At 42.2% G+C, this 57,671-nt stretch carries 52 protein-coding genes and 2 pseudogenes (1 of these 54 running past the window's edge); 32 read left to right on the top strand and 22 right to left on the bottom strand.

Annotated features, from left to right (window positions below):
• Both D7V32_RS05820 and D7V32_RS17835 read left to right on the top strand, forming a co-directional pair.
• Positions 1 to 1,654: the 3' portion of an acyltransferase family protein gene (locus D7V32_RS05820; RefSeq protein WP_120401967.1), read on the top strand. 266 nt of this gene lie to the left of the window's left edge; 1,654 of the gene's 1,920 nt are visible here — the last part of the coding sequence; the start codon falls outside the window, past its left edge; the stop codon is at positions 1,652 to 1,654.
• Positions 1,655 to 1,918: 264 nt separating this feature from the next.
• Positions 1,919 to 2,167: pseudogene (locus D7V32_RS17835) on the top strand (IS30 family transposase); the annotation flags it as partial.
• Positions 2,168 to 2,216: 49 nt separating this feature from the next.
• Here the strand turns inward: D7V32_RS17835 and gltS are convergent.
• On the bottom strand, positions 2,217 to 3,422 hold the full coding sequence (gene gltS, locus D7V32_RS05815) for a sodium/glutamate symporter (protein WP_120401966.1): 1,206 nt from the start codon (positions 3,420 to 3,422) through the stop codon (positions 2,217 to 2,219).
• 396 nt (positions 3,423 to 3,818) lie between these two features.
• Here gltS and D7V32_RS05810 point away from each other — a divergent pair, with 396 nt between their 5' ends.
• From D7V32_RS05810 to D7V32_RS05800, 3 genes are all read left to right on the top strand, one after another.
• The gene (locus D7V32_RS05810; protein ID WP_120401965.1) at positions 3,819 to 4,688 is read left to right on the top strand and encodes a LysR family transcriptional regulator; all 870 of its coding nucleotides are present in this window, start codon (positions 3,819 to 3,821) and stop codon (positions 4,686 to 4,688) included.
• 89 nt (positions 4,689 to 4,777) lie between these two features.
• Positions 4,778 to 6,019 (top strand): D-amino acid dehydrogenase, encoded by a 1,242-nt coding sequence (locus tag D7V32_RS05805; protein ID WP_120401964.1) that lies wholly within the window; start codon positions 4,778 to 4,780, stop codon positions 6,017 to 6,019.
• A gap of 1 nt (position 6,020) precedes the next feature.
• Positions 6,021 to 6,380 (top strand): RidA family protein, encoded by a 360-nt coding sequence (locus D7V32_RS05800; RefSeq protein WP_120401963.1) that lies wholly within the window; start codon positions 6,021 to 6,023, stop codon positions 6,378 to 6,380.
• A 277-nt stretch (positions 6,381 to 6,657) separates the two neighbouring features.
• Here D7V32_RS05800 and D7V32_RS05795 read toward each other — a convergent pair whose 3' ends face one another.
• The 4 genes from D7V32_RS05795 to baeS all read right to left on the bottom strand — a co-directional run bounded on the left by D7V32_RS05795 (position 6,658) and on the right by baeS (position 11,215).
• Positions 6,658 to 8,013, bottom strand: coding sequence for an amino acid permease (locus tag D7V32_RS05795; RefSeq protein ID WP_120401962.1), 1,356 nt, complete (start codon positions 8,011 to 8,013; stop codon positions 6,658 to 6,660).
• A 232-nt stretch (positions 8,014 to 8,245) separates the two neighbouring features.
• On the bottom strand, positions 8,246 to 8,758 hold the full coding sequence (locus tag D7V32_RS05785) for a GNAT family N-acetyltransferase (RefSeq protein WP_120401960.1): 513 nt from the start codon (positions 8,756 to 8,758) through the stop codon (positions 8,246 to 8,248).
• Positions 8,759 to 8,842: 84 nt separating this feature from the next.
• A complete protein-coding gene (locus tag D7V32_RS05780) occupies positions 8,843 to 9,529 on the bottom strand; it encodes a response regulator (protein ID WP_120401959.1) in 687 nt (228 codons plus the stop codon).
• Positions 9,530 to 9,550: 21 nt separating this feature from the next.
• Complete coding sequence (gene baeS / locus D7V32_RS05775) at positions 9,551 to 11,215, bottom strand: sensor histidine kinase efflux regulator BaeS (protein ID WP_120401958.1); 1,665 nt, start codon at positions 11,213 to 11,215, stop codon at positions 9,551 to 9,553.
• A 134-nt stretch (positions 11,216 to 11,349) separates the two neighbouring features.
• Here baeS and D7V32_RS05770 point away from each other — a divergent pair, with 134 nt between their 5' ends.
• The 3 genes from D7V32_RS05770 to D7V32_RS05760 all read left to right on the top strand — a co-directional run bounded on the left by D7V32_RS05770 (position 11,350) and on the right by D7V32_RS05760 (position 16,130).
• On the top strand, positions 11,350 to 11,973 hold the full coding sequence (locus D7V32_RS05770; RefSeq protein ID WP_120401957.1) for a hypothetical protein: 624 nt from the start codon (positions 11,350 to 11,352) through the stop codon (positions 11,971 to 11,973).
• A gap of 379 nt (positions 11,974 to 12,352) precedes the next feature.
• The gene (locus D7V32_RS05765; RefSeq protein ID WP_120401956.1) at positions 12,353 to 14,155 is read left to right on the top strand and encodes an acyl-CoA dehydrogenase C-terminal domain-containing protein; all 1,803 of its coding nucleotides are present in this window, start codon (positions 12,353 to 12,355) and stop codon (positions 14,153 to 14,155) included.
• A 193-nt stretch (positions 14,156 to 14,348) separates the two neighbouring features.
• Positions 14,349 to 16,130, top strand: a complete 1,782-nt coding sequence (locus tag D7V32_RS05760) for an acyl-CoA dehydrogenase C-terminal domain-containing protein (RefSeq protein ID WP_120401955.1) — start codon at positions 14,349 to 14,351, stop codon at positions 16,128 to 16,130.
• A gap of 47 nt (positions 16,131 to 16,177) precedes the next feature.
• Here the strand turns inward: D7V32_RS05760 and D7V32_RS05755 are convergent, their stop codons facing one another.
• Positions 16,178 to 16,810 carry an FMN-binding negative transcriptional regulator gene (locus tag D7V32_RS05755; RefSeq protein WP_120401954.1) on the bottom strand — a complete coding sequence of 211 codons (633 nt, stop codon included), beginning with the start codon at positions 16,808 to 16,810 and terminating at the stop codon, positions 16,178 to 16,180.
• 151 nt (positions 16,811 to 16,961) lie between these two features.
• Here D7V32_RS05755 and D7V32_RS05750 point away from each other — a divergent pair, with 151 nt between their 5' ends.
• Entirely contained in the window at positions 16,962 to 17,459 is a 498-nt protein-coding gene (locus D7V32_RS05750; RefSeq protein WP_120401953.1) for a phosphate-starvation-inducible protein PsiE, read from the top strand.
• A 106-nt stretch (positions 17,460 to 17,565) separates the two neighbouring features.
• Here the strand turns inward: D7V32_RS05750 and D7V32_RS05745 are convergent, their stop codons facing one another.
• A complete protein-coding gene (locus D7V32_RS05745; protein ID WP_120401952.1) occupies positions 17,566 to 18,054 on the bottom strand; it encodes an RcnB family protein in 489 nt (162 codons plus the stop codon).
• Positions 18,055 to 18,236: 182 nt separating this feature from the next.
• On the opposite strand from D7V32_RS05745, the gene D7V32_RS05740 reads away from it, so the two are divergent.
• Entirely contained in the window at positions 18,237 to 18,692 is a 456-nt protein-coding gene (locus D7V32_RS05740) for a hypothetical protein (protein ID WP_120401951.1), read from the top strand.
• Positions 18,693 to 18,775: 83 nt separating this feature from the next.
• Here the strand turns inward: D7V32_RS05740 and D7V32_RS05735 are convergent, their stop codons facing one another.
• Together D7V32_RS05735 and znuD are read right to left on the bottom strand one after the other, a co-directional pair.
• Positions 18,776 to 20,242, bottom strand: a complete 1,467-nt coding sequence (locus tag D7V32_RS05735) for a phospholipase D-like domain-containing protein (protein ID WP_120401950.1) — start codon at positions 20,240 to 20,242, stop codon at positions 18,776 to 18,778.
• 94 nt (positions 20,243 to 20,336) lie between these two features.
• Positions 20,337 to 22,448 (bottom strand): zinc piracy TonB-dependent receptor ZnuD, encoded by a 2,112-nt coding sequence (znuD, locus tag D7V32_RS05730; RefSeq protein WP_120401949.1) that lies wholly within the window; start codon positions 22,446 to 22,448, stop codon positions 20,337 to 20,339.
• 145 nt (positions 22,449 to 22,593) lie between these two features.
• On the opposite strand from znuD, the gene D7V32_RS05725 reads away from it, so the two are divergent.
• From D7V32_RS05725 to D7V32_RS05710, 4 genes and pseudogenes are all read left to right on the top strand, one after another.
• Positions 22,594 to 23,373: a DUF4184 family protein gene (locus tag D7V32_RS05725; RefSeq protein WP_120401948.1), complete on the top strand. Its 780-nt coding sequence runs from the start codon at positions 22,594 to 22,596 to the stop codon at positions 23,371 to 23,373.
• A 159-nt stretch (positions 23,374 to 23,532) separates the two neighbouring features.
• On the top strand, positions 23,533 to 25,317 hold the full coding sequence (gene aspS / locus D7V32_RS05720) for an aspartate--tRNA ligase (protein ID WP_120401947.1): 1,785 nt from the start codon (positions 23,533 to 23,535) through the stop codon (positions 25,315 to 25,317).
• A 310-nt stretch (positions 25,318 to 25,627) separates the two neighbouring features.
• Positions 25,628 to 26,493 (top strand): annotated as a pseudogene (locus tag D7V32_RS05715) (lysophospholipid acyltransferase family protein).
• 126 nt (positions 26,494 to 26,619) lie between these two features.
• On the top strand, positions 26,620 to 26,838 hold the full coding sequence (locus D7V32_RS05710; RefSeq protein ID WP_120401946.1) for a hypothetical protein: 219 nt from the start codon (positions 26,620 to 26,622) through the stop codon (positions 26,836 to 26,838).
• A gap of 156 nt (positions 26,839 to 26,994) precedes the next feature.
• Here D7V32_RS05710 and D7V32_RS05705 read toward each other — a convergent pair whose 3' ends face one another.
• Together D7V32_RS05705 and D7V32_RS05700 are read right to left on the bottom strand one after the other, a co-directional pair.
• Positions 26,995 to 28,059 (bottom strand): glycosyltransferase, encoded by a 1,065-nt coding sequence (locus tag D7V32_RS05705; RefSeq protein ID WP_120401945.1) that lies wholly within the window; start codon positions 28,057 to 28,059, stop codon positions 26,995 to 26,997.
• 172 nt (positions 28,060 to 28,231) lie between these two features.
• On the bottom strand, positions 28,232 to 29,212 hold the full coding sequence (locus tag D7V32_RS05700; RefSeq protein WP_120401944.1) for a glycosyltransferase: 981 nt from the start codon (positions 29,210 to 29,212) through the stop codon (positions 28,232 to 28,234).
• Between the two features lie 230 nt (positions 29,213 to 29,442).
• On the opposite strand from D7V32_RS05700, the gene D7V32_RS05695 reads away from it, so the two are divergent.
• Entirely contained in the window at positions 29,443 to 30,327 is an 885-nt protein-coding gene (locus tag D7V32_RS05695) for a glucosamine inositolphosphorylceramide transferase family protein (protein ID WP_120401997.1), read from the top strand.
• 4 nt (positions 30,328 to 30,331) lie between these two features.
• On the opposite strand, the gene D7V32_RS05690 is transcribed toward D7V32_RS05695, so the two are convergent.
• The 8 genes from D7V32_RS05690 to D7V32_RS05655 all read right to left on the bottom strand — a co-directional run bounded on the left by D7V32_RS05690 (position 30,332) and on the right by D7V32_RS05655 (position 40,108).
• Positions 30,332 to 31,369, bottom strand: a complete 1,038-nt coding sequence (locus tag D7V32_RS05690; RefSeq protein WP_120401943.1) for a glycosyltransferase — start codon at positions 31,367 to 31,369, stop codon at positions 30,332 to 30,334.
• The gene (locus D7V32_RS05685) at positions 31,366 to 32,139 is read right to left on the bottom strand and encodes a glycosyltransferase family 2 protein (protein WP_120401942.1); all 774 of its coding nucleotides are present in this window, start codon (positions 32,137 to 32,139) and stop codon (positions 31,366 to 31,368) included. Before D7V32_RS05685 ends, D7V32_RS05690 begins: the two co-directional genes overlap by 4 nt.
• Positions 32,136 to 32,891: a polysaccharide deacetylase family protein gene (locus tag D7V32_RS05680; protein WP_120401941.1), complete on the bottom strand. Its 756-nt coding sequence runs from the start codon at positions 32,889 to 32,891 to the stop codon at positions 32,136 to 32,138. Before D7V32_RS05680 ends, D7V32_RS05685 begins: the two co-directional genes overlap by 4 nt.
• A complete protein-coding gene (locus D7V32_RS05675; RefSeq protein WP_120401940.1) occupies positions 32,891 to 33,919 on the bottom strand; it encodes a glycosyltransferase family protein in 1,029 nt (342 codons plus the stop codon). Before D7V32_RS05675 ends, D7V32_RS05680 begins: the two co-directional genes overlap by 1 nt.
• Before the next feature lie 140 nt (positions 33,920 to 34,059).
• The gene (locus D7V32_RS05670; RefSeq protein WP_120401939.1) at positions 34,060 to 34,965 is read right to left on the bottom strand and encodes a mitochondrial fission ELM1 family protein; all 906 of its coding nucleotides are present in this window, start codon (positions 34,963 to 34,965) and stop codon (positions 34,060 to 34,062) included.
• Positions 34,966 to 35,036: 71 nt separating this feature from the next.
• Positions 35,037 to 35,963, bottom strand: coding sequence for a branched-chain amino acid transaminase (locus D7V32_RS05665; protein WP_004278329.1), 927 nt, complete (start codon positions 35,961 to 35,963; stop codon positions 35,037 to 35,039).
• 35 nt (positions 35,964 to 35,998) lie between these two features.
• Complete coding sequence (gene glnE / locus D7V32_RS05660) at positions 35,999 to 38,740, bottom strand: bifunctional [glutamate--ammonia ligase]-adenylyl-L-tyrosine phosphorylase/[glutamate--ammonia-ligase] adenylyltransferase (RefSeq protein ID WP_120401938.1); 2,742 nt, start codon at positions 38,738 to 38,740, stop codon at positions 35,999 to 36,001.
• A gap of 78 nt (positions 38,741 to 38,818) precedes the next feature.
• Positions 38,819 to 40,108 (bottom strand): sensor histidine kinase, encoded by a 1,290-nt coding sequence (locus D7V32_RS05655; protein WP_120401937.1) that lies wholly within the window; start codon positions 40,106 to 40,108, stop codon positions 38,819 to 38,821.
• Positions 40,109 to 41,055: 947 nt separating this feature from the next.
• Between D7V32_RS05655 and D7V32_RS05650 the strand changes: the two genes are divergently transcribed.
• Positions 41,056 to 43,287, top strand: coding sequence for an NADP-dependent isocitrate dehydrogenase (locus D7V32_RS05650; protein ID WP_120401936.1), 2,232 nt, complete (start codon positions 41,056 to 41,058; stop codon positions 43,285 to 43,287).
• An 80-nt stretch (positions 43,288 to 43,367) separates the two neighbouring features.
• On the opposite strand, the gene D7V32_RS05645 is transcribed toward D7V32_RS05650, so the two are convergent.
• The 3 genes from D7V32_RS05645 to D7V32_RS05635 all read right to left on the bottom strand — a co-directional run bounded on the left by D7V32_RS05645 (position 43,368) and on the right by D7V32_RS05635 (position 47,944).
• Positions 43,368 to 43,934: a hypothetical protein gene (locus D7V32_RS05645; RefSeq protein ID WP_228200175.1), complete on the bottom strand. Its 567-nt coding sequence runs from the start codon at positions 43,932 to 43,934 to the stop codon at positions 43,368 to 43,370.
• A gap of 1,146 nt (positions 43,935 to 45,080) precedes the next feature.
• Complete coding sequence (locus D7V32_RS05640; protein WP_120401935.1) at positions 45,081 to 46,142, bottom strand: phage portal protein; 1,062 nt, start codon at positions 46,140 to 46,142, stop codon at positions 45,081 to 45,083.
• Complete coding sequence (locus D7V32_RS05635; protein WP_228200174.1) at positions 46,139 to 47,944, bottom strand: terminase large subunit domain-containing protein; 1,806 nt, start codon at positions 47,942 to 47,944, stop codon at positions 46,139 to 46,141. The genes D7V32_RS05640 and D7V32_RS05635 overlap by 4 nt, the downstream gene beginning before the upstream one ends.
• 113 nt (positions 47,945 to 48,057) lie before the next feature.
• On the opposite strand from D7V32_RS05635, the gene D7V32_RS05630 reads away from it, so the two are divergent.
• The 16 genes from D7V32_RS05630 (at position 48,058) to D7V32_RS05555 (ending at position 57,523) form a co-directional block, all read left to right on the top strand.
• Positions 48,058 to 48,939 (top strand): GPO family capsid scaffolding protein, encoded by an 882-nt coding sequence (locus tag D7V32_RS05630; RefSeq protein WP_120401934.1) that lies wholly within the window; start codon positions 48,058 to 48,060, stop codon positions 48,937 to 48,939.
• 26 nt (positions 48,940 to 48,965) lie between these two features.
• Entirely contained in the window at positions 48,966 to 49,994 is a 1,029-nt protein-coding gene (locus D7V32_RS05625) for a phage major capsid protein, P2 family (RefSeq protein ID WP_120401933.1), read from the top strand.
• Entirely contained in the window at positions 49,994 to 50,824 is an 831-nt protein-coding gene (gene gpM / locus D7V32_RS05620; protein ID WP_120401932.1) for a phage terminase small subunit, read from the top strand. The genes D7V32_RS05625 and gpM overlap by 1 nt, the downstream gene beginning before the upstream one ends.
• Positions 50,825 to 50,829: 5 nt before the next feature.
• Entirely contained in the window at positions 50,830 to 51,228 is a 399-nt protein-coding gene (locus D7V32_RS05615; RefSeq protein WP_120401931.1) for a head completion/stabilization protein, read from the top strand.
• Entirely contained in the window at positions 51,225 to 51,428 is a 204-nt protein-coding gene (locus D7V32_RS05610) for a tail protein X (RefSeq protein WP_120401930.1), read from the top strand. The genes D7V32_RS05615 and D7V32_RS05610 overlap by 4 nt, the downstream gene beginning before the upstream one ends.
• 39 nt (positions 51,429 to 51,467) lie before the next feature.
• Positions 51,468 to 51,839, top strand: coding sequence for a hypothetical protein (locus D7V32_RS05605; protein ID WP_035327245.1), 372 nt, complete (start codon positions 51,468 to 51,470; stop codon positions 51,837 to 51,839).
• A gap of 12 nt (positions 51,840 to 51,851) precedes the next feature.
• Complete coding sequence (locus D7V32_RS05600) at positions 51,852 to 52,373, top strand: glycoside hydrolase family 108 protein (RefSeq protein WP_120401929.1); 522 nt, start codon at positions 51,852 to 51,854, stop codon at positions 52,371 to 52,373.
• A gap of 3 nt (positions 52,374 to 52,376) precedes the next feature.
• Positions 52,377 to 52,772, top strand: coding sequence for a phage tail protein (locus D7V32_RS05595; RefSeq protein ID WP_120401928.1), 396 nt, complete (start codon positions 52,377 to 52,379; stop codon positions 52,770 to 52,772).
• Entirely contained in the window at positions 52,773 to 53,210 is a 438-nt protein-coding gene (locus D7V32_RS05590) for a phage virion morphogenesis protein (RefSeq protein ID WP_120401927.1), read from the top strand.
• Positions 53,207 to 53,320 carry a Com family DNA-binding transcriptional regulator gene (locus tag D7V32_RS17830; protein ID WP_120401926.1) on the top strand — a complete coding sequence of 38 codons (114 nt, stop codon included), beginning with the start codon at positions 53,207 to 53,209 and terminating at the stop codon, positions 53,318 to 53,320. Before D7V32_RS05590 ends, D7V32_RS17830 begins: the two co-directional genes overlap by 4 nt.
• A 43-nt stretch (positions 53,321 to 53,363) precedes the next feature.
• Positions 53,364 to 54,203, top strand: a complete 840-nt coding sequence (locus D7V32_RS05580) for a DNA adenine methylase (RefSeq protein WP_120401925.1) — start codon at positions 53,364 to 53,366, stop codon at positions 54,201 to 54,203.
• An 83-nt stretch (positions 54,204 to 54,286) separates the two neighbouring features.
• Entirely contained in the window at positions 54,287 to 54,823 is a 537-nt protein-coding gene (locus D7V32_RS05575; protein ID WP_228200173.1) for a phage baseplate assembly protein V, read from the top strand.
• A complete protein-coding gene (locus tag D7V32_RS05570) occupies positions 54,816 to 55,181 on the top strand; it encodes a GPW/gp25 family protein (RefSeq protein WP_120401923.1) in 366 nt (121 codons plus the stop codon). Before D7V32_RS05575 ends, D7V32_RS05570 begins: the two co-directional genes overlap by 8 nt.
• Positions 55,178 to 56,077 (top strand): baseplate assembly protein, encoded by a 900-nt coding sequence (locus tag D7V32_RS05565; protein ID WP_120401922.1) that lies wholly within the window; start codon positions 55,178 to 55,180, stop codon positions 56,075 to 56,077. Before D7V32_RS05570 ends, D7V32_RS05565 begins: the two co-directional genes overlap by 4 nt.
• Positions 56,070 to 56,594 carry a phage tail protein I gene (locus D7V32_RS05560; protein WP_120401921.1) on the top strand — a complete coding sequence of 175 codons (525 nt, stop codon included), beginning with the start codon at positions 56,070 to 56,072 and terminating at the stop codon, positions 56,592 to 56,594. Before D7V32_RS05565 ends, D7V32_RS05560 begins: the two co-directional genes overlap by 8 nt.
• Before the next feature lie 8 nt (positions 56,595 to 56,602).
• Entirely contained in the window at positions 56,603 to 57,523 is a 921-nt protein-coding gene (locus D7V32_RS05555; protein WP_120401920.1) for a phage tail protein, read from the top strand.
• The last annotated feature ends 148 nt before the right edge of the window (positions 57,524 to 57,671 follow it).

The following is a 57,671-nucleotide window of genomic DNA, read 5'->3' as shown; positions in this document are numbered from 1 at the left end:
CTATTTAGCACCTGTTGATTATAAAGATTTAGGACGACAAGTCGAAAAAAGCTCTTTCTTTATGACCAATGTGCATTTTTCAAAAGGCGGTGGCTATTTTGATACTGCTGAGCATACTAAATGGTTATTACATACTTGGTCTTTGTCCGTTGAATGGCAATTTTATATTGTTTTCCCACTCCTTATTTTGATGCTTAAAAAATATTTAAGCCTTCATAATTTAAAACGCGTAGTACTTGGACTGCTCTTTACCAGCTTTATTTATTGTATTTATGCGACCTATAAAGACAGTAAAACTGCTTATTTTTTACTGACAAGCCGCGCATGGGAAATGCTGCTGGGCGGTTTAGCATTCCTTTACCCTTGGTCATTAAAAACCAAAAAATCACAGCTCATGATACAATGCTTAGGACTCATTCTAATTCTAGCATCATATATCTTTATCTCTAAAGATACGCTTTGGCCAGGTTATATGGCCCTCATTCCTGTCCTTGGTGCTTATTTAATTATTGTAAGTCAGTACCAACAGAATATTTTCATTAACAATCCTGTTTTTAGCCACATTGGTAAATGGTCTTACTCAATCTATGTTTGGCATTGGCCCTTGGTTGTTTTAGGTTTCTATTTCAGCCTCGAAAATTGGTGGATATATGGAATCCCGCTATCAATTTTATGTGGTTTCTTAAGTTATCACGGTATTGAAAAAATTAATTTCCCGCGCTATTCATCTTGGAAAGAAATTTATAAAGTGAAAGCGGTTTATCTCACTTTATTCCTATTAGGCTTTGGTCATTTCCTCAAATCTAATGATGGTGTAGATTCACGGCTTCCAGAAGCAGCTAAAATTGCGAATGCAGAAATAAAAAACGATAACCCTTATGATTGTGACAAACCCGAATTATACGAATGCGTGATCGGTAACCCTTCTAAAATTAAAGCATTGATTATTGGGGATAGTCATGCGAACTCTTTAATTACCTCTCTTTCTTCTGTTTTTAATTTGAAGTCAGACGGAATTATTGCCTTTGCTAGTTCTGCCTGCCCATTCATTCCGAATATGAATTTTTACGACAAAAAAAGCCATTGTCCTGAAATTAACCAACAGCGCTTAAACCTAATTGCATCCAAAAAATATGAAAATATTCCGATTGTTTTAGTTGCTAGATATCCAAGCTACTTAATTGGAGAAAATGATGCAGACCGTGTAAATCCACTCGAATCTATGCCTGCCGTTTACTTTGGAGCTGAGAAAAATACGTCTCAACGTGAATTATTCGCTTCGTTTAAACACAATTTGACACATCATCTGTGTCAAATTTCTAAGACAAATCCTGTATATGTTGTTCAACCCACTCCTGAAGTTGGTTTCAATTTACCGCAAAGAATCATTAAGAATGTATTTTACAACCGCAATGAAAAAATATTTATTTCACACAATGCGTATTTAGAAAGATCAGGAGAGATTCGCACAATCATTCATGAAAGTGCTACACAGTGTCAGGCCAAAGTCTTAGACCCTGCATTACTCTTATGTAAAGGAAATGAATGTATTTCTGAATATAAAGGACGCCCTATTTATCGTGATGGCGATCATCTCAGCGAGTATGGAAATAAACTTTTAATTCCAATGTTTAAAGAAGCCTTCAATCCATAAAATGTCAAAGTCTGCCTAAATGGCTTTAATCCCTTAAAGTCATTTAGGCCAATTTTAAAAAGTTAGGAGCTGTTGAGATTAAGCAGCAGACTCGTTTGGTGATTTGAAAATAGATACGATTGTTGCTAAGAAGCATCAGCAATCATTGGTCTCTATTGTAGATAGGAAGACAGGCTATTTATGACTGAAAAAGTGCAGCTCACGCCAGGCAGAGACAATTTGTCAAACAACCATCAGCCTTCTTGAGCCGATCAAAGATCAGCTCAAGAATTAGAAATAGACTGGTATTTCGCAGATCCTTATAGCGCTTAGCAACGTGGTACAAATGAAAATACCAATGGTTTAATCAGGCAATATATTAGAAAAGGCAGTGATTTAAGTGACTATACGGATGAATATATTTCAGAAATCACTCAACGCTTGAATCATCGGCCAAGAAAAAGACTCGGCTTTAAAAGTCCGAGTCGGGTATTATCGCAACAACAGGGTGTTGCACTTCAAATGCTAATCTAAGTTTATATTGAGTTCAAACAGACTGCTAAAGCCTTTGGGGAGGAAAGCTTTATGCCATTTTCTCAATGATGCTTAAAAAAGATTTAATGATAATGCTGTTTGAAATATCAATAATAAAACCGCCCACCATAGGTACAATTAAAAAAGCCTTGTGTGATGGTCCAAAGGTTTTAGTCACTGTTTGCATATTGGCAATTGCTGTAGGTGTTGCACCCATGCCAAAACCGCAATGTCCTGCACTGACAACCACAGCATCATAATCTTTGCCCATCAGATTAAACGTAATAAAACAAGCAAACAAAGCCATCACAACAGCCTGTACGATAATAATAATCAGCACTGGGCCAGCCATACTTGCCAGCTGACCAAAATTAAGCGACATCAGCGCAATTGCCAGATAAATCGAAAGCGCTGTGCTGCCCAGCACGTCAATCGTAGGCTCAGAAATACTTTTCTTGAAAACATAATTCAATATGTTTCTCAGGAGAATACCAGCAAATAGACACCAGACAAACGTGGGCAAATAGAATGCCGTATCTTTAGAAATATCACTGATATAGCTGCCAACCACAATGCAGCTGATCAGCATGAATACGGTTTCAATCACATTCTTTATGTTAATTTGTTTTTCAGCATTTGGAGCGGCCAAAGATTCTGCCGCTGAATGCGTTTCCGATGCAGTCAATTGCGGTGTTTTTACTTTTTTAATGAGATGACGCGCAATCGGCCCTCCCATTAAACCGCCAATCACCAATCCCATCGTTGCACAAGCCATTGCAAGTTCTAATGCACCCGCTACGCCATACTTTTGCTCTAAAAGCGGCCCCCACGCCCCTGCATTGCCATGCCCGCCTGAAAGTGTAATTGAACCTGCAATAAGGCCAATAAATGGATTTTCTTGCAGCAGCATTGCAACACCGACACCCACAAGGTTTTGCGTAAGAATCAGCAAGGTCACAATAAAAATAAGAATAAGCAAAGGCTTCCCGCCTTTTGCCAATTTAGAAAAATCGGAGTTCAAGCCAATAGATGAGAAAAAAGCAATCATCAGCAGATTCTGCAATGACGTATCAAATTTAAACGTATAATTGGTCATTTTATGAATGACGAACAATGCAATTGCCACGATAAACCCGCCTACAACGGCTTCTGGAATATGGTTATTACGTAAAAACTTCGTATGCTTGACTGTAAACATGCCGATTGCTAAAGCAAGGCAAGCCATAAATAATGTAAGGTTCGTGCTTACGATCATTTCTTTCCCTTTAAATTTACTAGAGTTTTTATAAGCTGAAGCCCACTGCTATCAAGCTTTATAGAAAATCTATTAGATTTATTGACCCAGCATTTATTCCATTCAGAACTGGCGGTTCATCCAACTCTTCATGTTCCAATACTGCTGTTCATCATTCATTTTGACAGAAAGCCCATGCAGCAAAAACAGCACATCGAACGATCCGAATTAACGTGTATTTTCGCACCCTGCTGAACTAATGCTTATACAGCCGTGTCAGTTGATGACTGATCCAATTGCATGAGTATTATTCCCTGCTCAGTTACCCTCAAAATTTCAGCCAATGTACAAGGCTTTATTGACATTAAGTAATGAATTCTAATAGATTGCCTATAACTATTGGTTATGTGAACTTTTATGAATCTTAGACACCTTGAAATGTTCTATTCAGTGATGCTTTTTGGGTCATTAACAGAAGCAGCCGCGTCGTTATGCATATCACAGCCAGCGGCCAGTAAACTGCTTAAACATGCAGAGCAACGTCTTGGTTTTGCACTATTTAAGCGTGTAAAAGGCAAGTTGCAGCCTACTAAAGAGGCCTATATTCTGTATGAGGAAATTAAGCCAATTTATGACAAAATTAATGAGCTGAATAAACTGACACACAATCTGGCAAAGAATACCAAAGGTCAAATAACCCTCGGATGTTTGCCCAGTCTAGGTTTGAGTCTAATACCAAAGTTGACTGCCCAATTTTTAAAGAAATATCCTGGTGTATTTGTAAATATCGGCACAGACCACACCCAAGCGCTGGAACAAAAACTGCTGCAGCGCGAAATTGATATTGCAGTTACATTTCATCCGCACACGCAGCACGGCATTATTGCCACACCAATTTTAGAAATACCGCTGGTCTATATTGACTCTCAATTTGTCCGTGCAGATCAGGATATTCATTTAATTGATGAGAACCGATGGATTCAGCCAGATTCTGACTCACTCATGCAAGTGGTAAAAAAATATCGGACATTTAATAAAAGCATTATCAACGTGCAAACCTATTACATGGCTGGCGAACTGGTACGCCAAGGCATCGGCTGCAGCATTACCGATATCTACACCGCAGCTTATTCACTGCCGAAAGAAATGATTCATCAAATGAAACCGCGCCTGTACACCACGATTTACATTTTAAGAAATGCCAATGTGAGTACAACCAAAGCGACCGAAGACTTTATTGAGCTGATCAAATCAGAAATTGGGCTTATTACCCCATCAATTAACTAAAAGTTATGACCAGTATTTAAAAACTCATTTGTTAAAGCGGTTTGCTTCTTTTTTAATAACCTTGTTTTTTGGATAAATAGCATGGAACAATGAAAAAGCATGTAGCCGTTATTGGCGGTGGAGTAATTGGTTTAAGTACAGCTTACGCACTTATTCAAGCCGGCCATAAAGTCACGATCATTGAAGCAAATGATCAGGTCGGATGCCAAACCAGTTTTGCAAACGGCGGACAGTTAAGTTACCGATATGTTGCGCCTTTAGCTGATGCAGGCGTTCCATTTCAAGCACTTCAATGGCTTGGAAAAGCACATTCTCCATTAAACTTTAAATTGAATGCCTCACCTTTCCAATGGTCTTGGCTGCTGCAGTTTTTAATGGCGTGCAACCGTAAAACCAATATCACAAACGGCAACCACATTTTACGTTTATCGCTTTATAGTCAAAGCATTATGTCAAAATGGCGTGATCAGCTTGATGATTTTTGCTGGGTAAAATCAGGCAAAATGATCATTCACCGTGATGAATATGCTTTTAAAAAGGCTGCATCCGGAATCGACCCTCAAGTCCAAAAAGCATTGAATCGTGATGAAACCATTGCGCTTGAACCATCATTAAGCGGTATTGCCTCAGAATTAGTCGGTTCAATTTATACCCCGGATGATGAAACAGCAGACTGCTATAAATTCTGTCTGGCACTGTATAAAGAATTAGAAAAAAGTGCTGACTTCAGCTGCCTTTACACACATAAGGTGACTGACTTCATTACTGAAAGTAACCGTATTCAAGCAATTGAAACCAATCACGGGCGTATCGAGGCCGATGATTTTGTTGTCGCTGCCGGCAATGGCAGTACCGCTATTTTAGATATGGCAGGTATTTCCGTACCTGTATATCCGTTAAAAGGCTATAGCCTAACTTTACCGTTCCCGCAACAAAATAATATTGTTCCGAACATGAGCGTGACGGATTATGCGAATAAAATCGTATATGCAAAATTAGGTAATCAGCTTCGCATTGCTGCCATGGTCGATATTGGCTATCAGCATGTGGATATCCGCAAAAACCGTATGGATGCCTTGAAAGAAACGGTTCGTAAAACCTTCCCTGATTTAGCCGGTGTCGATACAGCTCAAGAATGGAGCGGCTTACGCCCTTCTACGCCAAAAGGCCCGCCTATTTTAGGCCGCACGAAGTACGCAAATTTATGGTCAAACATCGGCCAAGGCAGCTTAGGCTTTACCCTTGCAGCAGGCAGCGCAATGGTTATCAGTCAATTAATTAGCCAAGCAAAATCCCCAATTGCTTTAGATGGTTTATCTTTGGAGAAATAAAATGAGTAACGATATTCAACGTATTGGCGCAAATGCACGTTTAGCTGGCTGTGTTGTACATAACGGTTTAGTGTATGTTTCTGGCCAAGTGCCAACAACTTTAGACGCAGATGCTAAACAGCAGACTTTAGAAGTTTTAGCAAAAATTGATGCTTTGTTAGAACAGGCTGGCAGTGACAAAGGTCAGATTTTAACTGCTCAAATTTGGATTAAAAATATTGCTGAAGACTTTGCTGCATTCAATGAATGCTGGGAAGCGTGGCTGCCAGAAGGCGCTGCTCCTGCACGCGCTGCATTACAAGCAGACTTAGCGCGTCCTCAGGTTCTAGTCGAAGTTATGCTCACAGCAGCTGTTAAATAAGTCTAAATCAGCTGTTTTCAGCGTATAAAGATGATTTAACAACAAGCGCGAAGCTCAGGTTTTTCCTGAGCTTCGCGCTATTTCATTGAGTATTTTGGTCATTCGCTTTCACAATGTACAACGCTCTGTTTTTTACTTGCGCGTCATTCAGTTTTTTAAAAACAATGGAATACTTAAACTTCACACATCATGAATTGCTATGTATCAGCATCGTTCATTCACCGTATTAAAGCGTGAATTCTGTATTTGAAAAGGCTCATCCCTAAACCTTTTTATTTTAAGCCTTCCTCGCCTGCATCACTTTAAACAGCACAAACAACAGCAATATCCACACAGGCTGCATCAGCACCGACAGCATAAAACCCTGCATCCACATGATGTACAAAATCATCAGCATGAATACTAAGACGAAGTAGTTGGTAAACGGCGCAAATAAAGCCGGAAACTTAGTTTGAATGCTCTGCTGCTGCATCGCTTTTCTAAACTTCAAATGAATCAAACTAATCAAAATCCAGTTCAATACCGCAGCACTGACCACAATATAAATCAAATAGCTCAAAGCTTTTTCAGGCAAGAAATAATTCAGCAGCACACAGCCAAAAATCAGCAAGGCTGAACATAAAACGGCCGCAATCGGTGTACCCTGTTTATTCACCTGCTTAAATGCTTTTGGCGCATTGCCCTGTTCCGCTAGGCCCAGCAGCATACGGCTATTGGCATACATACCGCTGTTACAGACCGATACTGACGCCGTCAAAATAATAAAGTTTAATAAATGCGCCGCCCAAGCAATGCCCATCTGATTAAAAATCATTACAAAAGGACTATGCTCCAAACCGCCAAGTTTCAGCTGATTCCACGGCACTAAAGACAGCAGCACCGCCAATGAACAGATATAGAACAGGAATACACGAATCACGGTTTGATTGACGGCTTTAGGAATGTTTTGATCAGGATCTTCCGTTTCTGCTGCTGCCATGCTGATCAGTTCAATGCCGCCGAAAGCAAACATCATAAAGGCCAGCATATAAAATAAGCCTTCAAAACCATGCGGAAAAAAGCCGCCATGCGTCCATAAATTGCTGATCGAAGCGGTGGAACCGGCCTCTGCCGTCATCAGTAAATAAACACCGAAAATAATCATGGCAACAATTGCCACGACTTTAATCATCGACAGCCAAAATTCAGACTCTGCATACAGTTTAACATTGGCTAAATTGGCCAGCGTGATCACTGCAAAAAACACAAGAACCGACACCCATGCAGGCACATGCGGCCACCAGTAATTGACATATTTGCCAATCGCGGTCAGCTCGGTCATCACCACTAAAATGTAGAGAATCCAATAGTTCCAGCCCGTGAGAAAGCCTGCGAATTTGCCCCAGTATTTAAAAGCAAAATGGCTGAATGACCCTGTTACTGGCTCTTGTACAATCATCTCACCCAATTGGCGCATAATCAGAAAAGCAATCATGCCGCCAATCAGATAACCCAAAATAATTGAAGGCCCTGCTGACTCAATAATATGCGCTGAGCCTAAGAATAAACCCGTCCCAATTGCTCCGCCCATAGCAATTAATTGGATATGGCGGTTCTTTAAACGGCGCTGCAGTTTGGGCGTTTCACTGTTCAAAACAAACTCTCATCATGTATAACATGGCGAATTGTAATAGTTTCGCGGCATTGAACCTAGATCATTCATTAAAAGCGCAGCTGAAAATAGTCAAAAGCCTGCCGTCAAGCATTATCAATTTACTGTTAAGTCAGTCATTAATATTAAACAGGCAGACTTCAAAATTTTCTTTGAGCATTCAAGATAACAAAGCAAATTTCAATCTCAATATGCTCCATCACTTAGATTTGCACTAATTCTCTGCATGAAAGGCAGCATGATAAGTCACGACACCTTCCGGCATACGCTTTACAAAGGAAATTGCTTGAAAATATTCAGGCGGCACATCAGGCAAAATCAGCTGTGCTGAAGGCTCAAAGCCAAAGCGGGCGTAGTAGTTCGGATCACCCAGCAAGACACATCCATTCGCGCCAATGTCTTTAAGCCGTGCTAATGCAGCCTGCATCAGCTGTGTGCCTATGCCTAAGCCTTGCAGCTCAGGCAAGACCGAAATTGGCCCTAAGCCATACCACCCTTGCGCGCCATCAGAAATGTTTACTGGCGACACAGCGACATGTCCAGCTAGACTGTGCGTATCTGTATCTTCCGCAACCAGCGATATTGTCAATTGCTGTGCATTTCTCAGCTGATTCACAATAAAGTGCTCTGTATGGCTTGAGTGTTCTGCATTTAAAAAAGCAGCCTTTGTGAGCGCTTCAATGACTGGAATGTCATCCAGCGCTTCGTCTCTAATCTTTATTTTCATGCTGTGCTCCTGCAGCAGCCTTTGATCTAAAAAAAGCGGATATGTTTTACACTCATCCGCTTTTCACCATGACTTTAAATAAAATCAATCTTCAGGATATTCAAAACGGTAGCCTACACCATACACCGCCTGTATCCACTCATGACGGTTACCTGTTTCAGCTGCTTCAGAAATTTTACGGCGCAAATTCTTAATATGGCTGTCAATCACACGGTCTGCCACATCAAAGCTGTCAGGATTAATGTGATCCAGCAGCTGCGCACGTGAATAAACCTGTCCCACATGCTCTAAAAAAAGCTCAAGCAAACGGAACTCTGTCGGCGTTAAATTCAAGGACTTTTGCTGATACCAAATCCGCTGCTGACCTTTATCCATACGGAATAAATCGTTGCTTTCAGGTTCAGCCTTACGCTCTAAGCGGCGTAAAACAGCCTGTACACGCGCAACCAGCTCTTTCGGGCTAAACGGTTTGCAGACATAGTCATCTGCGCCCATATTTAAGCCCAATACGCGGTCAATTTCTTCTGTACGCGCAGTCACCATAATAATTGGAATATCCGACTGCTCACGCACTTTACGGCAGATGGTTAATCCATCCATACGCGGTACCATCAAGTCTAAAATCATCAGGCTCGGCTTACGCTGCATAAAACTGTCATAAGCGTCCTGACCATCATGAAACATGCTGACCTCTAAACCAGCAGCTTCCAAATAGTCACGCACCAGCTGTGCAAGTTCAACCTCATCTTCTACCAGCATGATATGTTTCATGAATGCATCTTTCCTTTCAAATTAAATGTTTTTGGGAAATGTCAGCTTGCAGCGCAAACCGCCCAAAGGCGAATGCGCAAAGCTCAACTGACCGCCCATGGCTTGTGCAATTTTTCCAGAAAGCGCTAAGCCTAATCCTGTACCGCCAGTACTGCGCGTACGCGAGTCATCCACACGGTAGAAACGCTGGCCTAAATTTTCCAGCTGTTCATCGGTCAAACCAAATGGGCTGTCATCAACATACACCGTCCATTCCTGTGCATTTTGCTCAGTATGAATCTGCACCTGACCGCCAGCTTCAGTATAACGTATGCTGTTGCCCAGCAAGTTCACCATAATTTGTTTAAAACGGTCTATATCCAATTGTAATTCAGCGCCCTCACCATCAGCATCGACAGTCAAGCCTGCTTGCTCAAATTTGGGTTTGAAGTTAAATATTTCCTGTTCAATCACCCGCCAAGGGTCTACATCCGCCAAATAGCATTTCAGCTGCATGGCTTCTGCTTGCGCCAAATCGGCCAAATCCTGCGTCAGTTTTTTCAGGCTGCTGACCTGATTCAGCATAGATGCAAAATGCTCAGGTGTCGGCTTGCGAATACCATCCTGCATCGCTTCAATTTGCGCTTGCAGTACAGCAAGCGGTGTTTTCAATTCATGTGAAGTATCGGCCACCCACTGACGGCGTGAAGTTTCATGCTGATCCAAAATCACAGCCAGCTGATTCAGCTCATTAGATAAATCACCCAGCTCATCATTACGGTTCACTTTGACCTGATACTGATAATTTCCCTTGGTCAATTCACGCGTACCATGCAGCAAACGCTGAATCGGTTTTTTAAAATAAGTCGCCATCAGCAAAGCTGCAATTAAACTGCTGATAATAGTTAACATGTAAACCAAAAACAAATAACGCTTTTGATTGCTGAAAAAGTTGATACTGACAGCATCATCCTCTTCCAAAACGGGTTTTAAGCCCAAATAGCCCACGATTTTATTGTCCGCAATAATTGGACGGTAAGATATTTGCGTATCCGATGGCTCACCGACAATAAACTGCTTCTTCGCATCATACAAAGAAAGGCGCGAGCTCAGTCCTAAACGGTCAGGCATCGAAATAAAGTGTTTTTTTCCAGTCTGATTGTGCTGCAGCACAGGGGCATGCGCTTTGTTCTTATCCTTAGGGTCAGAAGGACGGAAAATATTTTGATTAGCACTGAGCGGAAACTTCAAACCTTCAAAAGGCTGAAACGCTGTAGGTAAATTCTGTTCAATAAATTTCAAATCTTGCGCTTTTTCATCGTTCAGCATTTCATTCGAGGCATTCATTGCCGCGCCTGCCGTCACCAACGAGTGCTCTTTAAAATAGCGCTGCTGCAAAGCAATATCATATTGACGGCGCAGCCACCAGCGCGACAGCCGGTCATAATCATCAGGGCCAGCGTCGCCTTCGATTTGCAGAATTTGCGCCTGAATCGCATTGCCCCAGTCATGATAAACATCATAGACATCAGCCAAATTGCCCATTAAGCCATCCAGCTTTTGCATTTCTACATCCGCAACATATTGAGTAAAGTTGCGCTGCATGGTCCAGTGAAGCACGCCTAAGCTGACCGTTGTGATGACTAAGGTCGTCAGCAGTACAGTCAAAAATAAACGTAAGGCAATAGGCACACGGCGGATATTCAAAAGCAGCGTCTCAATTTTTCTTCTATTTCATTATTGTAGCGAACACTGCTTTAAAAAACTCTCCATTGTTTCTTCATCTTTATTATTTAATCTTATCCTAAATAATGAAATGCAGCTGCTATGGGGTAAACACAATGAAAATGATGACTAAAATGGCATTGATCAGTGCAAGCGTACTCAGCATGGGGGCTTTAACAGCCTGCCAATCGACCAATGCGCCTCAAGACAATAAACACAGCCGGATGATGAAAGAACATCATTCGGAACAAGCCCGCAAACTCACGCCAGAACAGCAAGAAGCATTCCAAGCCAAACGTGCTGAACAGCGCCAATTCTTGGCTGATGTAAAAAAAGCCTGTGACGGCAAAGCTGCAGGAACAGCAGTACAGTTAAAAACAGGTGAGCAGACAATCAGCGGCACATGCACCATGAGCTTTAAAGCTGACCGCAAAGCCATGAAACAGGAAATGCAAAAAGCGCATGCGGAACATAAACCAATGCGCGGCGAGCACCGTCCAATGCAAGGCGAAATGCGCGGCCATATGCAGCGCGGCGAAGTACTGACCGATGCACAGCGCGCGGAAATGGTCAAACAGTTTGATCAGCGCCTTGCACAGCGCCAAGCTCAGCAGCAAGCCATTGCTCAAGCCTGCCAAGGCAAAGCCAACGGCTCAGCTGTACAGATTAAAGCTGGCGAACGCACCATTGACGGTAAATGCGAAGTCCGCTTTAAACCGGCAGCACCTGCAAAAGCATAAGCCGCACCTGCTCCTAAAGCGCTCTATGAGCGCTTTTTTGCTGCCTGCACATTTGTACTCTAAACCTGCTCTGCAGATGCATTTTCAGCTAACATATTGAACTGCCTTGCAATCGTTTCAAAACACCGACATAAGTTTTTACGTTTTTGACCATATGTGTCATGTGAAAAGCGCCAAAACTGTTTACACTCTATGTACTTAGCTATTTCAAGAAAAAAATTTTTGACTTTACAGTCACCAAGAAATCACCTCGAAATGCTTGTACCTTAGAATAAGATGTTGCACGATTAAGCCATTCAAAAACGTATCAATGACGATGCGATTAACAATGTTATCTGGATTATAACGCTGGTTGAAACCAGTATTGAGGAAAAACGATATGCCACAATACAAAGCGCCCTTACGTGATATGCAATTCGTTCTGCATGAACTTTTAAACGCAGAAGGTCACTATGCAAGCTTGCCTGCATTCTCTGAAACCGTAAGCCGTGAATTGGTCGATCAGTACCTGGAAGCTGCTGCTGATTTTTGTGAAAATGAACTTTCTCCTTTAAACCAAGTTGGCGACCGTGAAGGCTGTACTTGGAACGACGGTGTTGTCACAACGCCTACTGGTTTTAAAGAAGCGTATCAAAAATATATCGAACTAGGCTTCCCTTCTCTTTCTGCAGATGAAGAGTTCGGCGGTCAAGGCTTGCCTAACTCTTTAGGCATCACAATTTCTGAAATGGTCGGTACTGCAAACTGGTCATGGGGCATGTACCCTGGCCTTTCTCATGGCGCAGTGCGTACTTTAGAGCACCACGGTTCTCAAGAACAAAAAGACGCTTACCTGCCAAAACTTGTTTCAGGCGAATGGACAGGCACAATGTGCTTAACAGAGTCTCATGCAGGTTCTGACCTCGGTATTATCCGTTCTAAAGCTGAACCTCAAGCTGACGGCAGCTATGCAATCTCTGGCGAGAAAATCTTTATCTCTGCCGGCGAACATGACATGGCAGAGAATATTATTCATATCGTTCTTGCACGTCTTCCTGGCGCGCCTAAAGGCACCAAAGGCATTTCGTTATTCATTGTTCCTAAGTTCAACCTCAATGCTGACGGCACTGCAGGCGAACGCAATGCTGTACGCTGCGGTTCAATCGAACACAAAATGGGTATCCATGGCAACGCAACTTGCGTCATCAACTTTGACAACGCAAAAGGCTTCCTGATCGGCCCTGAAAACCGCGGCCTAAACTGCATGTTTACATTCATGAACACAGCGCGTATCGGTACTGCTGTACAAGGTTTGTCTGCTTCTGAAGGTTCATTCCAAGGCGCGCTTGCATATGCAAAAGACCGTCTGGCAATGCGCTCTTTAACTGGCCCTAAAGCGCCAGAAAAAGATGCTGATCCAATTATTGTGCATCCTGCTGTACGCAACATGCTGCTAACGCAAAAAGCATATGCAGAAGGCGGCCGCGCATTGGTTTACTTACTGGCTCAGCACGCTGACGTTGTTGAAAAAGGCGCAACTGAAGAAGAACGTAAATTCTCTGACAACATCCTGTCTTTGCTTACACCAATTGCAAAAGCATTCTTAACTGAAACGGGTTCAGAATCTGCAAAACACGGCGTTCAAGTATTTGGCGGCCACGGCTTTATTTCAGAGCACGGTATGGAGCAAATTGTACGTGATACACGTATCTCTTGCTTATATGAAGGTACAACTGAAATTCAGTCTATCGACTTGCTAGGCCGTAAAGTGTTGGGTACGCAAGGCGCAATGTTGAAAGACTTCACCAAAATCATTCACAAATTTGCCGAAGCGAATAAAGACAATACCGCTATGGCTGAGTTTATTGCGCCTCTAGCAGCGCTGAACAAAGAATGGGGCGATTTGACAATGCAAATCGGCATGAAAGCGATGCAAAACCCAGATGAAGTAGGCGCAGCTGCGGTTGACTACCTATACTTCTCTGGCTATGTAACACTTGCATACCTATGGGCTCGTATGGCGCTTGTCGCTCAAGAAGCGCTTGCTTCAGGCACAACAGAAGTAGACTTCTACAATGCGAAAGTAACGACTGCGCGTTTCTACTTCAAGAAAATTCTGCCGCGTGTCCGTTCACATGTAGACGTAATTGCAGGCGGTGTTGATCCGCTGATGACTTTAGATGCTGAACACTTCGCATTCTAATTTGAATATCTGCAGCATATTCAAAAAATTGTACTCTTGAGTACAGAAATAGAGAAAGGACGGTCATAGCATTGGCAGTCCTTTTTCTTTATAAATAGTCCCATAGTTTTACTTTGGTCAATCTTCTGCACAATGTGTGTCAATAAAAGTTGCCCTCAGCTCTCAGATTCAAACAATAAACAGGTGAACGAACATGCCAATTTACAATGCGCCTCTCGCAGATATGAAATTCATCTTAAATGATGTTTTTAAAGCAGAACAATTCTGGCAAAACAATGAAAATCTTGCCCACGTTGATGCAGCAACTGCTGAAGCGATTCTTGAAGAAATGGCAAAGTTTGCACAAAACGTAACACATCCGCTTAACCGTACAGGTGATGAAGAAGGCGCAACATATAGCAATGGCAGCGTAACAACACCTGCGGGCTTCAAAGATGCATTCAAACAATATGCTGAAGGCGGCTGGATTGGCTTAGCGGCGGATGAAGAATGGGGCGGCCAAGGCATGCCGAAAATGCTGACTGTACTTGCAGATGAAATGCTGTTTTCTACAAACCCATCTTTCATGCTCTACCCGCTGCTTTCTGTAGGCGCAGGCATGGCGTTGAACAGCTACGCTTCTCAAGAGCAAAAAGAAACGTATTTGCCAAAAATGTACACAGGCGAATGGTCAGGCACCATGTGTCTAACTGAACCTCATGCAGGTACAGACTTAGGCATTATTAAAACTAAAGCTGAGCGCAATGAAGACGGTACCTACAACATCACTGGTACGAAAATTTTCATTACCGGCGGTGACCATGATCTTTCTGAAAACATCATTCACTTAGTTTTAGCAAAAACACCAGATGCGCCTGCTGGTTCACGCGGTATTTCACTGTTTATCGTACCGAAGTTCATTGTCAATGCGGACGGCTCTTTAGGTGAGCGCAATGCGGCAGGCCCAGGTTCTATTGAACACAAGATGGGTATTAAAGCATCTGCAACATGCGTCATGAACTTTGACGGTGCAAAAGGTTACCTCGTTGGTAAAGAAAACGAAGGCCTAGCAGCCATGTTCGTGATGATGAACTACGAACGTCTGTCGATGGGTATTCAAGGCCTTGGCGCTTCTGAGTTTGCTTACCAAAATGCTGCGCAGTATGCGACAGACCGTTTACAAGGCCGCAGCGCTTCTGGCGTTCAATCCCCTGCTAAACCTGCGGACAGCATTTTAGTTCACGGTGATGTGCGCCGCATGCTGTTAAATGCCCGTGCAAATAATGAAGCCTCTCGTGCATTTGCAGTCTATGTTGGCCAGCAGCTCGACATCACTAAATTCTCAACCGATGCAGAAGCTGTGAAAACAGCCAATGACCGTGTTGCGCTTTTAACACCAATTGCTAAGGCATACCTAACAGATACAGCCTTCCAAGCAACACTTGATGCCCAAATGGTATTTGGCGGTCACGGCTTTATCCGTGAATGGGGTATGGAGCAATGCATCCGCGACTTACGTATTGCCCAAATTTACGAAGGCACCAATGGCGTTCAGTCTCAAGATTTAATTGGCCGTAAAACCATTAAATGCGGCGGCGCATTCATTGCTGAATACATCCAAGAAATCCGTGATTTCACAAATGACCTAAGCGCTGACCTGAACTTCATTAAAGATGCAACTCTAGATGCGGCAGCAGAAGTTGAGTCTGTAACGCAATATGTACTTGAAGCAGCAGGCGAAAATGTAGAGTTCTCGAATTCTGCAGCGGTTGATTATCTGCATGCGGTCGGCCTATTAAGCTTCTCTTATATGTTTGCCCGCATTGCCAATGCAGCCAAAGACAAAGACGGCGAGTTCTACCAAAACAAACTGTCACTGGCGCTGTATTTCGTTCAACGCGTTTTGCCTGAACTGGCTGTCCGCATTCAAAAAGTAAAAGCAGGTTCTGAAATCATCATGAACTTCTCTGAAGATTACTTTACCAATCAAGCTTAAGTCGAAAGCGACTTAAAATAAAAAAAGCCCGAATATTCGGGCTTTTTTTATTTCTTCTCTGCATGATAATTTCGCACCGACGCCGCCATTTCAGCATTCGAATTTTCCAAAGCATTTGCTACTCTTTCAGCATCTGCAGCACTGCGGTTTTGACTGACTTTAAACTTCCCCATGATTGAATCTATTTCAATTTCAATCGCCACAATTTTCTCTAACTGTTCAGCAATAAAATCATTCGGTGCATCGCCCATTTTCCATGGCACAGCTTGAGTCGCTTCATGAGTACGTGTGAGCCGCGCCAAAATTCCACGCAAATACTTTTCATCATCCACTTTACGCATCATGCCTTTAACATGCACCACGCGGTAATTCCACGTTGGTACTGTACGATGATGCTCTTGCTTTCCTGCATACCAGTTTGGAGAAATATAGGCTTGATCTGCATGAAAAATCACATACGCAGATTGTTCTCTTTCTAATAAATTAAACAACGGATTCGCTTTGGCAATATGCCCTCGAAGCATTCCCTTTTCACCAACTGAGCGATCTAATTCCAAAGGAATATGATTAGCTTCAATTTCCCCTTCACATACAACCATCACACTGGCGAAAGGATTTGCTTCAATACAGTCAAATAGCTCAATTAAATCTTCCTGCTGAAAATGCGTCGGCAAATACATTTTTTATGCTCAAGTAACTTTAGGCAAAACTACCTTAGCACCAGAAGCCTGAATTTTTATATCGAAATAAATGTAATTTTTCCCATTCATGTGCATGAAACTTGCTTGTTATTTAATGAAATATATCGCAATCTAAAAAAGGAGGCCTCCCATGTCTGAGCGCAACCCTAAGGTAGAAAAACTTGAAGCCCTCCTCGATCAATTAGGCAATTTTGCAGTTGAAGCTTTTCACTACATCGCCCTTTTCGTGATCGGCTGTATGGTCATGTGGTCTGCAGGACATACCGTCTATGAAATATTGACGGTGAAAAAATTTGCCACCATCGACGATATTCTTTTGCTATTTATTTACTTAGAACTGGGAGCAATGGTCGGCATTTATTTTAAAACCAATCACATGCCTGTCCGCTTTTTAATTTATATCGCAATTACAGCACTGACCCGCTTACTGATTGCAGATATTCAGCACACACACAAAGCCAGCATGGATTTGGTCATTATTACAGGCTCTATTTTAATTCTTGCCTTTGCTATTTTGGTAGTGCGCTATGCGTCTTGGACCTTTCCGTCAGTCATTCGCGATAAACACTCAGAAAAACCGCTGCCAGAAGGTAAAACCCCTCGTCCGCAAGATGATGAGCTTGCTTAATCTTTTAGCGCCCCTCTTTCATAAAGAGGGGTTTGGGGGGAGATTTAATGACAAATGTTCCTATCACTATAACCAGTCATTTCAACATAAATAAAGCAACATAGAATTATCGGTTCGGCACCAAGACATAACGGCCGTTTTCAAAAATCCAATACATGCCCTCTGGCGGATCTGGCAATCCTAAACGCCGCCAGTCGCTGATCACAACATGGGTTGAACTGGAAATACTGCTGTTTGACGGTTCACCGTTGACCCAGCCATAGCTGTTGGAACTGTAAGTCACCGTACTTGGCGCCCTATAATAAATATGGACGCCATTTTGCGGCGGATATGGCCGTACAGGCGGATGCGGCGGGTGCGAATGCACTGGCGGATACGGTCTTACCGGCGGCCGTGAAGGCGCTGGATCTAAATGCTGCAGTGAAGGATTGGAAAATACTGGCTGACGGTACGGCTGATAACTGCCATTCGGAGGCAGTGGACGATGATGCCTAGACGTATCTGCACCGCGGTAATTTGCACTGCCGCTCTCAGCAAAAACAGGAACAGATACTCCTGCAAGCATCAATACTGCTGTAAACACAATTGCTTTCATATCAGCCCCCTTTTCAGATCTATAGCCTTATTATAAAGCGCATTTTAGGAGAAAAAATGTACAAGTGCTGTCATGCTGCAAACTTTTATCAGCCCGGTCAAACATAGCGGCCACGCCTGCCAAACAAAATTTAAAACAGGATTATGTTATTATTCGATTTTTAGTTCATTGAGTTTGACGTTGTGGCTGATTTAAGTTTTGACCGACTTCATCAATTCTTCTGTAAAGTTCCGAGTGTTCAAGAAAATTTTATTGATTCTTATGGCACCGATGGCAAAACAGCATGGTGGTTTAAATTTCAAATTAATCTTGATCACCCGCTGGCATGGCAAACCGTGCAGGAGCTGGGCCATGTGCTGAACTATATTTCTAAAAATGAACGTTTGCCGACCCAGTTTTTACCTGTCTCTCCGCCGCCTTATATGAATGGTGAAGCAAAACAGTTTTTAGCATGGGTGATTCAGTGCAATCATGCTGACTTTCCGCCAGATGCAGTTTGTGACTGGCTGGAAGCACGCCTGCCTCAGCCTGTAGAAGATGCTGAAAAATGGAAAATTAAAACCGATTTGCATGAATTGGATCAAATGACGGATAAAGATTTGGATACTTTAGTACCGCCAAATCCTGAGTCTAAATAGAAAAATTAATCTCCCTAAATCCCTCTTTTTAAAAAGAGGGACTTCCTCCCTTTTTCAAAGGGAGGTTAGGAGGGATTCAAAAATCAAAACGTCGACAAACCCGACCATTCCATAAAACGGTACAGCGCATATTTCAGTTTAGACTCATCTGCATATTTGCTGTAATCCACGCTGATTTGACGGCCATTCAAGTTAGACCAAGCAGTATTAAAGTTCTGCTCTGCATCCTTAAATACTTGTGCATCACGCCCGCCAATCACACGTAAATTGGTTTCTAAATTATAATTTTTTAAGTTACGGGCTGTAAAATTTGCAGAACCTAGAATGATCTCAGTATTGTACATGCTGCGTTTGATCAGCATCTTACTGTGACATTGCTCACCCTGCGTATTGCACCAGCGCACCTCTATGCCAGCCTTATGCAGTTCAGCCGCGACTGGACGGTTCGGAATACCATTTTTAGTCCGGCCAAATGCATCCTTGTTCGGGTCGAGCAGCACACGGACTTTAACACCGCGTTCATGCGCTGCAATCAGTTCCTGAATAATTTTGCGCTCAGATAAATAGAACATGGCAAGGTCAATCTCTATACCGGCTTTCTGACTGCTTTGAATCGAATCTAAAACAGCCTGATATATTGCGCCTTCCGTCAGTACCTGAACCTGCGGCAAGTTTTTAGCATCTTCAAATTCACCTGCAATAACAGCTGGCATATTTGCCTTAGACAGCATGCCAACCGTCTGTTCCGTCTGCAGGATATCAAGTGCCGTTTTTCCCTGCACGGTCAGAGCAACATTTGAATGATGCGAACTGCCGTCATGCGGATTCATTGAAGTCACTAAAGCTTTCCAGCCTTCATCGGTGTCTACAACCAGTGTTTTACGATGATTGGCCTTAAAATTCAGTAAATTGAAATAACTGCGGAGTGTAATTTTGTCACTGCCAAAAGGATTCGGCAGCCAGCCCTTTTCAGCATTATTGCCCAAACCCTGACAGCAGAGATACCACAGCCCCGACCATGCTGGATTTGAAGCGCGCAGTGAATTCAAGTCTGTTTCAATCACATCAATCCCCGCCTGACGCAGGCTGCGGTACTGAGCGGGCTGCAAACCTCCATAGACCGAATTGATCGGATCTGTAATAAATTTGATTTCTAAATTGGGTGTCGTGCTCTGCTTATTGATTAATGCATCTGTCAACTGCTGCGTCAGCGCTAAATGCGCTGTTTTTGAGTTGCCCCTTTCTGCATTAAACAGAAACATATCCAGCACGATTGTCGTCTTTGCCTGCTCAATCAAACTGAGCATTTGTTTGAAAATTTGCTGATCAATCTGCTGCTTGCCTGCAGCATCGACATAAGTCTGATCTGCCAAAAACTGTACCTGCGCATGGCGCAGCTTGCCCGTATAATTCAGGCCTTCCGGCAAGGGTTTATACACATGGTAGACCGCAGATGACAGATAGCCCAGTGCCAGCATCCCAACAACCATGCCAATATATCGACGGCGCGACCAATTCAGCTTTCGGTGAATCCGCTCAAAAATACGCATAATAAAAAACCTAGTCCAATGTGCTCAGACTAGGTTTTATCCGTTGAATTTTCAAGAGGATTTCTGTGTTATCCGCTTAAACTCATGTGCAAACTTAGAAACCGAACTCTAAGCCTACAGTGAAGTTTCGGCCAACTTGCGGAATATTTGAAAGGAATGAAGCATGTGAATACACTTGATCATCTAACAAATTATTGGCTTTAAAATACACACGGTAATCATTGTCTTTTGCATACTGGCCTGCATAAGCCAAGCCAACATTGACCATGTTATAGCCTTGCGTTTCCTGCTCATGCGCAGCAAATTTATCTTGCTTAAACACATGATAATATTCAGCTAAACCAGACCAGCCATCTGTAAAGTCAGCTTCTACTTTTGCACCTAAACGGCCAGACGGCACACGCGGCGCATTTGCTCCATCAATTTTGCCTCGTACATAATCACCAAACACACTGACTTTGTATTGATCAGTAACCGCATAGCCTGTTTCAGCCTCTACCCCATAAAACTTCGCTTTGTCTTGGGTATAGTCCACTAAACGGAAATTATCATGGCTATCTGTTGTCGCTGCATAAATGTAGCTGTCATACCAGTTATGATACACATGCACATGATAATCCAGTTGATCTGCTTCATAATGCAGGCCAAGCTCTACATTATTCGACTTTTCCGCATCTAAGTTTTCATTGCCGCGCTCATAAGTATTGGTCGCAAAGTGCTTGCCATTGGCATACAGCTCTTGTGCTAGAGGCAAACGCTCCTGATGCGATGCAACAAATGAAAGCTTATAGTCTGGCGCAAACTCCCAGTTCACAGCGCCTGAATAAGAAATTGCATAGTCATCATAATCTTTTTGAGTTGAATCGATATCAATCTTTTGCTGATCAGCACGCAAGCCCAGTTCCACGTGAAAATTGCCAAATTGCTTATGCTCTAGACCAAATAGACTCCACTTTTCAGTCGTGCTTGGATTCATTAAAGACTCTTCACCTGAAATATCTAACTTTTGGCGGTTGTACTGCGCGCCAATCCCCCCTTCCCAATCTGCAATTGGATTATGCAACAGCTCTAAACGCGCATCGTAGCCTTGGCTTTTAAATGTAGTCAGTACTTCATTTTCTTCCAGCTCATCATGTTTATAGTCTGTATAGCTGGCATGCGCACGGAGCTTTTGAAATCCTGCAAATGGTTCAAACAATTCTGTACGTAAATCATAACGCTCAGATTTTAAGTCGACCCATGGCCCGCCATGCTCTTCTTCATCATGATCATGTGTATGGCCGCCCGCCCCATGCGCGTGACAATCCAATGTATTGCCATGCGGATGACAATTTTCATATTCATGGCTATGACCCGGCAAGCCATACTGATCTTCACGGCGGCTATAAGACAGCCCTGCAAAACCTCGATCATGAATCCATGATCCGCCGATATTCACCGTTTGACCTTCGGCAAAGGTATTATCTACACGGCGCTCTTTGACATATTCCGTATGCTTTTCATGCTGCCCATTTCCTAAATCATGCTCATGGCTATGTTCATGTACATAATCTGGCGCAATATAATTATTCGCTTTACGCTTTGTGCCTTCCACACGAATGGCAAATTGATCGCCCAGTGCAGCCGTCACACCAGCGCTTGCCAGTTTCTCATCACTGCCTGAATTGTAGCGGAGGCCAACTTGACCTTCGTAGCCTTTATCAGGCATTTGCGTTGGAATTTTCTGATCTGTGACATTCACCAATCCGCCGACTGTACCTGCGCTATAAAGCAGTGTTGACGGGCCTCGAATGATTTCAACTTGCTTTGCTAAAATCGGATCAACCGTTACCGCATGGTCTGGTGAAAGTACAGAAACATCGGCAGTTTCAGAAGCGTGCTGCAGCACTTTTACTCGCGGCCCATCTTGCCCGCGAATCACTGGACGGCTAGAGCCTGAACCGTATTGGTTTGAATACACACCAAGTTCATCAGCCAAAGCATCACCAATGGTTGTACCACGTTCAGCTAATTTTTTCTGACTAACAATATGATCAGCAACTGCAAAATCGGCAGCTGATTGTTCTAGGGGATGGGCTTGTACATGAATGGTATCGAGTTGTTGTACGGCCCCCTGCTTAGATTGGGTTAAAACCTCATCTGCAAATGCAAACGGTGCCATAGAGGCAAAAATAGATACGCTGATTAATTTCTTCTTGAATAGCATGCTGGCAGCTCAGGTAGATGGCTTTGTTTTGTTATATTATAACATTTCAATATTTTTTCAATAAAAAACATTTCTAAGCTGAGCTCTCAGCTATACTTTGACGCATTAGTCTTTTGATTTATTTTAAATAATTATATTTTAAATTATGCCCTTTACCATTTCGCATGCTGTCTTAGCACCGCCCCTCTCTAAATTAAGCGGTGGTCGTTTGCCCATTGCCGCCTTAGCCATTGGCTGTATGGTACCGGATTTATTTCGCTTATTTACCAATGCCAATTATGATGGATCACATCAATGGTCGGGGCTCATTGTGCCTAATCTTCTCTTGGGCTTAATGTTTTGCTTGCTGTGGTATGCATTTTACCGACCGATGCTGTTTGCTTTTTTTGGTCTACATAAACCTCTCAATCTACACGGCCTCAATCAATGCTGTGGTTTTATTCTAAGCCTCATCATTGCCATTATTATCGGCACATCCACACACATCCTTTGGGATGGCCTAACCCATGTCGACTTTCGGACTTTCGCCTTCAAAGAGACCTTAAGCCTGCCTGTAGCGCTATTTGGCAGCAGCTATCCTTTGCATCGAGTTTTACAAATCGGACTATCCATCTTTGCGCTGCCGATTTTAGCGTGGATGATCTACCGCCATCATCTGCGCTACCGCAGCACAGACCCAGTCAATAAAAAGACCCAAATCTATGTATATGGCCTGTCGCTGCTGTCCTTGACTGCCGGTATAGCCAGCTATTTATATTTTGCAGACAGTGCCTATTCAGATGCCTATGTCCACGACCTCTATGCTTATATCGGCAAATCAATTAATTATTTTTTCCGTGCATTTTTAGCCATCTTCACACTCGGCAGCCTTATTTTCGTCATCCTAAATGCCGCGACAAATTTTTTCACAGCAGCCGCGGAATAAGCTGACGCTAAAATATTGCCCGCAGCTAATTTTTAGCGTTTAAGCCTAAGTCCCTGTGACAAAATGCCCAAAAAGAGGCATAATCCCCCCTTTGTATAAAAGCGGTGCGCTGTTTACGTATTCGCTGAACTTAAACCATATAGTTGGATTTCTAACGCTATGATGCGAACTCATTACTGCGGTTCTTTAACCGAAGCTCAAATTGACCAAACCGTAACATTATGCGGCTGGGTACACCGCCGCCGTGACCATGGCGGTGTCATCTTCCTTGACATGCGTGACCGTGACGGTCTTGTTCAAGTGGTTATTGACCCAGATACTCCAGAAGCATTTGCAACTGCAGATAAATCTCGCTCAGAATTCGTATTAAAAATTACAGGCCGTGTACGCCGCCGTTACGAAGGTACTGAAAACGCGAACATCACAAGCGGTCAAATCGAAGTTCTAGGTAAAGAAATTGAAGTTCTTGCTTCTTCTGAAACCCCTCCATTCCCATTGAATGATGAAAACACCAATATTTCAGAAGAAGTACGTTTGAAATACCGTTTCTTGGACATCCGCCGTCCTGAAATGTTAGAGCGTTTACGTTTCCGTTCTAAATTGACTAACCTGATTCGTAACTATTTCGAAGACAATGGCTTCTTAGACGTTGAAACGCCTATTTTGACCCGCGCGACTCCTGAAGGCGCACGTGACTATTTAGTGCCTAGCCGTGTTTCAAACGGCAGCTTCTACGCGCTTCCGCAATCTCCGCAGCTATTCAAACAGCTGTTGATGGTTGGCGGTATTGACCGTTACTACCAAATTGCGAAATGTTTCCGTGATGAAGACTTACGTGCTGACCGTCAGCCTGAATTCACACAAATCGACGTTGAAACATCGTTCATGAGTGACGATGACATCATGGATTTAATGGAACGTTTAACTGTGAAGATGTTCAAAGAACTTCTAAACGTTGAATTCGATAAATTCCCTCGCATGACTTATGCAGACGCAATGCGCGACTATGCATCTGACAAGCCAGATATGCGTATTCCTTTGAAATTGGTTGACGTTGCAGACATGATGCAAGACGTTGAGTTCAAAGTATTCGCAGGCCCTGCTAAAGATCCTAAAGGCCGTATTGTTGCGCTTCGCGTACCGGGCGCTGGCTCACTTCCGCGTAGCCAAATTGATGAATACACCAAATTTGTAGGCATCTATGGCGCGAAAGGCTTGGCTTACATCAAAGTGAACGAGCTTGAAAAAGGCATCGAAGGCCTTCAGTCTCCAATCGTTAAATTCATCGAGCCAATCGTACTTGATCTATTAAAACGTGTTGGCGCTGAAAATGGCGACATCGTGTTCTTTGGTGCGGACAAAGCAAAAGTTGTAAATGATGCAATGGGCGCTTTACGTATTAAAGTCGGCCACGACATGAAACTTGCAACTTGCGAGTGGGCGCCGCTTTGGGTTGTTGATTTCCCAATGTTTGAAGAAACTGATGACGGCAAATGGACATCTGTTCACCACCCATTCACGCTGCCAAAATCAACGGTTGAAGAAGTGAAGAACAATCCGGGCGAAGCGCTTTCTGTTGCTTATGACATGGTATTGAACGGTACTGAAATCGGCGGCGGCTCACTTCGTATTTTCAACCTAGAAATGCAAAAAGCGATCTTTGAAGCGCTTGGCATTGGTGAAGAAGAAGCGGAAGAGAAATTCAGTTTCTTGCTGAACGCATTAAAATTCGGTGCGCCTCCTCACGGCGGTTTAGCATTCGGTCTTGACCGTCTAGTGATGTTGATGACAGGTTCATCATCTATCCGTGACGTGATTGCATTCCCGAAAACGAAGACTGCTGAATGCCCTTTAACTCAAGCGCCTGCGCCAGTTGAAACCAATCAGCTGCGTGACTTAGGTATCCGCTTGCGTGAAAAACCAAAAGCTGAAGAATCTAAATAATCTTACCTTTTAAGATTTAGATTTTAAGGTTCAAAAAACCCTGCTCAGTGCAGGGTTTTTTATTGCCGTCAATTCCACATTTCACCCGTCAGCATAAAAGTTCATTTTTAATTTACTTTGCTAATCGCAAACCTGCAGCGCTGCGCTATGATGCAGTGCCTGATCATGAAAGCATTAATCTGTCCACTTCAGGTGTTACTCTATTTTGTTTTAATAGCTTCTGATCATTTTCATTATTTAACGAAACTCGTCCGGTCTCTTAGCAAAATTTACGTTTAAACCACAATAATATTTTGAGACCATTTACCTGATGTACTTAATTTTTAAAATAATATCTCACCTGCCGCTGTGGCTGCTGCAAGCCCTTGCCTTGACCATTGCATTTATTCTTTACCATTTCAATTTGTCCATCACACGCATTACCGCAATCAATATTCAGCTTGCCTATCCCGAACTTTCTCCAGCATTACAGAAGCAGTTAATCAAACAAAGTGTGCAGAGCCAATGCCTGACTTATATTGAATTTATTAAGTGCTGGGGCATGCCGCCAAAATACAGCTTGAGTTTAGTAAAAAACATACAAGGTGAAGCAGTTTTAACCGAAGCGCTCGCAAATAAAAAAGGGGTTATTGTCGTCGTTCCGCACTTTGGCTGCTGGGAGTTGCTCAACGCATGGCTGAACGTATATACAGAACCGATGATTATGTATAAACCGAATAAAAATAAAGGTATAAATCGCTATTTGCTGGAAGCGCGAGAAAAATGTAATGCCACATTAGTGCCCACTGATGAAACTGGAATACGCGCCATTTTTAAACATTTGAAACAAGGCGGCCTAACTGTTATTCTGCCTGACCATTTACCCAAGCCATCTGGCGGCATTTACGCTGATTTTTTGGGCAAAAAACTTTATCGATCACGCTGGTTTCTAAACTGGCGGCCAAAACACAATGCAATGTTATCGGTTTAAGCTGCATTCGAAATTCTGACCTGAAAAGTTTTGATATTCACTGTCAAAAACTGCCTGATGACATTCTTTCTCATGATTTACAACGTTCAGTCGACAGCTTGAACCTTGTAATGCAAACGATCATCAATCAAGCGCCAGAACAGTACATTTGGTCGTATAAGCGTTTTAGCAACTGCTTAGGCAATATCAACATGTATCACAAATAGCAGATTTTTGCTCAATACCATGCCCCCTTTTGCGCCAGTAAAACATGGATTAGCCTTATACAATTGAGATCAATTTTCAACAGTGGCATAATAGCATTCTCTTAGATTGTTGCTGTGTATCTCCTTATGGCTATGCGTCCTGAAGTTCGCCGTCGTGCAATTGTTCTTATTGTATTTTCAATCGTACAGTGGGTGTTTATGCGCTATATCGTAGATAATCAGCTGTTTAATCTAACGACTTATAACCGTATTGTGATTTTCTGCGCCAGCAGTCTGGCAGGAGCATTTGCTATTTTTGCTGCGCTTATTTATATGGTGCTGAAAGGTAACGCGGATAAAGAATAATCACTATTTTAGCTTATGTATCCTCTAAGATAAGACCAGATCACTCACATAAGCTTTGTAAGCATGTCTTATTGGATCAACCTTGAATGCAACACTCTGTATATCAGCCCCTTCTGCGATGAGCCAAAGGGGCTATTTAGCTAAAATAATGAACTGTTAAGCGGCTTGTACTTTTTGATCCGATAAACTTTTATATGCATCAATATATTTTTGCGCAACGTTATTAATATCAAAACGGGCTGATTCAGCTTTCACTTTTGAAAACTTTTCATTGAATTCATCATAGTTCAAATAGACCTGATTCAATGTTTGAGCCAGCTTTTCTGCATCATCTTCAATAATAAAATCATCACCTAATACTTCACGATGATTCGCCGTATCTAATGCAAAGACCATTTTGCCATAATAAATGCCTTCAATGAGTGCTAATGAAAAGCCCTCTAATCTTGAAGGTAAAATTTGCAAATCTGAGCTACAAATATAATCCCAAGGATTATTCACAAAGCCAACTAATTTAACTTTATCTGCTACATTTAATTTCTCAATTAAGTCTTTAAGTTCTTGCTCATAAACCCCCTGACCCAAAATATATAAGCGGTAATCAAAATCGATCTGACTCAAAGCCGTAATCGCCAACTGCCAATTTTTATGTTCTTCTAGTCTTCCCACGCCAACAATATTAAAAGTATCATTCTTTAGAATTTTTGTAGGCTGTTGAAACTTAATACCATTTTCTATCAGAATATTTTTTTTCGCATTACAAAGTTTCAGTGTTTCTGGTGAAATACCCACGCAGATATCCGCATATTTCATACGCTTCTTAACAAACCAATTATGCTTCGTAAATACCAAAGGAATTTTTTTAGAGAGAAATATCTGACAATATTTCATAATTTCGAGCATCTTTGTATTATGACAATGAATCACATCAGGATTGATTTTTTTTAATATTTTGGCAATTTTATATAAATAGAAAATATTATGACGATTTCGATCCGTTTCAATATCAACAACATTCACAGTATCTTCAATATAATCTGTAATTTTATTCCCTTGAAAGTCGTAAGTATTGGCCAGTAAAAAGACTTCATTATTCTGACTCATTGCATTACACAAATCCACACAGACTTTTTCTGTACCGGCAAACTCAGTAAAATATAATATATGGACGATTTTCAACTTTTCATTCTCATAATAAGTTTTGGTTAATTCAGCTACCAAAGCTGTGCGAAGCTATTTTATACAAAAATAATACAATTAACTTAATTTAATCTTATGAAATTAGAAATATTTTTTAGTAAGAAATACACTATAATACAAATAAATGCCTCACAGGACTGACTTAAAAATTTTCAAATCAGCCATGTGTAGACAATATAAAAACAAACAAGAATTAAATGAGAGTTTGATATGCCTCTAAGTAGCTCTCTGCCATTTTTTGAATGCTAAATCTGTCTTTAGTAGACTTAATATTTGCAAACTCAACTACAAACTCATCATAATTCTTATAAACTTCAGTAATTTTAGAGCGCAAAGCTTCTGCAGTACTGTCAAATTTCAAAGACTCCGGCAAAATTTGTTCACAAATCCCTGTATGAGATGAAATCATCAATGGTGCATAATAAATTGCATCAATTGCGACAAGACCATACGGTTCAAAACGTGATGGAATAATATGCAAATCACAACTGTACAAAACATTATTAATTTGGCGGCTAAAACCTTTTAAAAATACTTTTTCTTCCAAATTTCGTTCTTGAATCAGCTGTTGTAAATTATTCTTTTCTTCCCCTTCGCCAAAGATATGACATTCAAAATCAAAATCCACAGAAGAAAGTGCTTCAATTGCAATATCAAAGCCTTTCATCTTATCTAAGCGGCCTGTAAGCGCAATATAAAATTTCTCAGGACGCTCAATTTTGCTTGGCTCTTTATAAGCCATACCATTTTTAATAATAATTGATTCTTGTTTTAAAAGTTGCTGCGTATCTTCTAAAATCGCTACACACAGATCAGCAAGATTATATTTTTTCTTATATTGCAAGGTGTGCTTTGTCGCTATGATCGGTATCTTTTTTTTCAAAAAAAATTGAGCATATTTCATAATCTCAATTTCCTTTGTATTGTGACAATGAATTATATCAGGCGAAATTTTTTCTAATAACTTAGCTGTTTGATATAAAAATAAAGGATTATGACGGTTCTTTTGAAAATCAAATTCTATGAGCTCTATCGCATCATCAATATAAGGCTTAATCTTTTCATGACTCAAAAGACAGACCTGATGTTCTTTCACCATCTCATTACACAAATCCACACAGACTTTTTCCGTGCCCGCAAACTGAATCCAATGTAACGTATGAAGAATCTTCATCTATCTTCCCAAAATTGTATTACAGCTCAATTATTTTCCATACAGACTTAGATCTTAACACTAAGCTATCCGCCCATAGTCAGATAAAAATAAAGCTATAAGCACTCATAAAATTTAAAATAACACGATACTACTGATGTAAAAGCCGAGCTAAACACCAATATTTTACTGAATGAATATCATACCTAATGTAGAATTAGATAAATAGTATTATGTCTTTACACAGCTTTATGATGCGCACAATTTTAAAGAAATGGTATAAATTTCAACAAAAGCAACATGCTAGAAAATTTGATTCTCATTGGTACATGCGTTTTGGCTGGTTGCAACAACCATTAAAACATCAAGAACAGCTTAAAACACTTTTTGAAATTCATTCACCGCGCAAATTTACATTTGCTGATTGTTTTTATGCGCAAGATAATGATCGACATTTCATTTTCTTTGAAGAAGTCGACGATATCCATCCTGTCGGTTTTTTATCAGTTCTGGAAATATTTAAAGATGGCACCTATACCGAGCCACAAACCATTCTAAAACTGGACTACCACCTGTCTTATCCATGTATTTTTCAGATTGAAAATGAATGGTTTATGATTCCAGAAACCAGTGCCAATAAAACCATTGAACTTTGGAAATGCACCGACTTCCCTTTAAAATGGGAAAAGCATAGCAATTTGTTAGAAAGTATAGAGGCTGTAGATACAACGCCGTTTTTACATAATGGCATGTGGTATTTATTTACCTCAACCCGTCGAAATTGCAAAAAATTTGGTGATCGTTTAGATCTTTTTATGACTGAAGATCTTTTAAATCCAAACTGGCAAGAGCATCCACAAAACCCTGTATGTAAGGGTCATCAGCAATTCCGCATGGCTGGAAAACCATTTATCTATGATGGCAAACTGGTGCGCCCAAGCCAAGATTCACTAAAACGTTACGGCGGCAACATTGAGCTCAAGCATATTGTCGAACTCAGCCCAACCACTTACAAAGAATCGCTCTTAGAAGTGGTTTTGCCAGATTGGAATCCGCAAGATGATGGCTGTCATACCATCAATGCTGAAGGCGACTTTGTGGTACTCGATGCTATTCGCTTAACAGCTAAAAAATAAATACTTATGCTGAGCGCAGCAAATCCTTGTAAATTTGCAGGGTTTGCTGTGTCATGGCTTCAACCGTTAATGTTGCTTTTGCCTTAGCAAATAATGGTAAGAAATCCTGATCTGCTCTATCTGACAGTGCCTGCTGAATCGAGGCTTTCAGTTGCTCCGCATGACCAATTTCCGCCAAATATGGCGATGGCAACCACTCAATCACACCATTCACTTTGGTCGATGCCATCGTTTTATCCGCTTGTAGTGCTTCCACCATCACCAATGGAAAACCCTCTCGGTCTGAGGACAACACCACAGTATCCGCCAGCTGGATTAAGTCACGTGCATCTGTACGAAAGCCAAGAAAGGCAACTTGAGACTGCATATTCTGCTGCTGAACTTGCGCCTCTAAAGACGTCCGTAAAGAACCATCACCCACAATCCATAAGTTAGCATCGATCCCCTGCATTGCCTCAATCAACAAACTGATATTTTTAACTGGCTCCAAGCGTCCAATGCACATCACCAGCTTTTTTGATCTGTCCATGACTGGATGCACTGCATAAATATCGGCTTTTAGCTGGTCTTTCTGTTGTTCTGATAGCGCAGGCTGTGGATATACACCGTTATACACAATATGCGCTTTATGCGCGGGGATACCTTGTGTAAGCGCTTGGCTGACTGCAATGACCGCATCCCCAGCAGCATAAATGGCTTTATTTTTTTTGGTGCCATGAACTGTCGTAACAAACTTGACTGGCTTAAGGCAGCCACGGATTTTAGTAATTAACTCAGATGCTTTCCCTGCTTGTGCATGCACGACATCGGGCTGAATTTGATTAATCAGACTTTTTAACTGCCAAAGCAGAAACACATTCCAGCGACTGCGAGCAAAATTCACCGGATGAAAATGAACATTTTCATTGAATTTTTCGGCATAGCATGGATGCGCCAAAATATGCACTTCATGCTGCAGCGACATTTCATTGACTAAGTTGAAGCTATGCTGCTCCAAACCGCCTATACCGCCACTGGTTGCTAGAACTTGTACAATTTTCACGGCTGATCCTGTTTTTTCTTGGCTGCATTTTGATGCTGCTCAAAAAGCTTTGCCTCTTTTAAAAAGGCATAAAAAGCATTAATCATGCTGTTTACGAAACCGCGCCAGCCATTCAAGCAGCTGCGGCGGATAAAGTAAGACTTTAAGAAAGTTACCGGCATGACCAAACTTAATTTTAACAAACTCGGCTTTTTGCCCTTTTGGAATTTTTCCGCTGCTTTTAAATTTGAGTATTGATTATTTTTTTCTACTTTGACAAAAATACTCGATTCGCCGTAGTGATAAATATCGCCTTCAGCTTTCACACTTTGACCATCCACAATTACATTTTCGTGGACTTTATTTTCAAGGTCATATTGGCCTTTGTTTTTACGGAAAAAACGTACTTTGGCATGCTTTTTCGTATGCTTGCTGTTTGGCACGCCTAAAAACACATCATTAATCGGGGTAATCAGTGCATCAATTTGATTGGCTTGAATGGTCTGTTCAATTTCGGCTTTTAATTCTTTCGATAGAACTTCATCACCATCTAAATTTAGCACCCAGTCATTTTTGCACTGCGCCAAAGCCAAGCTTTTTTGCGCAGCATAACCCTGCCAATCCTGATGTGAAATACGCGTATTGGCAAAAGACTGCGCAATCGCATAGGTATCATCCGTACTGCCAGAGTCTAAAATAATCACTTCTGAAAAATCTTGCACGCTCTGCAAGGTGTCCTGCAGCCAAGGACCGCAGTTTAAAGTTACGATATAAACACTGCATGGAATCATAATTTATAACGTCCTTTCGCTAAGGCAATACGCATTTGTAAGGCATTCATTGCGCCATGTGTACTTACGCGCGGAATATTAAATTGGTTCGCCGTGCTGATGTGTTCCACTTTTTTACGTGTAGACACCGCATTTTTAAAGCCGATTTCTTTGGCCATTTGCTGATGCTTTTCATTAAAACGGCCAAATGGATAAGCAAAGCTTGGACATTTGCCAACAATTGCTTCCACATCTTGTTTCGACGCTTGCATTTCTGCAAATGCCTGTTCATCTGACAATTTCAGCAAATTTACATGGTGCTGTGTATGTGCGCCAAATTCAATCACGCCTGAATCTGCCATTTCTCGGATCTGCTCAGGGCTTAACTTTTCAATGCCTTCAATTTGTGTAGCCAAATAAATTGTCGCTTTGGCCTTATATTTTTTTAGTAACGGATAGGCATATTCGTAGTTATCTAAAAAGCCATCATCAAAGGACAGTGCAAACACATCTTTTTGTCCTTCATACTGATCAATTTCAGAGACAAAGCAGAATTTGGCATTCTTACTCACTAAATACTGTAGCAACTGCTCGAACTTAGCAGGAGGCATATTCATGCCCGAAGCCTCTGCATTTGGCGTGACTTGATGTAGCATCACCACACGCGGAATATGTGCAGTACGTAATGGTGGCAACCAAAAAGTGTAGTTACCCAAGACATAGAGTACGGTGGCCAGTAGCACTAAGCCCGCCAACACATAAAGAATCCACATTAAGCATATACCTCGTGTGACCATTCATAAGCTTCAGACAATGGCTGATCAAAAGTAACTTCAATCATAAACTGGGTAATACGTTTTGCATTAAAACTACTGCGGGTTTTATTCCAGCCCGCTTGTGCAATTTTCTTCGCTTCATCAGGATGTCCTGCATAGTGCTTAATTTTTGCCGCCAAATCATGTTGGTCATCAAAATAAACCACTTCTTGCTCTGTATAGAGCTGATCGAAGCCTGGAATACGCGGGCTAAAGGTCAATAAGCCATTGCCTGTGAGCTGCACAATTCGGTCTGAACTGTATAAGGTCACGTCATTTTTACGTGAATAATTGAGACCCATACGCGATTCTGACAGCACTTTATAATAGCCTTTGCCATATACGCCCGGTTGCTCAAAACAGCCATAATACTGATATTGAATACTGTTTTGAGTTAAGGTATCTGCCAAATCTTTTAAGAATTTCTCACGGACTGGTTCTTTATACACCACGCCACAGAAGATAAATTCTTTATCAATGCGCGTAGATTCAAATTGTTTTAATACTTCAACATTGCGATGACCGACGTTCGGCATATAAGCAGTTTTTAAATGCGGTTGCTTTAATTTTTTTAGGTATTCGCCACCTGTAGTACAGAAAATGGCATCCAAATACGGCGAAAACTCACGAACAAAACCTAACTTCTGCTCTAAGTACAAGGGATCGACATACCAAAAAGCAATTTTGGTTTGAGGAAATTGCTGTTTGATATCGCGCAGCACAGTCGGACTCATCAAGTCACTGTGACCCACCAATACGAGATCGGGTTCAATATTATTCACGATCTTTAAAATTTCTTTATTGGCCCAATTCGCACCGAGTTTTTTCGTTTTAAAAATCGTGCCCATACGCGCCATATCGCGGAAACTGAAATCATAAACAAAGTGTCCGTTTTCAATTAAACCAGCGGAAATTTTACGGTCAGTGCAATAAAAATGTGCACCCTGTTTATTAAATCCAAAATTCGCGATATGTAAGATTTTCATAAATCACTCAAAAACAAGCTGCTATCTGCCTATTCGGCATATTCTAATATTCAGTTTAAAAGCATAGCATAAAGCGGTTTTGACAACAGCAGCTTAGTGATTGCTTTTCTGCGCTAAGCCATTGAAATTCTGTATATGAACTATTTCTCGTTATTGTCCTGTGCTAAAAGCTTCTGCGCGACGATCGAAGCTTCTTCAAAAGCAACAGCCTCAGTGAGCTCTTTAAGATTAAACCGTGCAGAAACAATGTTTTTATCCAACAAGGTATCTACAGATTTCACAATTCGATCCGCTTTTAATCGATCCATCGGAATCACACCAACTTTACACCCAGCAGTTAGCGCCTCATAAATCATCGATACGCTATCTTCAGTCACCCAAACAGCCTCAGCTTTTTGCATTTCTTCAAAAATCCAGCCTTGTGGCGTTTCCGCTACAGGAAAAATTTGCAATTTAGACGCATAATCCTGCCGTTCCAATTCAGCCAAAAACTCGGCTGGTGTACGGCGTGAAGTCGTTAAAATAATCTCAGCTTGTGCATTATGAGTTACGATATTTTGAATTGCATTTAATACTTTTTCAGCATTCCACTGATGGCGTTTCGATGAACCGCCCAAAGCAATCAGAATACGGTTTTGCACATGACGCTGTTCATTGACAATTGGATTCAGCGCCCCTTGCGTTAAAACGACATTGCCATTTTCGGGCACGCCGTCATGCTCAGGAATGACAGCATAATCAAACCAGCCAAATGGAAAATTCGGCTTCATTAAAATCACAGTTTTCGCCTTTGGAAACACTTTGCCTAAAAGCAAAACGCGCAGCTGAGTATGACTGCCCACCCCAATAATATAATCAGGTGCTTTGCTTAACACAGACAGCTGCTGTTTACCCCAATGCCCCAATAGACTGAATACTGGCAGCTGATCGATTGCAATTTCTTCAAAACTGACGTCTTCATTGGCTTGTCTTTGCAGTGCTTTGAATAAGCCTACAGCTTGCGAACGGTGCCCTGCTTTTCCATCACTCACATAGACGATATGCATTCAAAATCCTGTAAATCAGCCAATAAAAAAAGCGAAACTAATGTTCCGCCTTTTCATCTTAACCGATTGACTTATTTTACGTAAGTTAACCAGTGTGCATATTTAGGGTCTTTACCCTGAACTGCATCGAAGTATGCTTTTTGGATTTGTGTTGTGATTGGACCGCGAACACCTTCACCAATTTGACGGTCATCATATTCACGGATTGGCGTTACTTCAGCAGCAGTACCAGTGAAGAATGCTTCGTCTGCGATATAGAACTCATCACGTGTAATACGGCGTTCAATCACGTCATAACCAAGGTCTTTAGCAATGGTAATAATAGTTTGACGCGTAATACCGTCCAAAGCGCCGCCAGCGATATCTGGTGTATGAATCACGCCATCACGCACAAGGAATACGTTTTCACCTGAACCCTGGCAAACATAGCCTTGCGGATCAAGCAGCATTGCTTCGTCATAACCTGAATGCGCCACTTCTTGGTGAGCAAGAATAGATAACGTATAGTTGCCAGATGCTTTTGCTTTACACATCGTCACGTTTGGATGATGATGTGTAAATGATGAAGTTTTCACGCGGATGCCTTTCGCCATCGCTTCTTCCCCAAGGTAAGCGCCCCAGCTCCATGCAGCTACAACAGCGTGAATTGTGTTGTCAGTTGCAGCAATACCTAGTTTTTCCGAACCGATAAAAATGATTGGACGCAAATAGCAAGATGCTAATTTGTTTTCACGAACCACATCAATTTGAGCTTGCTCAAGCGCTGCTTGATCAAACGGAACTTTCATTTGGTAAATTTTGGCAGAGTTTAATAGACGCTTTGTGTGCTCTTTTAAACGGAAAATTGCAGTACCATTCGGAGTTTCATAAGCACGGACACCTTCAAACACACCCATACTGTAGTGTAATGTGTGTGTTAGGACGTGAGTTTTCGCCTCACGCCAATCAACTAATTGTCCATCTTGCCAAATAAAACCATCACGATCAGCCAAATTCATGACCTAAACTCCAAATTTTTATACACAGTCATTTTCTACCCAACCGCCTGAGCAGCTGGATCAATTAATCTTTGCCATAACTTGCAAACGACCTCTCGGATATCACGCCAATCGCTAGCGCTGACTTGCATGGATTGATTTGCAAGGGCTAGACGGTGGCTTTCGGCACGTTCGCTGAGATAAGCTTGAATCAATGCTGTCGCGTCGTCACTGGATAAGCAACTTGTCTTTGCGGCATCCTCAAGGATTCGTACATTATCGGAGTAGTGAGCGAGATCCGGATTCGCTCCACTCCATGCGAGTACCGCATACTGTGCCATAAATTCTATGTCGACGATACCACCTGCATCCTGTTTTAAATGAAAAATTCCATCTTTTTTCTGCTCTTTTGATGATCCAAGATGATCTTTCATTTTTTCACGCATTTTCAGCACTTCGGCGCGCACATGCGCCTCATCACGCGGCTGAGTCAAAATATCACAGCGTAATTGCTCAAATTTTTTCTGTAATTGCATTTCACCTGCAATTGGACGCGCCCGCACTAAAGCCTGATGCTCCCACAGCCATGCGCTTTTCAGCTGATACTGCTCAAATGCTTTTAAGCTGGTAACCAGCAGGCCCGCTTCACCAGAAGGGCGTAAACGCGTATCCACTTCATAAATACGTCCATCCAAAGTTTGCGTAGTCATTAACGAAACAAACTTCTGCCCGACACGCATAGCAAATTCAAAACCGCTGATTGGCTTAGTGCCATCCGTATCTGCCTGCTCATCCATATAATGAATAAACACCAGATCTAAATCTGAACCATAGCCCAGCTCAATGCCGCCGACTTTGCCATAGCCAATGACCGCAAAGGACATATAATCCAGCGCACAGCGCTGTCCATCAGCATCTAATGGATAGCCATGCTTTTTCGCTACTATCTGATAAGCCAAATGCAATGCGGCATTGACCGAAACCTCAGCAATATCCGTTAAAGCATCAGAAACCTTCATCAGCGGACTTTCTGCTAAAACATCACTGGCCGCAACGGCCAAAACATTGGATTTTTTAAACAGGCGCAGTACACGCATCTGATCTTCAACTTGATCTATTTCAATACGGAGCAATTGCTGGCGCAGTGAATCCTCTAGATCTTTACGCTTTGGCAGTTCAAAATCCATGGACAAAAATTCATCCAGCAGCACAGGATAATGTGTTAATTCCTCACAAATCCAAGGGCTGACGGTGGCCATTTTAACTAAACGCTGCAGCGCGCCTTTGCTTTCAATCAGCATCACCAAATACACGGTACGGCGCATGACTGATTCAACCAGCGGCATCAGCCGCTGCAAAGCAATTTGCGGATTATCTGACTGGATCACAGCTTCGACCAAATGCGGCCAAAATGCTTTTAAACGCTGTACAGCTTTCGCTGGCAATTTTTTTAATGCATGCCCATGCCAAAATTCATGTACTAAATTTTTAGTATTGTCATCCAGCACTTCACTTAAACGCTGTTCCAGCTGGCTAAACCCCTCTTCTAAATGATTCACCTCTTTTTCTTTAATCAGATGCAAAAACTGATAAATCACTTTAGCGCGCTTTTCATTCAGCACAGCTAAAAATGCATCCCAATCGGCAAATCCCAGCGTTTCCAGCATACGGCGGCGCAAATCAGGCTCAATCGGCAAAGACTGCGTCTGCTGATCGTTCAATGCCTGAATAGCATGTTCAATACGGCGTAGAAATAAATACGCATCCTCAAGCTCAGCAACAGCCGTTGTATCCAGCAGGCCAAATTCACCTAAATGCTGCAGGCTGACTAAACACTGACGGTCTTGCAGTTCCAGCTTAGAGCCGCCATAAATCAGCTGAAAGACCTGAACAATAAATTCAACTTCACGAATGCCGCCGGCCCCAAGCTTAATATCATCTTCAATATTACGGCGCTGCACTTCCCGTTCAATCATGCCTTTCATTTCACGCATGGCTTCAAAGGCGGTGTAGTCCACATATTTACGAAACACAAACGGGCGGGTCATTTCCAGCAAGTCATCACCATCTTTACCGCCAGTGACAATACGCGCTTTAATCCACGCATAACGTTCCCACTCACGGCCATGCTGACTGAGATATTTTTCCAAAGCGACGTGGCTAATTGCCAAAGCCGAACCATCCCCCCAAGGACGCAGGCGCATATCTACACGAAAAACAAAGCCATCGGCACTAATGTGATCCAGTAAATAAATAAGTTTTTGGCCCCATAAAATACAGAACTGCTGTACCTCGATACATTTACGGCCATTGGTTTCACCCTGCTCATCAAAGGCAAATATCAGATCAATATCACTGGATAAGTTCAGCTCCTGCGCACCTAACTTGCCCATCGCAATCACAATCAGGTCCTGCAGCTTGCCGTTATAGCCCATCGGCTCACCATGTTTGGCTTTTAAAGGCTCATAAGCAAATGCTTTGGCTGCGCAAATCGCGGCATCAGCAAAATCAGAAAGTTCACGGGTAAGTGTGACGACATTAGTCAGCCGATTGGCATCTTGCCAAATCCAGCGGAACATTAGACGGGCGCGCAGTATGCGCATCGCGCGCATCCAAGCGCTTTCATCGGCAATACCGTCTAAAGCATCAGAAATATAATTGTGTATTTGGACCGTACTGAGCGGACTGAGAAATTGATCAATTGCATAATCTTGCTGAATCAGTTCGGTATGATTGCCCAAGACTTGTTCAGCATATTGGCTGGCAACCAATGTTTTTTGCAATTGTTCCGCATTCATCCTACACAGCACCCTAAACCTTCAATGCATCTAGTTATATCAGCAGAAGATACGCCATGGGAATAAAAGATTCGGTTTTTATCCGCCAACCTGTGACTTTTCTTCAGGTTTTGCCTTACCAGAACTGTCTGTACTCAATGCATGATTTAAACTGGTGGCTTTAGGCAAATCTACCGTAAAAGCAGTTCCCTCCCCCTCACGCGACATCACATAAATTTCACCGTGGTTCATTTCTACAAAACGCTTGCACAATACCAGCCCTAGACCAGTGCCTTTCTCTCCGGCTGTACCTTTCATACTGATGGCCAGCTTTTGCTCAAAGACATTGTCCATTTGCATTTTCGTCATGCCTAAACCCGTATCCTGCACGGTCAGACGGATATATTCATCACGCTCCTCGGCACGAATAATCACTTTGCCAGTACCGTCTGTCGGTGTAAATTTCAGCGCATTAGAAACCAAGTTCTGAATCACTGAAGTGATCATATTAATATCTGCATTTACCTTCAAATGCGCAGGCACAGCATTTTCCAATTCAATATTTTTGTTCACCGCCAAGCTGTTCAGCACACTGCAGACAATGGTCGAAGCCTGATTCAAATCAAAATTTATCGGGTGATAAACAAAACGGCCGCCTTCCGCCATTGCCCAGTTCAATAAATTTTCCAGCAAGTTATACGTCGATTGCGCAGTGTCAAATAAATATTCTGAAATATTTTGAATGCTTGATTCATCCAGCGTATCTCGCTCTTGAGACAGCACTTCTGAAAAACCCAATAAACCATGAAACGGCGCACGCAGATCATGCGCGATAATTTGGAAGAACTTAGTCTTGCTATAATTTAAAGCAGATTGCTGCTCAAACATCTCTTTCAATTCAGCATTTTCAATCCGAAGGCGCAATACGCTCACCAAGCTTTGTACAAACTCCTCCACAATGCTCAGCTGCTTTTCGGTATAGCCGTCTTCCCGATCATCAAATAGAAAAACCTGACCAATACTGTCCTGATCATCCTTTAAATCAAATGCCACCATGCGCTTATGCTCCACACCTAAGCTGTGCGCATAAGCCGAAAGCTGCGGAAATAGCGGATGTGACACATCTAAGCGGTCTGTATGCTGGAAAAATTCCTGCAAGCGCTCATCAGCCGCCGCCATAAATGCTTTAAATTCGCGATCTGAGCTATACCAAATATACGGCTCATCTTTAAATGCTAAAATAGCGCTGTCCATTTGCAGAATGCCGCGTGCAAACTTTAAGAAGTCTGCAATCTTATTATCATCTGTATAGACTCCCATCAGCAATGAGAGCCTGCATGCAGCCAACTGCTCGGTCTGCGCACCTATATCTAAGAGTTTAACCACCATAGACAACCTGCTCAAAAATGACTGAAGGAAACCCGACTATTTTACTTTACTAACAAAAATAAACAAACAATTCAAGCAATCTTCAAAACAAAAACAAAGAATAAAAACCGCAGCAGAACCATAATTATTATTTTACCATTTGGTTTAATTAAGTTTTTGAATAAATATGTAAAAATTTAACGAAACATTTCAAATATTATTATTGAAAAATAACCCTTAAACAAACAGCTAAAGGCTTGATCTATCACATTTCCGGCAGCACCTCATTTACAGAATACTTACATAAAGCACAGCACAATTGTTATCTTCATCACATATTTAAAATCACATTCACTTTTACCTTCACTCACTTCTCAACTCAAAATAATTAAGACGATATTTTCATAATTGTAAGGCTTTGTTTCGACCCAAACAGAGGAGGTAAAACGGGCTATTTCAAGCACATCAATAAAGCACAAAAAATTGTAGAACAATGCAAAAAAACACCCGCTTTTTTCGGTTTCTTCATAAAATAGCGAAATACCTAGCACATATAATTTTACAATTTTCCGACAAAATGCAATGCGGCTCAGATGCAGTTAAAAAAACCAACGCGGCATAAGACGGGTATCTATTTTTTCTTATAACTTAATAGCCGTTTTATATTAATTGATTAAAAAACAAAAAATACAAATGAAATTCAATAAGATAAATGTAAATACCGCAACAAAACAACTTTCAAAATTCAACAAATTACGGCATTTTTCAAATTCAATAAAAATTTACACATCTATAGCGCTCATAAATATTGTATCATTTTTCAGCGAAATGGCATCATCACAGGATATCCCGTTGACTGAAAAGCCGTGAACACCGATACTTTCACTGTTTTATTTAAGCAAATCGGTTCTTAGGGGCTGAGCCACAAGCTCGGCTCTAGAAAACATTATCTACGCAAGGGGCTATATATGGCTGGTGGCAAGTCAAAAATCATTTACACACTGACCGATGAGGCGCCTCTGCTGGCGACTTACTCACTACTGCCGATCATTGAGACCTTTACCAAGCCAGCGGGCATCGAGATCGTTAAGAGCGATATCTCTGTCGCTGCACGTGTGCTTGCAGAATTTTCTGAGTACTTAACAGACGAACAAAAAGTTACTGATAACCTTGCAGAACTTGGCCGTCTAACACAAGATCCAGATACTAATATCATTAAACTGCCGAATATTAGTGCTTCTGTAGCTCAGCTGACTGCTTGTATCAAAGAGCTTCAATCTAAAGGCTATGCAATTCCTGACTACCCTGAAAACCCAACAACTGACGAAGAAAAAGCGCTTAAAGCTCGCTTCGGCAAATGCTTAGGTTCTGCGGTAAACCCAGTGCTGCGCGAAGGCAACTCTGACCGCCGTGCGCCTGCTGCTGTTAAAAACTATGCGAAAAAACACCCGCACTCTATGGGTGAATGGAAACAATGGTCACAAACTCACGTTTCTCACATGGACGAAGGCGACTTCTACCATGGCGAAAAATCAATGACACTTGACCGTGCTCGCAATGTAAAAATGGAGTTGATCACTGCTAACGGTGAAACAATCGTTCTTAAAGACAAAGTTGCGCTTCAAGACGGCGAAATTATTGACTCAATGTTTATGAGCAAGAAAGCGCTTTGCGACTTTTATGAAAAAGAATTAGAAGATTGCCGTGAAGCAGGTATTTTGTTCTCTTTACACGTTAAAGCGACAATGATGAAAGTTTCACACCCGATTGTATTCGGTCACTGTGTGAAAATTTACTACAAAGATGCTTTCGAGAAACACGGCAAACTATTTGACGAGTTAGGCATTAACGTAAACAACGGCATGGCAGGTCTTTATGAAAAGATCGCGGCGCTTCCAACGTCTTTACGCGAAGAAATCATCGAAGATCTTCACGCTTGCCAAGAACACCGTCCTGCACTTGCAATGGTTGACTCAGCAAAAGGCATCACTAACTTCCACTCTCCTAACGACGTAATTGTAGATGCTTCTATGCCTGCAATGATTCGCGGCGGCGGCAAAATGTGGGGTGCTGACGGCAAACCTTATGACTGTAAAGCAGTGATGCCTGAATCTACATTCGCACGTATCTACCAAGAAATGCTGAATTTCTGTAAGTGGAATGGCAACTTTGACCCGCGTACTATGGGTACAGTGCCAAACGTAGGCCTAATGGCTCAAAAAGCTGAAGAATACGGCTCACACGACAAAACTTTTGAAGTGTCTGCTGCTGGTGTTGCAAACATCACTGACATCGAAACTGGTGAAGTTTTAATGTCACAGAACGTGGAAGAAGGCGATATCTGGCGCATGTGTCAGGTGAAAGACGCTCCAATCCAAGACTGGGTAAAACTTGCTGTAACACGTGCACGCAACTCTGGCATGCCGGCAATCTTCTGGTTAGACCCGTACCGCCCGCACGAAAACGAAGTGATCAAAAAAGTACAAAAGTACTTGAAAGATCACGACACAGCTGGCTTAGACATTCAAATCATGTCTCAAGTCCGTGCAATGCGTTACACACTTGAGCGTGTTGCCCGCGGCCTAGATACAATTTCTGTAACAGGCAACATCCTTCGTGACTACCTCACAGACTTGTTCCCAATTATGGAGCTTGGCACTTCTGCTAAAATGCTTTCTATCGTTCCGTTAATGGCGGGCGGCGGCATGTACGAAACTGGTGCTGGCGGTTCAGCTCCTAAACACGTACAGCAGCTTGTAGAAGAAAACCACTTGCGCTGGGACTCACTAGGTGAATTCCTTGCATTAGCAGTTTCTCTAGAAGAACTAGGCATTAAAGAAGACAATGCTCAAGCGAAACTTCTTGCTAAGACACTTGACCAAGCAACTGGTCAACTTCTTGACAACGACAAGTCTCCATCACGCCGTACAGGTGAGCTGGACAACCGCGGCAGCCACTTCTACCTAGCTAAATTCTGGGCTGAAGCACTTGCTGCTCAAGACGAAAATGCTGAGCTTAAAGCGAAGTTTGCGCCTCTTGCGAAAGCGCTTGCTGAAAACGAAGACAAGATTGTTGCTGAACTTGCAGAAGTTCAAGGCAAATCTGTTGATATCGGCGGTTACTACGCAATTGATACAGCAAAAGTAAATGCTGTTATGCGTCCAAGCGCAACACTTAACGCAGCGCTTGAAACTGCTTAAGTGATACCGAACTGACGCAAGTCCGGGATGTAAAAAAACCAGCGCTTCGGCGCTGGTTTTTTTATGAAAAACCAATAATTTCAGAGCTTTTTATTATTCCCACTCAACAAAATTATAGTTCTAGGTCTTTCTATTTCCATATATTTTTTATCAGCTTTCTTTAATTCTTTAATAAAATCAGATGCATTTTTCAGCCTATCCTCCAACACCAAGCATAAGAGCGCTAATGCAATAAAAACTAAAGAAATAACAATAAAGGCAAGGTTAATGACAACTTGAATACCAGTAGAATTAATTACAACAAGAAAGAGCATCCCTCCCAAAAAGGCAAAAATAAAATATCCTGTCATAAGCACATAGCGCCTAGGAGTTGGGCTAAGATATAAAAAAGGTTTAATAAATAAGTCTTTCGACAAATCCATAACTTCTCCTTTCTTATAAGAAATATATTGGATACCTTCATCAAATAAAAAAATCATTCGATCAAAATTAATTAAATAATTCTGATGAAGCTCTATAAGTTTATTAACCAAGTTATGGTCTACATTCGGGCTTTTCGCAAGATCTTGCGCAACTCTATCCAGAACAAGCTGATTTGTTTGCCCACGCTCATAATACTTGTCGAAATACTGAATACTTGAAGTCAATCTATCCGTAATTTTTTTTATGCTTAAGACTCGTTATTTCATGTCTTTTTAGAAATAAAGTAATAATCGCTATTATGATACCAGCGAGAGGTGCAGCAAGCTTCCAATCTATTTCCATTTAGTATTCACAAATTATTTTTAATTTAGCTATTGCTATGATTTATCACTAGATTCAACAAAAGTGAAGTATTTATTTTTAGATTAAATTCTGAACCAACAATATATTCAGACAATAAAAAACCCCAAGTCTTAATAAGCTTGGGGTTTTCTAGAATTTTGGTCCCGAGGGTCGGAACCAAAATAAGCTTAATTTTCATAATCTAAATGAATATTTGTGGATTTTTGTGGAAACCTATATCAGAAAAAATGCATCAGCATATTCCCTGCCACTGCTATATAAGAGCACTTTTTATTTACTTTAATTTTTAATTTTCTAATCAGTTTATTTTTGGGTTACTCAGGTTACTAAAATATTTTTATATACTTAACTATATATAATCATTGAAGAATTTATGATTTTTTAAAAGTTACTTTTAAGCTACTTTAAGTTACTTGTAGCTTAGCTTACAGGTTACTTAACGAATTCAATAAGATATTGTTTTTTATAATTATATTTTTTAAGATTTTAAAAAGTAACCTTTAGTAACTTCGTGAAGGCTACTAAAAATAATATTAATAATCATATAGTTAAACTATTAAAAACATATAGGTAACCTGAGTAGCCTCAAATCTACCTATAGTCAAATTATGATATTTTCCTTGTATAAACTTAATCTGCATCTATGCGCATCAAATTGCGTCACTGAATCGCTCTGGAATCACCTCTAGGCCCTTTAAACCACAAGGGTTAGGGTTTCTATACTGTTGCATCTAAAACGCGACATTTAGGAACTGCGCAGGCGGGAGAGGAGATTGCGTTTGGTCATGGGGCAAAGGGGAGATTCTTGGCTGCTGCGTTTGGAAAAGTTGAAGTTCAATGAATCTAAAAATATTCTCGTAGCCTTCTGATACTGAGGGTATAAAGCAATCGAATCTAAGGCATAAAAAAAGCTGACTATTGATAGCCAGCTTAGATTTAAACGATTGAATTAAAACATTATTACCACACTATTTGTGTGCAAAATTTAGTAAAATAGTGGTGACTATTCACGCCACGTTTGTAGATAAAAGCTCATACTGTTTGAACTTAATCACTTCATAGCCCAGTCTTTCGTTGATCTGTTTCAATAAGTTTTGATAATAAATAATTTCATTGTAGTAAAAGACTTTTGCTGCCTTCTCAACATCACCAAAGCCACCAGCATTTTGCGGTACCACACCAATCAATTGAGGCGGGATACGATGCCCGGCTAACTGGTCATCTCGACTGGCAATTTTAATATTATAAAATTCATCTTTAGCCGCAACCTCAGCCAGTGGGATGACATTCACCCCTTTTTCTTTCCCCCCTGGAGTATAGAGCAACAGGTTTTTGAAGTTGCCTGCACCTTTAGAGTTTTCGAGTGCATCTTCCACGTCATCAACATCACCTTGCGTCTGTAATGCATCAGTAATGTGCAGAATAAAACCAGCATGAGCACCATTTTTATAATATCGCCGGCGGAATAGCGTTGCCGACTCATTCAACATAATTGCATTGATACTACTTAAATAGTTAGGTACTCCATACACCTCTTGCCCAATATCTGATTCAAATACATGAATCATGTCCTGGGACTGAAATACATGATTGTGGGTTTGATCATAGTCCATTTGGTAATAACTGGATAAGTCCAAACCTCTCCGCATGTTTAAGGCAGGACGAGATCCGAGTCCGATAATCCCACCAAAGCGATTTCTTTTAATGTTCGCATAGCAATTTGCAAAGGTTAAAAGGTTAAGTGCCAAGGCATTGAAGTCATGCCGGCTCAACCATGGATGAGGTATGAAATCACTGGTCAGGATATTACGCTTCACAATCAAGGCACTTGTGTGATGACTTGTGGCTCTGAACAATTTAGCGGTGGACAACATGTCATAGGGTAATTCATACCACTCCTGCCATTTCGGGCAATAGCCATACTCAAACAAGGTATGGCCATCAAGAACCGGTTCAGGCTGGCCAAAGTTGCTGCAGACGATGGATTTTTTACTTGGGGCTTCAATTGGAGCAGCTGCAGGTGAGCTGAATCGCTGTAAAGCTTTAGGGACTAAACTTTTTAAGTTCATGATTTGAATACTCGAATTCGGCTACGTTGTACGCCTTGTTGTGATGGATCAATAGTGTCGACAATTGGAGCGTTCTCTAATCCATTCATGATTGCCCAAGCCATATCACCATGACCGTTTTCTGCTGACCGGCTTGTGATCAATGTTTTGTTGCCACCGCCGCTTGTTAATGCTTTTTTGACTGAAAGGAATGCTTTGGCCACCGTGGTGAGACCAGCATCAAAATGTAAGCGTCTTTTTTGAAACAGCTCTTTCGCTCGAAGTCCCATGCGGATCTTGAGTTCGGGGTTATAGTTCAGGCGGGTTAGTGCAGGGAAAAACTTAGCCACGTGCTCGGCCACGGCAATACCATTACCTGTGTTATCAATACCGATAAACGTGACGTTATAACGCCCACAAACTTTTTTGATATACAGTGCTTGTTCTTGAGCACTTAGGCCTTTGAACTGTTTCACCTCTAGGATTCGATAAGGTTCAAGCGGAGTACGTGGCGGCGCAATCACCGCCAGCGCTGCATTGTCCCCGGTAAAAGATGGATCATAACCTAGCCAAACTTCTCCTTGATAATGCGGAGTCTCATTCGGTTTAAAGTCCTTCCATACCTGCCATGAATCCACCATGTTCGGCGTGATGATTTTGAGAGGAAAATATGAGCCTGAATCATCAATGAACTCACAATCATAGAGATTTGAATACTCATCATCGCCATATTGATTAAGCAGTTTTTCGCGGTCAAACAGGTCACAGCCTTTGGCTTCGGCATCGGCCAATGTCACAATCTGACGAGTCTTGCCGTCCGCACATTTGACAGGCATTTTCAGCGCAGCTTTACTGACATCGATTTCAACCGGCAGCTTCCTGCCGCTGTCTGTCCCTATCCAAAACTTAAAGGCTTCATGCAAAATACTGGATGGCGTGGACATATAAATTTCTTTATACATTTTCTGCGATGCCATCGCGCTGGCCACTTTCTTGAACTGTAAAAATTTACGAATCCAAAAAAATTCATCCATGATTACATCACCATGACGGCCTTGGGCGGTTAGTGCATTGGTTCCCAAATAGTAAACCGTTGCTTGCTTAACTGGACCATTGATCACGATTGGATCACCAGTCAATTCAATCCCACAAACTTCAAGTACAAAGGCTTTGATGTATTCAATGAACTGGTAGGCCTGCGCCTTGGATGCCGACATGAAAATTTTATTTTTGCCTGTTTTGAGCAAGTCAATCAAAGCCCATAGCGCAATAATATGGGTTGCGCCAATCTGACGAGATTTAAGCAAAATGAAGATGTCACTTTCCTCAATCGCCTGCATCCACTCTTGTTGGTAAAGAAATAAGAAATCTTCAAAGGCTTGCTCGAGCAGCTTGAGATCATCTTCGGTAAGCTGATTTTTAAGTTTTCGTTTTTTCGGTTTATCGTTGCGGTTTTCTAGTTTTGGATTGAGATCAGCTTGATTACCTCCCTCACGATAGCGCTCTATTCTCGCCCAACGTTCAAACTGACTCCCAATAAAATCCATTTCTTTGTAATTCGCATTGCTCTTGCCATCCATGAAAGTCAAAGACATATAACGCACTTTTAAAGCCAAAGTTATGTCATCGAATAAATCTGCCTTTTCCCAACCGTCACGCTGTTTCCAGCTTTCAACGGTCGAGCGATTCTCATCAAGGTGCTTTGAAATTTCAGATACAGACATCCCCATAGCAAACAGGATTCGGCCATGCTGCCTTGGGTTCATTAAGTCGAATGTAATTGGTGAGCTTGTATTCATGCCAGTCATGCTGACTGAAGCCATGCCCAGTCTCAATTTGAAAAATCCTGATTAAGCCCTAAACAGGATTCACTGCATTGCTGTATTTTTTCCACGCAAGCAGACTGCATCTATCAGAAACATAGGTGGAAATTTATATGGGACTTGCAGGTGAAGGACGTGTAGAAAAACGCTTTCGTGTAGCTCGGGAAGGTCAAACAGTCGACGGGCGAGAACTCACTGGACAAGAAATTCAGCAGATGGGTGCAAGTTACAGTCTGGAAAAATATGGCGCTCGAATCAACCTTGAGCATTTCTCAGGATGGTCACCTGAACCGCCCTTCAATGCCTATGGCGACATCGTCAAAGTTGAAGCCGTACAAGAGGATGGAAAATGGGTGCTCTATAACACCCTTTCAGCCCTGCCGAACTTTGTGGCCATGAATAAAAAAGGTCAGAAAATTTATCCATCGATTGAATTCTATCGCAATTTTGCGGGGACAGGCATTGCCTATCAAGTCGGCCTTGGTTTGACGGATACCCCCGCTTCGCTTGGTACAGAACCCATTAAATTTTCAGCTAATCAATTTGCTTTACGCACTCAACCCAACGCGGAGATTTTTATGTCCCTGACAGCTCCAACTGATCAAGATAATTCAGTTCCAAATGACCAAAAAGGCTTTTTAGAGCAGCTCAAAACCTTACTTACCCCAAGCCAGCCGAAACCAGCTCAGCCTGACGACTTTCAAGCGGTAGTGACTCAAGGTTTAGTGACCGCTTTAAACGGCATTAAAGACTTGAATGAAAAATTCAGCACACTGTCGGCTCCACCTGCAGCAGCGCCCGTCCAGCAAGCTGCTGACCCAGTTGCTCCAGTCGAGCAGCCTGTGCCTGGTGCAAATGACCAATTCAGCCAAGCATTAGCCCCAATTCTTCAGTCGATTCAAGGTTTGCAAACGCAGATTAATCAGCTCTCAACCACCCCTGTGAATCTGCCTCCAGCTGCAAGCGGTGGTGATACCGACCAAGTTTCATACTAATTCAATCATTTAGGAAATAACCAATTATGGCAGTCGTTCTCAGTCCAGTTGCACGGACAAAGCTTTCCTCTTATATCGCAGACATTGCACGTGCCAATAATGTTGAAGATGCACGTCATACCTTTGCGGTTCAACCCGTTCCCGAACAAAAAATTATTGCGGCTTATCAAGAGTCGGCAGACTTCTTAAAGCTGATCAATGTTTTTTCTGTTGATAATGCCAAAGGCGAAAAAATCGGTTTACAAGTGGGGACAACGGTCGCAGGTACCACAGACACACGTGTAAAAGCGCGTACCCCTGTTCCAGTCGGAAGTTTAGATTTACTGGATGAGTATGACTGTACCCAAACAAACTATGACGTAGCTTATTACTGGTCATTGTTAAATGCATGGAAGCATCACCCAGACTTTAAATCGAAGTTACAGGCAATGGTAATTAAAGCAATTGCATTGGACAAACTCTGCATTGGCTTTAACGGCTTATACCGTGCGCCGACTTCTGACCGCGCTGCCAATCCGCTGCTGCAGGATGTCAAAAAAGGCTGGCTGCAGAAGATCCGCGACAATGCGCCTGAGCAGCATTATGAAGGTACCGATGACGGCACAGGCAAAATGGTCACTAAAATTGGCGCCGGGCAAGAATTCAAAACAGTCGATGGCTTAGTGGAATTTGCAGTTGAAGAATATATTGCTGAGCAGCATCGCGACAGCGGCCTGATCGCAATCTGCGGACGCGGCATTCTGAGCGATAAATACCTGCCGTTGCTGAACGCCATTCAAGATCCGACAGAACAGCTGGCTGCGCGAACCATTTATGCCAATAAACAGCTCGGCACTTTACAGGCTCTACATGTGCCGAAGTTCCCAGCAAAAACGATCCTCATCACCACGCCGGATAACCTTTCGATCTATCTGCAGTCAGGCACTTTGAACCGTTCTATCGTCGAGCAGCCGGAATGGGATCGCGCGGTTGACTTCCAGTCTGTGAATGAAGACTTTGTGGTCGAAGACTACACGAAATGCGTCCTCATCGAAAACATTGAGGTAATCGCCTAATGTCAAATTCTATGCGTCAAGACCGTGAACGAAAATTAGCACAAAAGTCCGCAAAAATGGCACTCAGCGCTGATCCACGTTTGCTAAAAAAGCGAGTGGTCATGGGCTATGATCCTGGTTCACCTGAAGGCGATCAATCAGTAAATGTAACATTACCTGAATCACCTACTGCAAATATTGAGCTTCGCTTATTCAATCATTTGAATCAGTTGAAAGACAACAAATCGGTGCAGGATAAAATCGAGCTGAAAAAGCAATGGTTACCTGAATATTACGGCTATATTGACGGCTGCCTCGCTATTTCACCTTCGGCTCAAAATACCTCACTGGTGAACTTAATGATTTGGGCAGTCGATGCGGGTCAATATGAATTAGCCGTCCGTATTGCTGAGTATGCTTTGTTAAATGATATGGTCATGCCTGAAGGTCATAGCCGTGGAATTGCAGAATTTATTACTGAGCAATGTGCCAATGATTTTAATGACGATATTGACCTCGCCATTGAAAATGCGGAAGTGATTCAGCGAATCATTGATCTTGGCGTCGGAGAACAGATGGTCGATCAAGTTCGCGCCAAAATTTTCCGTTCATTAGGTGATGCTCTCAACGAGGCTCAACCAGTAGAAGCCTTAAACGCTTATAAAAATGCGTTGCGACTCAACAGTAAAGTCGGCTGTAAAAAAGAAGTTACAGCACTAGAAAAACTGTTGAACAAGCAATCAACCGAGTCGTCTCCCGACGCCACTGTCGGCTCGCAGGCAGATTCAACAACTGTTTCGGCAGCTGCTGAGTCTGATCCTGCGTCCACCGACTCTACGCCTGCGGAGTAAGGATCATGCTGCTAAATGAACCCGTTTCTGAACAGGTGGTGCAGAACCCTGAAGCTGACCGTCCAAACGTCAGCATCAAAGACTTGCTCGGAACGGTTCGTTTAGACAAGTCCAAAGGTCAGGATCTGCTTACTGAAAAAATCACACTGGCAATGGACACGATCAACGATCAAGTCCTGTTGCTAAGAATTCAGACTGAAGCGCAGATCCGCAAATACAAACGTGCTGTTTGCTATGAGGCTGCAGCACTGATTTGCGAAGATAATTTGGATTTTGATACCACAACGACAGGTCAATCACGCGGTGAAAACCAGCAAGCAAAAATGCAGTCATTGCGGCGAGTGGTCAACCACACGATCGCAGACTTAACCAATAAAAAACGCAATCGGGTCAAACTGGTATGACTACCGTTTCTGCCGTCCAAGGGGACACGCTTGATTCGATTGCTGCCCGTTATTTTCCGAATAACCCGGTTCAGGTTTTAGCAGACTTGATTGAATTAAATCCCGCACTTGAAAGCGTCATTTTAGTTGAGCACCAAGCTGTGGTTTTGCCTGAAGCGATAACAACATCTACCACCCAAACACTTAAATTATGGGATTAAGTTATGTTAGAGCGCATAACAGCCCCGAAGGGGAAGTCAATGAATGATCCGATTTCAATTAAAGGATTACCGTGGTTATTAAAAATTGCTGCTGCCATTTTAGGTGCAATTTTGGCACTGATTTTAAGTGGGGACATCGATACAGAAGGTCGAATTAAGATCACCGTAGGCGTGATTTTAAAATTCACCATCAGTGTGGCCATTAGTTTGTATGGTGGCTCTGCGTTTATTGAATATTACCAACTCACCTCTTACTCGCTGATGTCGCAAGGCTTTGTCATGCTGATTTTTGCTGTATTTGGCATGTTGATGATCGGCATTTGGTATCAATCTTTACAGTTGTGGAAAGGCAAAACTGTCAGTGAAATTATCGCTGAAGTGAAAGCTGCTTTTTCAGCACTGTTCAAATAAGGATCTCAAAATATGAGTCTTACTTTTGAAACAGCATTCGATCGCTTGATTGGCCATGAAGGTAATTTTACTGAAGATCCCAAAGATCGCGGTAACTGGACAACGGGTGTGGTTGGTAAAGGCCAATGTAAAGGGACTAAGTACGGCATTTCAGCCATGACTTATCCTGATCTAGATATCCGAAACTTAACCCTAGATCAGGCCAAAGCCATTTATAAGCGTGATTGGTGGGATCGGATTAATGCCGATGACCTTCATTCTGCAATTGTGTTTCAGGTTTGGGACTTTGCAGTGAATGCAGGCATGGGAACGGCCAAGCGTAAACTGCAAAAAGCGGTCAATGTGGCCGAAGATGGGATCATTGGTCCGATGACCATTAAAGCCATTAAAAAAGTAGACCTGAATGATGTTTTGATGAAATTCAATGCTGCAAAACTCAAGCACTACACCAGTTTGAGCACTTGGCAACGCTATGGCAAAGGCTGGACAAATCGCACCGCTGATCAGCTCAATTATGCGGCCTTGGATAATTAAGGTATGAAAGCCCTCATCCCATTGAAATCATTTCTTGCAGAAAAATTGCCTGAAATGAGCCAAGACAAATGCCATTTACTCATCGTAAATGGCAACCAAGCTCAAGGCTATTTGGAATATACAGTACGGATTTTATTATTGGATTATCGCGGTGATCCAGTTCAAGTCCTGATGTTAGTGCGTCATTGGCTCCAGTCTAAATATCTGCATTTGGATGCGGCCAAAAAGGACATTCAAATTTCGTTTAGCAGTGAAATTATTGATACCAATACCTTTGACCTTGAAATTGACTTCCCACAACGAGACAAAATTGTTTCGGGTGAAAATGGGTACCATATTTGCCCTGAGATGGTCTGGAGTGATGCCCATGATAAATTTGTCCCAGTAGGAACTGAATAAGTGGATGCGATCGTTGGCTTAAACCATTGGCTTGACCAAATTGCCCTGCGTTTAGAACCAGGACAACGACGAGAGTTAATGCGTAGACTGGTTCAAGGTTTAAGAGTTCGGCATCGTGATCGAATCAAGCAGCAGCGTGATCCTGATGGCTATCGATTTATTCCACGCAAGCGCAATCAGATCGGTCGGATTAAACGTCAAGGTGCGCTGTTTCAAAATATTGGAAAGCAACTTAAAACAGAATATTCATCTGATCATGCTGCTGTTGGTTTTGGCGGGCGTACAGCCGTTGTGGCAAGAGTTCACCAAGAGGGTAAAAATATTAAGCCTAATCGATATGCAAAACCCACTCAATATCCGATTCGAGAGTTGGTGGGTTTCAGTAAAGATGATGAAAATTGGATTCAATCAGAAGTACAAAAGTTCCTATTAATATGATCGAGCTTAGATGCAAATGCGGAAAGTTACTGTGCCGCATTGAAAAAATTACAGTAAAAATTGAAATAAAATGCCCTCGCTGCCGAGTGGTCAATCATTGGAACGCCTAGAGCGTCAGGTTAGATAGCCTAGAGCTACCAACGGAGATGACTTATGTCCCCGACAACTAACCCAAACCAAGAACTTTCAAAACCAAGCTACAACGCTTCAGGCCGCTCATTTTCGGGCTGGCTGGGCGGTAAGTCACAACTGGCCAGAACTATCATCGAGATGATGCCGGAACATAAGCATTACTGTGAAGTGTTCGGCGGTGCAGGATGGGTGCTTTTTAAAAAATCCCCTTCAATACTTGAAACAATTAATGATGTAAACGGAGATTTAATCAATTTATACCGTGTCTTCAAATATCATCCTGATGCCTTGGAAAAAGAATTTGAAACACAACTATTGAGCCGCGATGAATTTGAGCGTTTGAAAGCTGAATGCAGCAAATCTTTAACAGATATTCAACGCGCAGCGCGCTTCTACTATTTGCTTCGCACATGCTTCGGAGCAAAAATTGCAGAACCAAACTATTTCTCGCATGTGGAACGTCAACCACATTTAAAATTGGGAGATGATTTAAAAACAGTTTTATCAAAAATTCATCAGCGCCTGCAGAAAGTGAATATTGAAAACCGGAACTATGACGTTTTAATTCAAAGAATGGATCGCCCCGAAACTTTATTTTATTTAGATCCGCCATATTACAATTGTGAAAAGTATTATGGCAAAGACATTTTTAGCCGTGATGATTTCTTAAAATTGCGTGATTTGCTCAAAGACATTAAGGGCAAGTTTATTTTGAGCCTGAATGATGTACCTGAGGTCAGAGAAATTTTTGCAGATTTTTATTTTACGACCAGGCAGATCCGCTGGTCTCTCAATGCAAAATCTGAAAGTGAAAATAATGGAAAAGAGATCATTATCACTAATTTTGAAATTCCTGATTAAGCGTTAAACAGGATACCGCTCCTCGTACTTTAGAACTAAATTGCCCATGATTTCATTCATGGGCAATTTACGTTTATATGAGCATGAATAATCAAATTTTAAGACAATTTCAAAATCTGGCCAGCATCGGCACTGTCATTGCTGTGGATGCTTCAGCATGGAAAATGCGCCTTCAAATTGATGAAAATGAAACGGATTGGATTCCCATCCCAGCGATGGCTGCAGGTGCCGTCACAATCTGGCGGTGCCCATCGCTGGGAGAACAATTTTCAGTTGCAGCGCAAGGCGGTGAGCTTACCAGCGCAATTCCTCAAGTCAGCATTTTTTCAGAAGCATTTCCACCGCCTAGCACCGATCCGAATGAAGTTTTTGTGCAGCTGGGCGAGCATGCCTTCAGCGTCAATATTCTGTCCGGCGAAGCCTTATTCAAGTTGAAAAAATGCACATTTGATGTCCCTGAAACTATTTTCAAAGGCACCGTGCATGCTGAAGAAACCATTTCATCCGATGAAGATGTCACAGCAAAAGAAATCAGCCTTGTAAAACACCTTCACCCAAATGTCATGAATGGACCAGGACAAACGGCCGCCCCCCTGCCGACTGGAGACACAAATGATTAAAGGCATGTCGCGCCACACAGGGCGCAGCATTTCAGATAATGGACTGCCGGAGCACTTGAAGCAGTCATTGCATGACCTGCTGAGCACATTAATCGGCACACGTTTATGCCGTAGAAAGTACGGCTCTTTAGTGCTGGCGCTCATTGACCAGCCCGGCAACGATATTACCAGGCTGAAAATTATGAACGCCTCCGCAACAGCCATCATCCGTTTTGAACCGCGCATCAAGATCCAGCAGGTTCAGGTCAGCAGCACCGGCAACGCAAATGCATGGGATATCACATTGATCGGCACTTATTTGCAATACAGCCAAGAAAAGTCTTTTAAGCAAAACTATACGATTGGAGCAGCAGCATGAGCATTGCAAACCGAGTGGATCTGTCATCACTGCCTTTTCCTGATGTGCTGGAAACATTGGACTTTGAAGCGGAACTTTCAGCGTGCAAGCAGGATCTCATTTCAAGAGACCCTGAACTTGAAGAGGCCCTTCAGTTTGAAAGTGAACCGCTGGTCAAACTGCTGCAGACCTTTGCCTACCGCTTCCTGATTAAAACTGGCCAAATCAACGCCAAGGCAAAAGCCCTGATGCTTGCTTATGCTGAGAAAGCCGACTTAGATCATTTGGCCGCAAACCGCAGTGTATACCGCAAAACCATTATTCCGGCCCAGCCGAATGCAAACCCGCCTGTTCCTGCGGTCATGGAATCCGATGAGGATCTGCGCCGCCGCGTGCATCTGCAGCCTGAAAGCATGGCGGCGGGTTCTGCCGGCGCGTATCAATTCTGGGGCTTAAGCGCGCATGGCCATGTCAAGGATATTGCTGTCGAAAATCCCGAAGAAGGCCATGTCAATATTTGGGTGCAAAGCCATATTGATGAAATTGCTCCGCAAGACTTACTTAATAGTGTTGATCAGGCTTTAGACTCTGAAACGCGCCGGCCGCTGACCGACTATGTGCATGTCAAAGCAGCAACGCCAGCAGAATGGGTATTGAATGCGACATTAGTGCTATTCCCCGGCCCTGACTCTGCAGTAGTCAAAGCAGCTGCCGAAGCTGATGCCAGCAAATATATCGAAAAAATTTCTTCATTGGGCTATGACGTGACCCGCAGCGGATTATTTCGGGCGCTGCACCAGGGCGGCGTGCAGAATGTCATTCTCAATAGCCCGCCAGCGGATATTATCCTGCCGAAAAATCGCTATTCAAAATGCACTGGCATCACCATCAGTATTGTAGAGTTCCGCGATGTCTAGTCTGCTTCCTCCCAACGCAACCAAACTTGAAAAAAACATAGAGCAGCTTGGTGAAAAGATTTCCAGCCTTCCAGTGCCTTTTGTCGATTTACATCGTATTGACCGTTGTCCTGTTACTCATTTGCCTTGGCTGGCATGGCAGCACCGGGTTGAATATTGGCAACCCGAATGGAGTGAGCCAGAAAAACGCAATGCCATCCGTGAAAGTGAGTCTTTCAATGCTCAGCGGGGAACACGCTCATCAATCAGCAGCCTGCTCAGCACTGTAGTCGACAATTTCCAGCTGAAGGCATGGCATGAGTTACAGCCACCGCAGCAGCCCTTTACATTTGTCGTCATGATCAGCACACAGCATCTGCTTTCAATTGAACAGCTGCTGCAGGTGCAAACCGCAATTGATGCAACTAAATCTGCACGGGACAATTATTCAATATCAGCACGAATTCAATCTGAAGGAAGTTTTTTTATCGGAGCTGCTTGCATCTCTGGTGAAACTGTCCATATAGAAACTATTTAGGAAATCTCATGGCTGCAAAATATTATTTAACATTGACGGATTATGGATCAACCCAGATTGCTCAGGCACATGATCAATCCCCAATTCAACTGCAAAACCTTGTGATTGGTGATGCCAATAATGTACCCTACGATCCTATTATGGGAATTGATCGCACAACATTGGTGAATCAAAAAGCCAGTGTCCCGATTCAAGATATCCAAATCATTGATGATTTTATTCGAGTTACAGCAACTTTGGGAACGTCAGTTGGCGGTTTCAATATTCATGAAATCGGTCTCACTGATGAAACTGGGCAATTGGTTTATATTGGCAATTACCATGGCGGATATAAACCAGTCTTAGAGGATGGTGCGGGCGGTCAATTAACATTAATAATTGATATTAAAGGTACTCCAGCGAATAACATTAACTTAACCGTGGATGAAAATATCAACACCGCCACTCAAGCATGGGTAAATCAACAATTAGAAAAAAAACTGAATAAACAAGGTGGAGAAATTTCTGAGAATCTCTCTATTAACGGTTATCTTGAATTAAAAAAATCTAAATTAGAAACAATGACAGGTGTAGATTATACAATCACCTATAATCACTCTACACGCATAGCTATTATTGATATAACTTTATTTAAGAATAAACCGGTAGTACAAGGTTTTAATCTGTCTGAACATGCAGATGTTCAATTTTTTCACTTACTCAAAAACTTACCTATTAATCTTGTTAAACGCATTAGTGCGGAAGCTTATCTAATACCTGTAATCGCAACCGTTCCTTGGGGGGATGAAGCGAGTGAATGGTATTTACAGTGTATGCCCGTTGGTTATGATGGTACAACCGAATCACAGGTTCAAATTTTGACCAGACGCTGGAGCGGTGGTGTTGAGGAGCCTGTAGATGCTTATTTAAGGGTTATTGGTTTTTTCTAAAATCCCAATTAAGCGTTAAACAGGATTTTGCTCATAGAATCCCCCCCCCTACACAATACATGATGGCATCAAAAGTTTTATGGAGCCATCATGACTGATTTTCACCACGGCATTACAGCGCGCGAAGCGGCCATTGGAAAAATTCCCC

It is taken from the genome of Acinetobacter tianfuensis (genome assembly GCF_003611465.1).
Taxonomy (GTDB): domain Bacteria; phylum Pseudomonadota; class Gammaproteobacteria; order Pseudomonadales; family Moraxellaceae; genus Acinetobacter; species Acinetobacter tianfuensis.
This window is presented reverse-complemented; position numbering and strand designations above follow the sequence as displayed.

What these genes read in the sequence shown, in the direction of transcription:
- D7V32_RS05565 (WP_120401922.1), top strand. Translation starts at nt 55,178, where the DNA reads ATGAGCATTGCAAACCGAGTGGATCTGTCATCACTGCCTTTTCCTGAT.
- D7V32_RS05680 (WP_120401941.1), bottom strand. Translation starts at nt 32,891, where the DNA reads ATGTGGATTCTTTATGTGTTGGCGGGCTTAGTGCTACTGGCCACCGTA.
- D7V32_RS05665 (WP_004278329.1), bottom strand. Translation starts at nt 35,963, where the DNA reads ATGAATTTGGCTGATCGTGATGGTTTTATTTGGCAAGATGGACAATTA.
- D7V32_RS05770 (WP_120401957.1), top strand. Translation starts at nt 11,350, where the DNA reads ATGAAAATGATGACTAAAATGGCATTGATCAGTGCAAGCGTACTCAGC.
- D7V32_RS05580 (WP_120401925.1), top strand. Translation starts at nt 53,364, where the DNA reads ATGTCCCCGACAACTAACCCAAACCAAGAACTTTCAAAACCAAGCTAC.
- glnE (WP_120401938.1), bottom strand. Translation starts at nt 38,740, where the DNA reads ATGAATGCGGAACAATTGCAAAAAACATTGGTTGCCAGCCAATATGCT.
- D7V32_RS05560 (WP_120401921.1), top strand. Translation starts at nt 56,070, where the DNA reads ATGTCTAGTCTGCTTCCTCCCAACGCAACCAAACTTGAAAAAAACATA.
- gltS (WP_120401966.1), bottom strand. Translation starts at nt 3,422, where the DNA reads ATGATCGTAAGCACGAACCTTACATTATTTATGGCTTGCCTTGCTTTA.
- D7V32_RS05750 (WP_120401953.1), top strand. Translation starts at nt 16,962, where the DNA reads ATGTCTGAGCGCAACCCTAAGGTAGAAAAACTTGAAGCCCTCCTCGAT.
- D7V32_RS05640 (WP_120401935.1), bottom strand. Translation starts at nt 46,142, where the DNA reads ATGAACTTAAAAAGTTTAGTCCCTAAAGCTTTACAGCGATTCAGCTCA.
- D7V32_RS05605 (WP_035327245.1), top strand. Translation starts at nt 51,468, where the DNA reads ATGAATGATCCGATTTCAATTAAAGGATTACCGTGGTTATTAAAAATT.
- D7V32_RS05600 (WP_120401929.1), top strand. Translation starts at nt 51,852, where the DNA reads ATGAGTCTTACTTTTGAAACAGCATTCGATCGCTTGATTGGCCATGAA.
- aspS (WP_120401947.1), top strand. Translation starts at nt 23,533, where the DNA reads ATGATGCGAACTCATTACTGCGGTTCTTTAACCGAAGCTCAAATTGAC.
- D7V32_RS05675 (WP_120401940.1), bottom strand. Translation starts at nt 33,919, where the DNA reads ATGAAAATCTTACATATCGCGAATTTTGGATTTAATAAACAGGGTGCA.
- D7V32_RS05810 (WP_120401965.1), top strand. Translation starts at nt 3,819, where the DNA reads ATGAATCTTAGACACCTTGAAATGTTCTATTCAGTGATGCTTTTTGGG.
- D7V32_RS05745 (WP_120401952.1), bottom strand. Translation starts at nt 18,054, where the DNA reads ATGAAAGCAATTGTGTTTACAGCAGTATTGATGCTTGCAGGAGTATCT.
- D7V32_RS05760 (WP_120401955.1), top strand. Translation starts at nt 14,349, where the DNA reads ATGCCAATTTACAATGCGCCTCTCGCAGATATGAAATTCATCTTAAAT.
- D7V32_RS05700 (WP_120401944.1), bottom strand. Translation starts at nt 29,212, where the DNA reads ATGAAGATTCTTCATACGTTACATTGGATTCAGTTTGCGGGCACGGAA.
- D7V32_RS05695 (WP_120401997.1), top strand. Translation starts at nt 29,443, where the DNA reads ATGATGCGCACAATTTTAAAGAAATGGTATAAATTTCAACAAAAGCAA.
- gpM (WP_120401932.1), top strand. Translation starts at nt 49,994, where the DNA reads ATGTCAAATTCTATGCGTCAAGACCGTGAACGAAAATTAGCACAAAAG.
- D7V32_RS05615 (WP_120401931.1), top strand. Translation starts at nt 50,830, where the DNA reads ATGCTGCTAAATGAACCCGTTTCTGAACAGGTGGTGCAGAACCCTGAA.
- D7V32_RS05735 (WP_120401950.1), bottom strand. Translation starts at nt 20,242, where the DNA reads ATGCGTATTTTTGAGCGGATTCACCGAAAGCTGAATTGGTCGCGCCGT.
- D7V32_RS05630 (WP_120401934.1), top strand. Translation starts at nt 48,058, where the DNA reads ATGGGACTTGCAGGTGAAGGACGTGTAGAAAAACGCTTTCGTGTAGCT.
- D7V32_RS05655 (WP_120401937.1), bottom strand. Translation starts at nt 40,108, where the DNA reads ATGGTGGTTAAACTCTTAGATATAGGTGCGCAGACCGAGCAGTTGGCT.
- D7V32_RS05595 (WP_120401928.1), top strand. Translation starts at nt 52,377, where the DNA reads ATGAAAGCCCTCATCCCATTGAAATCATTTCTTGCAGAAAAATTGCCT.
- D7V32_RS05780 (WP_120401959.1), bottom strand. Translation starts at nt 9,529, where the DNA reads ATGAAACATATCATGCTGGTAGAAGATGAGGTTGAACTTGCACAGCTG.
- D7V32_RS05625 (WP_120401933.1), top strand. Translation starts at nt 48,966, where the DNA reads ATGGCAGTCGTTCTCAGTCCAGTTGCACGGACAAAGCTTTCCTCTTAT.
- D7V32_RS05610 (WP_120401930.1), top strand. Translation starts at nt 51,225, where the DNA reads ATGACTACCGTTTCTGCCGTCCAAGGGGACACGCTTGATTCGATTGCT.
- D7V32_RS05685 (WP_120401942.1), bottom strand. Translation starts at nt 32,139, where the DNA reads ATGATTCCATGCAGTGTTTATATCGTAACTTTAAACTGCGGTCCTTGG.
- D7V32_RS05755 (WP_120401954.1), bottom strand. Translation starts at nt 16,810, where the DNA reads ATGTATTTGCCGACGCATTTTCAGCAGGAAGATTTAATTGAGCTATTT.
- D7V32_RS05635 (WP_228200174.1), bottom strand. Translation starts at nt 47,944, where the DNA reads ATGGCTTCAGTCAGCATGACTGGCATGAATACAAGCTCACCAATTACA.
- znuD (WP_120401949.1), bottom strand. Translation starts at nt 22,448, where the DNA reads ATGCTATTCAAGAAGAAATTAATCAGCGTATCTATTTTTGCCTCTATG.
- D7V32_RS05785 (WP_120401960.1), bottom strand. Translation starts at nt 8,758, where the DNA reads ATGAAAATAAAGATTAGAGACGAAGCGCTGGATGACATTCCAGTCATT.
- D7V32_RS05650 (WP_120401936.1), top strand. Translation starts at nt 41,056, where the DNA reads ATGGCTGGTGGCAAGTCAAAAATCATTTACACACTGACCGATGAGGCG.
- D7V32_RS17830 (WP_120401926.1), top strand. Translation starts at nt 53,207, where the DNA reads ATGATCGAGCTTAGATGCAAATGCGGAAAGTTACTGTGCCGCATTGAA.
- D7V32_RS05725 (WP_120401948.1), top strand. Translation starts at nt 22,594, where the DNA reads ATGCCCTTTACCATTTCGCATGCTGTCTTAGCACCGCCCCTCTCTAAA.
- D7V32_RS05710 (WP_120401946.1), top strand. Translation starts at nt 26,620, where the DNA reads ATGGCTATGCGTCCTGAAGTTCGCCGTCGTGCAATTGTTCTTATTGTA.
- D7V32_RS05765 (WP_120401956.1), top strand. Translation starts at nt 12,353, where the DNA reads ATGCCACAATACAAAGCGCCCTTACGTGATATGCAATTCGTTCTGCAT.
- D7V32_RS05575 (WP_228200173.1), top strand. Translation starts at nt 54,287, where the DNA reads ATGAATAATCAAATTTTAAGACAATTTCAAAATCTGGCCAGCATCGGC.
- D7V32_RS05570 (WP_120401923.1), top strand. Translation starts at nt 54,816, where the DNA reads ATGATTAAAGGCATGTCGCGCCACACAGGGCGCAGCATTTCAGATAAT.
- D7V32_RS05670 (WP_120401939.1), bottom strand. Translation starts at nt 34,965, where the DNA reads ATGCATATCGTCTATGTGAGTGATGGAAAAGCAGGGCACCGTTCGCAA.
- D7V32_RS05555 (WP_120401920.1), top strand. Translation starts at nt 56,603, where the DNA reads ATGGCTGCAAAATATTATTTAACATTGACGGATTATGGATCAACCCAG.
- D7V32_RS05800 (WP_120401963.1), top strand. Translation starts at nt 6,021, where the DNA reads ATGAGTAACGATATTCAACGTATTGGCGCAAATGCACGTTTAGCTGGC.
- D7V32_RS05805 (WP_120401964.1), top strand. Translation starts at nt 4,778, where the DNA reads ATGAAAAAGCATGTAGCCGTTATTGGCGGTGGAGTAATTGGTTTAAGT.